We start from the raw sequence: 56,714 nt of genomic DNA, 5'->3' as shown, positions 1-56,714 counted from the left end.
TCGCCGCGCTTGCGCGCCGGCGCCTTGCTCGGCAGCGCGACCACGGTGCTGCGTTCGGCCGGCGGATAGCGGCCGGCGATGTAGCCGCGTAGCGCGGCGAGGTTGGCGTAGTCGGGTGCGATGTCGCTGCGCACGGTGTAGCTGAGGGTGGCGCTGGGAGCGGACGGCGGTGCGCCGGCGCTGACGTCGTAGGCCCAGATTTCCTGGATCGGGGTTTCCTGCGCGGTGTTGGTGAAGCGCAGGTGGCCGCCGCGGCGGCGTTCGAACTGGTCGACGCTGCGCACGGTGCCTTGGCTGCGCTGGAACAGCGGCGCGGGTGTTTCGCCGGCGGCGGCGTAGCTGGCCTGGCCGTAGGCGGCGCCGCGCAGTTCGATGCGGTTGAACGGTTCGTCCGGTAGCGCCAGGTCCAGCGCCTTGCCGCCTTCGACGTAGACGTTCCAGTCCGGCAGCTGGAAGTAGTCGTCGCGGCCGGGCAGGCGCGAGCGGTTGTAGACGCCGGGCCAGGTGGTCTCGGCGATGCCGTCGGTGGCCTTCCACATCCACTGCTTGAGGTCCTTGGCGTCGGCGAACTCGACCTTGCGGATGCGGGTGGATGGTGCGTCCAGCACGGGCGGTGCGCGGCCGTGGTCCCAGCCGTAGCGGTGCAGCCAGGCGTTGCGCGCGGCGGGCTCGGGCGGCGCTTCGGCGCTGCGCGGTTCCTGCTGGCGCGCCAGGGCCGCGGCGCCGGCGGCGTCGAGCATGCGGTCGTAGACGCGGATCTCGTCGACGTCGCTGCCGCGCAGGAAGTTGTAGCGGCTCTGCACCTGGTGCGGGGCCATCACCCGCCCGGCCAGGCCGAGTTGGTCGAGCGCGGCGTCGAAGTCGAGCGAGCCGCCGTCGGCGCAGGCCTGCGCGCAGTCGACGCGCGCGGCTTCCTTGCCGTCCACGTACAGGCGCACGCCGCGGGTTTCGTCCCAGGCGAAGGCGAGGTGGGTCCAGGCGCTGGCGCTTGGGTTCTTGTCGAGGGTGAACGACACGCGGGTGCGCGCCAGGTTGGCGTCGGTGACGAAGGCGTCGAAGCCGTGGCCGTTCCAGTCGATGCGCAACCAGGCCATGTCCCAGCTGCTGTGGTCGGCGTAGCCGACGCGGAAGATCACGAACGGCGCTTCGCCCACCGGATAGCGTGAGCGCCAGAAGAAGGACAGCGTGCCGCGTTGGGTGTAGAGGTTGCCGGGGGCGTTCCAGGCGAGCACGCCGTCGTCGGCCCATTCGATCGCCTGGCCTTTGACGCCGGTGGGGACGAGGGCGACCTTGTCGCGGAAGTTGGGTTTTGCGTCGCCCTGGGCGATGTCGGCGTCGAAGCCGTGGTCAGCGGAGACGCGGAACAGGAGGTCGGGGGCGGTGGTGGTGGGTGCGGCGAAGGCGGGGGGTGCCAGGCAGGACAGGATGGCCAGGCAGTGGGCCATGGTGCGGTTGGCGGTGTTGCGGGGCGGTTGGCGTGGGCCGGCCGGCACGGTGCGGCGCGTGGGCGGTGCGATCTCGTGCGACGGTGGGTGTCTGTCGCGGCTGAAGCCGCTCCTACAGGGGGCGACGGCGGGCGTTGTCGGTAAGGCGCGTCGCGACTGAAGTCGCTCCCACAGGTTGGTCATGGCGCCGGCGGCGCGGGCCGCGGCGCGGGTGGCGCTGCGGCGGATTGCCTCTTTCATGTCGCTCCTTTGCGATCGCCGTGTGCGCGTGCCGCCGCGTGGCGATCCTCCCTACCCCCGATCCGGCGAGTATGCAGGCAGCGGCGCGCTGCCGGTGCCGCGCACAGGGCGCGGCACCGGCGGACGCACGGCTCAGAACTTGTAGCGCACGCCCAGCAGGTACTGGCGGCCGGTCTCGCTGTACTGCAAGGGCAGCTGCGAGGTCGAGCCGACCCATTCGTCGGACGGTTCGTTGGTCAGGTTGATGCCTTCCAGGCTCAGCTCCAGGTGGTCGTCGATCTTCCAGCTGATCGAGGCGTCCACCGTGTTGACCGCGGTCATGCCGTGCACGTCGAAGCCGGTTTCGGTGGCCGGCACCTGGGTCAGGTACTTGTCGCGGTGGGTGTAGGACACGCGCGCGCTGAGCTGCTCGCCTTCGTAGAACAGGGTGCCGTTGTACGAGTTCTTGGACAGGCCGGTCAGGTCGGTTTCCAGCGAAGCGGCACCGGTCGAGGTCAGGTACTGGATCTTCGAATCGACGTAGGTGTAGTTCAGCTGCAGGCCGAGGTTGCTCCACTTGCCCGGCAGGAACGCGAAGGGCTGGGTGTAGTTGAACTCGGCGCCCTTCAGGTCGCCGCCCGGGGTGTTGAGCGGCACGCTGAACACGAAGTCGTCGGTGACGCTTGCGCCGGTGCCCTCGAGCAGGCTGGCCGGCAGGCCGCTGGACGAGTACGGCTGCACCACGCGGGTGGTCTGCACGAAGCTGTCGATGTCCTTGTAGAACACCGCCAGGCCCAGCATCGCGCCTTCCTGGAAGTACCACTCGAAGCCCAGGTCGGCAGTCTTGGCGCGGATCGGCTCCAGGTCTGGGTTGCCGCCGCTGACGGTGCGCGCACCGCCGGAGACGTTGACCGTGACGCCCGGGGTCAGGCTGCCCAGGCCCGGGCGCGACATCACCTTGGCCGCGCCGAAGCGCACCAGGAAGTCCGGCGAGATCTCGGCGACCAGGTTCAGCGAGGGCAGCGTGTCGTTGTACTCGCGGTTGACCGTGGTCTGCACCAGCGCGCTGCCGACGGTGGCGTAGCCGGTGGATTCCTGTTTGGTCTTGACGTAGCGCACGCCGAGGTTGCCGTTGACCGGCACCGGGCCGATGTCGAAGCCGAACTGGCCCATCAACCAGGCGCCGCGGTCCTTCTCCTCGACGCTGCGCGTGTTCACTGCGCGCTCGGCCAGGGCGAAGGTACCGGTGCCGCTGTAGATGTCCAGCGCGTTGGCCACCGCGTCCAGGTCCGGCACCACCCAGCTGCCGGGATGGCCGCTGACGCCGCCGAGGCTGGCCAGTTCGGTCATGTTGATCGGCACGATGCGGGTGCCGCCGGCGAAGGTCGGCACCGACACTTCCGACGCGCGGCGCAGTTCCTTGGTCTTGAACGTGTAGTCCTTGGCCAGCACGCCGCCGCGCAGGCTGAAGCCCGGGCCCAGGGTCCACTCGAAGTTCAGGCTGCCGGTGTCGAAGGTGTTTTCCACGTACTGCGGACGCAGGCGGATCTCGGCCAGGGTCCAGCCGCTGCCGTCGGTGGGATCCACGCCGTAGTTGAACACCGGCGAGCGGCTGTTGCCGCGGTAGTCGTACGAGTAACCGTCGACGTTGAGCTTGTCCATGATGATGGTGGTCTGGATCGGGTTCTCGTGCTTGGAGCTGGAGGTACCGATCTGGCCGTCGATCTTGAACACGTCGCTGAACTTGTGCTCGCCGTTGAGGGTGAGCTGCTTGAACACGGTATTCCACTCGTCGTAGCGCTGCTCGGAGCGGATATCCACATCGTCGAACTCGCCGTACAGCAGCGCGCCGGTGTTCGGGTCGATGTAGCCGTTCTTGACGATGGTCTGCGGCTTGCCGCCCTGCGAGGCGCCGCGGCTGAAGGAGATCGCCTCGATGTACTTCTCGGTGCGCTTGGCGTCGATCTTGGAATACAGGCCGTCCAGCGAGAACTCGGTGTCCTTGCCCGGCTTCCACTGCAGCGAGCCGGTCACGCCGGTGCGCTTCTGCTCGTGCTCCATCAGCGTGTAGCGCGGGAAGCGCGGGTGGAACACGTCGGCGCTGCGCGCGGCGGCGAACGGCGAGGCGGCGCTGAAGTTGCCGTTGCTCGGGCCGTTGGCCCAGCGCCCGCTGTTGCTGCCCTCTTCCAGGATCTGCCGCTCCGAGTACGCCACCGACAGCAGCGCGCCGAAGGTGCCGTCGGCCCAGGTGTTGGCGATCAGCCCGGCCACGCGCGGGTCGGCCTTCTCGGCCATGTCGTTGTAGCTGGCCTGGCCGCTGGCGGCCAGGGTGAAGCCGTCGTAGTCGAACGGGCGCGCGGTCTTCAGGTCCACGGTGGCGCCGAGCGAGCCTTCCTCGACGTCGGCCGAGGCGGTCTTGCGCACCACCAGCTGGGTGAACAGGTCCGAGGCGAACACGTTGAAGTCGAAGCCGCGGCTGCGGTTGGAGCCGCCGGACTGGTCCGAGCCGCCGACCGTGGTCAGCGCTTCCATGCCGTTGACCCGCACCCGGGTGAAGTCCGGGCCGAGGCCGCGCACCGAGATGTTGCGGCCTTCGCCGGCGTCGCGGGTGATGACCACGCCGGGGATGCGCTGCAGCGATTCGGCCAGGTTGAGGTCGGGGAAGTTGGCGATGTCCTCGGCCACGATGGCGTCGACCATGCCGGTCTCGCCGCGCTTGAGGTCCAGCGCCTTCTCCACGCTGGCGCGGTAGCCGGTGACGGTGACCGTGTCGAGCTGGGTGGCCGGTTCCGTGGAGCCGGTGGTGGCGGGCGCGGGGTCCTGCGCGGGGACGTCCTGTGCCTGGACGATGCCGGCCTGCAGGGCCAGACCGATCGAGAGCGCGAGCAAGGTAACCGGTGTCTTCCGGCGTGCGGTACGAGATTGCATGTCCTCCCCTCCCAAGGGTTACATGAACTGCGTGATATTTCGGGGTGTTGCCGCGGATGACACCGCTGGTCAAAACCGACGTTAACAGTTGCGAAACATTGCGGCATCTTGCAGCGCAACAGAAAATGGCCAGGATTTGCGGGCTTTCGGCACAAAGCCGTGCCTGGCGCGGCATGGCCGGCCTAGTGCGGCGGGGTTTGCCGCCGCGTAAAATGACACCGATAGTCAAACCACTTGGCCGTGGCGGCCGTTCCCGGCATGCTTGGTCCCCTCTTCGCGCGACCAGGATGTTCCCTGCCATGACCCCCTCCCGCATCGTCTGCTTCGGCGAACTGTTGCTGCGCCTGGGCGCCCCCGGCCACGAACGCCTGCTGCAGTCGCCGCGCCTGGACGTGCACGTGGGCGGCGCCGAGGCCAATGTCGGCGTGTCGCTGGCGCATTTCGGCCACGACGTGGCGATGGTCAGCGTGCTGCCGGACAACCCGCTGGGCGAGGCGGCCGCCGGCGAGCTGCGCCGGCACGGCGTGGACACCCGCGGCGTGCGCTTCGTGCCCGGGCGCATGGGCCTGTACTTCCTGACCACCGGCGCCGGGCACCGCCCCAGCGAAGTGACCTACGACCGCGCCGGTTCTGCATTCGCGCTGGCCGAGGCGGAGGCCTACGACTGGCCGGCGCTGCTGCACGGGGCGCAGTGGCTGCACCTGTCCGGGGTGACCCCGGCGCTGGGCGAACGCGGCGCGGCCGCTGCGCTGGCGGCGGCGCGCAGCGCTCGCGCGCTGGGCGTGCGCGTGTCGTTCGACGGCAACTACCGGCCCAAGCTGTGGGAGGCCTGGAACGGCGACGCGCCGGGCATCCTGCGCCAGCTGCTGGCGCAGGCCGACGTGCTGTTCGCCGACTACCGCGACCTGGGCGTGGTGCTGGGCCACCAGTATCCGCAGGACAGCGCGCAGGCGCGGGTGGAAGCCGGCGCGCGCGACGCCTTCGCCGCGTTCCCGCAGCTGCAGGCGATGGCCTGCACCCAGCGCGTGGCGCACAGCGTGGACCATCACAGCCTGGGCGCGCTGCTGCTGCGCCGCGACGGCCGCGTGGCGCAGGCGCCGACCGAGGAGTTGACCGGCATCGTCGACCGCATCGGCGGCGGCGACGCCTTCGCCGCGGGCGTGCTGCATGGCCTGAGCCAGGACTGGGACGACACCGCCACGATCCGCTTCGGCCTGGCCGCCGGCTGCCTGAAGCACTCGGTGCCGGGCGATTTCCATCCGCTGGGCGCGGCCGACGTGCAGGCCTGCGTGGGGACGGCGCGGTTCGATGTGAAGCGGTGAAAAGCCGGGATTGGGGAGTTGGGATTGGGGATTCGTAAGAGCGCTGGTTGCGGCGTTTTTGCGTGTGACCTGGCGTTGCTGGCGATTCGTGATTCCTGTCGCGGCTGAAGCGGCTCCTACAGGGAACAGCGCGCGCGCTTTTTGTAGGAGCGGCTTCAGCCGCGACAGGAGTCGCAATGCCAAGACGCCCATGCAAAACGCGGCATCGACGCCACCACGAATCCCGAATCCCTAATTTCGAATCCCCGCCTTTACAGGAACGGCTCCAGCCGCGAGCTGCGACACGCTTCAGGTACCGGGCGGTTTCCATGTGCGGATTGGCGCGGACCTTCCTGCAATGCCCGGCGCAGTGGCTGTCTTGGTTTCCCGCGTCGCGCCGGGGACCGGCGGTTCTCGCTAGACTGCAGGCCCTTCCGGCCATTTCCCAGACCTTCATGGACGCTTCCCGTCAGGCCGTCGTGCGCCCATGAGCCGCATCTCGATCGCCGCCGCCTTCGTCGCCGCATTGCTGGGCGGCGCATGCCCCCGCCCCTCCTACGCACAGGCGGCGTTGGCTCAGCCGGGATGGATCGCCAGCTGGGCCACCAGTCCTCAGGTCGGGGAAGCCGATGCGGAAGAGCCACTGGCGAACATCGACGGGCAGACGGTGCGGCAGCGGGTGCGCATGTCCGTGGGCGGTGCCCGGTTGCGGGTCAGATTGTCCAACGAACTCGGTTCGTCGCCGCTGACGATCGGTTCGGCATCCGTCGCCGTGGCGACGGATGCTTCGACCGTGGAACCGGGTTCGCTGCGCCCGCTCACTTTCGGCGGGAATTCCTCCGTCAGCGTTCCCGCAGGCGCCCCCGTGCTCAGCGATCCGGTCGAACTGCAGGTCGCGCCGGGCGCGCAGGTCAGCATCAGCCTGTTCTTTCCGGAACGGGTCACGTCCAGCACGCTGCACTCCCTGGCGCTGAAGCACGCCGTGGTGAGCGTGCCCGGCGACCACACGCGAGAGACAAGTATCGCGCCGGCCGCGACATCCACCTCGTCCATCGCGCTCACCTCGGTGCTGGTGCCGCAGGTGCGCTCGCAGCGGTTGCTGGTGGCATTCGGAGATTCGATCACCGACGGTGCGGGATCCACCACCGACGCGGACCGCAGCTGGCCGGCGCAATTCGCGCAGCGCGTGGCGGCGGCCGATCCCGGTTTGTCCGTGGTGAATGCCGGGATCGCGGGCAATCAGTTGCAACATGAAGGGTACGGCGCAAGCGGCTTGGCCCGCTTCGACCGGGATGTCCTGTCGCTGCCGGGCGTGACGCATATCGTGCTCCTGGAAGGGATCAACGACATCGCCGCGCCAGGGGTCAAGATCGGTTCGCGTTACTTTGCGCCGCCGACGGAGGTCAGGACCGCGGAGCAAGTCATCGGTGCCTACCGGCAACTCATCGCGCGCGCGCACGACCATGGGATCAAGGCGATCGGCGCAACCCTGACGCCCTTCGCCGGCGCTACGGTCCCCGGCTTTTACTCGCCGCAGAAAGAGGCGGCGCGGCAGGCGGTCAACGCCTGGATCCGCAACAGCGGCGCGTTCGATGCAGTGATCGATTTCGATGCGGTCCTGCGCGATGCCGAGCATCCGCTCCAGCTTCAAGCCCGCTTCGCCTCGCGCGACCGGCTCCACCCCAACGATGCCGGCTATGCGGCCATGGCGGACGCGATCGACATCGCTGTTTTCCGCTGAGCGCGGCGGCCGAAGATCGGTGCCGGCCGTGCGGCTGACGCCGCTCTACAGGGGAGATGCACGCTTGTGTAGGAGCGGCTTCAGCCGCGACAGGCACTCACAGAAAAACGGCCGGCATCGCTGCTGGCCGCATCCCCAATCCCGCCATCCCGAATCCCGGCTCTCTACAGCTCGATGCAATCGAACCGCACGTCCGGATCCACGTCGGCGTCGTAGTCCACGTCCTTGCGCTCGAAGCCGAACAGCTTGAGGAACTCGTGCTTGTAGCCGGCGTAGTCGGTGAGCTGGAACAGGTTCTCGGTGGTGACCTGCGGCCACAGCGCCTTGCAGGCGTCCTGCACGTCGTCGCGCAGTTCCCAGTCGTCCAGGCGCAGCCGGTTCTGCTCGTCGGTGGCCGCCGGCTGGCCGTCCTCGCGGTACAGGCGCTCGCGGTACAGGCGGTCGAGCTGGTCGATGGTGCCTTCGTGCAGGCCCTTTTCCTTCATGATCTTGTAGACCATGGAGATGTACAGCGGCATCACCGGGATCGCCGCGCTGGCCTGGGTCACCACCGACTTGAGCACCGCCACGTTGGCGGTGCCGCCGTTGCGCTGCAGGCGCGCGTCCAGGCGCTGCGCGGTCTGGTCCAGGTCCACCTTGGCCTTGCCCAGCGCGCCATGCCAGTAGATCGGCCAGGTGATCTCGGTGCCGATGTAGCTGAAGGCCACGGTGCGCGCGCCCGGGGCGAGCACGCCGGCGCCTTCCAGCGCGTCGATCCACAGTTCCCAGTCCTGGCCGCCCATCACGGTGACGGTGTCTGCGATCTCCTGCTCGGTGGCCGGCTCGATCGAGGCCTCGATGATCGTGTCCTTGTTGGTGTCGATCGCGGTGGCGGTGTAGGTCTGGCCGATCGGCTTGAGCGCCGAGCGCTTCACTTCGCCGGTATCGGGCAGCTTGCGCACCGGCGAGGCCAGCGAATACACCACCAGGTCGACCTGGCCGCCCATCTCGGTCTTGACCAGTTCGATCACCTGCGCGCGCGCGGCGTCGGAGAACGCGTCGCCGTTGATCGACTTGCTGTACAGGCCCTGCGCCTTGGCGAATTTGTCAAAGGCAGCGGAGTTGTACCAGCCGGCGGTGCCGGCCTTCTTGTCGCTGCCCGGCTTTTCGAAGAACACGCCCAGCGTGTCGGCGCCGAAGCCGAACGCGGCAGTGATGCGCGAGGCCAGGCCGTAGCCGCTGGAGGCGCCGATCACCAGCACCTTCTTCGGCCCGTCGCCGCGGACGCCGCGCGCGCGGGTGGCCTCGATCTGCTCGAGCACGTTGCGCTCGCAGCCGAGCGGATGCGTGGTGGTGCAGATGAAACCGCGAACTTTCGGGTGGATGATCAACGTGGTGTCCTCTCGGCAAGATGCCCCGCGGCATCTTAATGTCTGCGGCGCGCGTGCAGAAGGGCCGGGTGCAGCAGACGGCATCGTATGGAGGCGCCGCCGCATGCGGCGGCTGTCTTGGTGCGGACCTGTGAGACTGGGCGCTGGACTGGCACGGCTGATGGATGGAACGTGTTCCGAGCATGCCGCTTTGGCTGCAGCCGTCGCGGGTCTGCGCGTCGCGACTGAAGTCGCTCCCACACTGAAGACGAGGGCTGCGGTATTCCTGCAGCGGGCGTTGCCTTTGTGGGAGCGACTTCAGTCGCGACTGCATCCACCGCCGGTCTCGCGACACGCGTGCCGTGTCCGCCCGCTCAGATGATCCGCAGCGTGATCGCCTTGAGCACCGCGCGGGTGCGGTCGCGGGTGCCGAGCTTGTCCAGGATCGTGGAGACGTAATTCTTCACCGTGCCCTCCGCCAGGAACAGGCTGCGCGCGATCTCCTTGTTCGAATAGCCGCCGGCGAGCAGGCGCAGGATCGCCACTTCGCGTTCGTTGAAGGTGTCGCGCGGGGCGTCCTCGTCGCGGTAGCGGTAGCGCGCGCGCACCGGGTCGGTGCTGACCGGCTGCAGCAGGGTCTCGCCGGCGGCCACGCGCACGATCGCGTCGCGCAGGTCCTCGGGCGCGGCGTCCTTGAGCAGGAAGCCCTGCGCGCCGGCGTCGGTGGCGCGCAGCAGCAGGTCGGCGTCGTCGAAGGTGGTGAGCAGCAGCACCGGGGTGGCGTCGCCGCGCGCGCGCAGCTGTTGCAGGGCCTGGATGCCGTCCATGCCGGGCATGCGGATGTCGCTGAGCACCACGTCCACCGGCGTGGCCGCCAGCGCGGCCAGCAGCGCCTCGCCGTCGCCGGCCTCGCAGGCCACGGCGATGCCCTGGGTCTGCAGCAGCGCGCGCAGGCCGGCGCGCACCAGGACCTGGTCGTCGGCCAGGGCGACGCGCAAGCCGCTCACAGCGGCAGCCTTGCGGTCAGCTGCATGCCGCCCAGCGGCGTGCGGCCCAGCTCGAGGCGGCCGCGCAGCGCGGCCAGGCGCTCGCGCATGCCGGCGATGCCGTTGCCTTCCTGGATGCGCTCGGCGCGGCGGCCGTCGTCCTCGATGTCCAGGCGCAGCTGCGCATCCTCGTGGCGCAGGCGCACGCGCACCTCGCCGGCATCGGCATGCCGCGCGGCGTTGGTCAGCGCTTCCTGCACCAGCCGCAGCAGGGTCTCGGCCAGTTGCGGGTCGGTGATGCGCACGCCGGGTTCGATCTGCAAGTGCAGCTGCGGCCGCGGGAACGGCGCGGCCAGTGCGCGCAGCGCGGTTTCCAGGTCCAGGCCGCGGTCGTCGCGCAGCGACTGCACCACGTTGCGGATGTCGGCCAGCAGTTCGCCGGACAGGCGCTCGACCGCGCCGAGTTCCTCGCGCCGCGCCAGCTCCGGGTCGGCGAGCAGCAGGCGCAGGTTGATCCGCATCGCGGTCAGCTTGTGCCCGGCCACATCGTGCAGCTCGCGCGCCAAGCGCAGGCGTTCGGCATCGCGCGCGCTGTCGGCCAACAGCGCGCGCGTGGCCAGCAGGTCGGCGTTGACCCGGGCCAGCGCCTCGCGGGCGATCTCGGTGGTGCGCGCGTAGTGCGCAGTCAGGGCGGCGAAGGCGTGGAAGCCGGCGTAGATCAGGGTGGTCAGCAACGCACGCTTGAAACCAGCCGTGGACAGCAGCAGGAACGTGCCCAGGTTGGCCAGGATCGCCAGCGCCAAGACCCGGCGCGGCTCCCACAGCAATGCCACCTGCGCGACCACCACCACCAGCAGCACCGGTGCGGTGCCGACGCTCGGTTCCAGCCACACCAGGGCCAGCGCCGCGACGGCTTGCAGCCACAGCGCGGCATCGCGCAGACGCGGCGCGGGCAGGAATCGGTAGCCAAGCAACAACAGCACGAACAGGCCGGCCACCGGCCAACGCCAGGCCGCCGGCGCCTGCGGCTGCAGCTGGAACGACCACAGCACGGTCGCCACGGTGACCAGCCCGGCCAGGCGCTTGGGTTCGATCTGATCGTGCAGGAAGCGATACATGCGGCGCATGCTGACCGCGCACCGCCGCGCCGGCAATGGGGCCGGCGCCGAAAGTGACTTCCGGCAGGTCGGATCGATGACCAGCGGCCACTGTCCGCGCGCGCCGCCGCGGCCACACTGGCGCCAGGCCATCGCGGCGGCGGCAGGGCGTTCACCCAGCCGCAGGCGCAATGGCGTACACCGACACTGGCGCACTCCACGAGGACACGACGATGCACCTGAGCCTGCGACATCCCGATCTGCTGTTCATGCTGCTGGGCGCGTGCTGGGGCGGCTACGAGATGCTGCTCAGCCACCGCCGCCGCGCGGCCGATGGCGGCGCGCGCGACCAGGGCACGCTGCAGCTGCTGTGGCGCGTGCTGTACGCGGCGGTGGCGGTGGCGGTGCTGCTGTCCTTCCTGGGCGTGTGGCGCTATGCGCCGGCGTGGCAGGAACCGGCGCGCTGGCTGGGCTGCGCGCTGCTGGCCGGCGGCCTGGCGCTGCGGCTGTGGTCGATCCGGGTACTGGCGCGCTGGTTCACCGTGGACGTGACCATCCAGGACGGCCACCGGTTGATCCGCCACGGGCCGTACCGGCACCTGCGCCATCCCTCCTACACCGGCGCGCTGCTGGCGTTCTATGGACTGGCGGTCGGCCTTGGCAACGTGCTGTCGCTGCTGGCGATCGTGCTGCCGGTGACCTGGGCGTTCCTGCGCCGCATCCGCGTGGAGGAAGCCGCGCTGACCCAGGCGTTCCCGCGCGAGTACCCCGACTACGCCGCGCACAGCTGGCGCCTGCTGCCGTTCGTCTGGTGAGTGGCCGCCGATGCTCGCGCGCGACCTGCTGCTGGCCGTCCTCCATCACCTCGCGGTCCTGCTGCTGACCGTCGCGTTGGTGGTCGAGTGGACCCTGCTGCGCGAACCGCCGCAGGCCGCGCGGCTGGCGCGGCTGCTGCGCGCGGATGCCGCCTACGGGGTGGCGGCGCTGCTGATCCTGGTGGTCGGCGGCCTGCGCGTGCGCTACGGGCTCAAGGGCCCGGACTACTACCTGCACAACCCGTGGTTCTGGGCCAAGCTGGGCGTGTTCGCGGCGATCGGGCTGCTGTCGCTGCTGCCGACGCTGCGCCTGCTGCACTGGCGCCGGCAGGCACGCGTGCAGCCGGGATTCGTGCCGGCGCCGCCGCAGGTGGCCGCGTTGTCGCGCATCGTCTCCGTCGAACTGGTGCTGCTGGCGCTGCTTTTCGCGCTGGCGGCGACGATGGCGCGGTACGCGATGTTGTAATTGGTATGACCAATATCCCGGGATAGTCCGCCACAGGCGGTTGACCTGGCAGAGTGCGCCGCGATGTAATGGCCACCACTCGTTCTGTCGGCAGCCATTGGTATGACCAATTTATCGGCGCCTGCGAAGGCAGCCCCAGCGCGACGGCCGACGGCGCGCCGCGCCCCGCCCGCTCCGGCCCCGGACGCTGCCGCGCCCACTGCCGGCGGCACCCGCCTCAGCGATCGCGTCGCCGCGCAGCTGCGGGCGCTGATCGCGCAGCGCGGGCTGCAGGCCGACGCGCGCCTGCCGGCCGAGCGCGCGCTGGCGCTGGAACTGGGCGTGTCGCGCACCGCGTTGCGCGAGGCGATCGCCCAGCTCGCCAGCCAGGGCCTGCTGCGCGCGCGCGCCGGCGGCGGCACCTACGTGCAGCGTGCGCACACGCCCGAGGAACGGGTGGTGGCGCCGCTGCAGCCGTTCCTGCCGCTGCTGCAGGGCGATCCGGAATACCGCTTCGACGTGCTGGAGACCCGCCACGCGCTGGAAGGCGCCACCGCCTGGCATGCCGCGCTGCGCGCCACCGACGCCGACCGCGCGCGCATCGCCGCCGCGTTCGAGGCGATGCTGCAGGCGCATGCGCAGGGCGATGCGGCGGCCGAGGCGCGCGCCGACGCCGATTTCCACCTGGCCATCGCCGAGGCCGCGCACAACCGCGTGCTGCTGCAGGTGATGCGCGGCCTGTTCGACCTGCTGCAGACCAACATCTCGCAGAGCCGGCACAAGCTGTTCCAGTCGCCGCGCACCTTCGCCCCGCTGCTGGCGCAACACCGCGCGCTGCGCGACGCGATCCTGGCCGGCGAGCCGGAACGCGCGCGCGATGCCGCGCACGCGCACCTGGCCTTCGTGCACACCTCGCTGCGCAGCCTCGACGAAGACGAGGCGCGCCGTGCGCGCGCCTCGCGCCTGCCCTCCCCTCCCTGACGACCGCGCCGATGATCATTTCCGCCGCTTCCGACTACCGCGCCGCCGCCCAGGCGCGGCTGCCGCCATTCCTGTTCCACTACATCGACGGCGGCGCCTACGCCGAGCACACGCTGCGGCGCAACGTCGCCGACCTGGCCGACATCGCGCTGCGCCAGCGGGTGCTGCGCGACATGGCCGAGCTGAGCCTGCAGACCGAGCTGTTCGGCGAGCGCCTGGCGCTGCCGCTGGCCCTGGCCCCGGTCGGGCTGACCGGCATGTACGCGCGCCGCGGCGAGGTGCAGGCCGCGCGCGCGGCGGCGGCCAAGGGCGTGCCGTTCACCCTGTCCACGGTGTCGGTGTGCCCGATCGAGGAAGTGGCGCCGGCGATCGACCGGCCGATGTGGTTCCAGCTGTACGTGCTCAAGGACCGCGGCTTCATGCGCAACGCGCTGGAACGGGCCAAGGCCGCCGGCGTGACCACGCTGGTGTTCACCGTGGACATGCCCACGCCCGGCGCGCGCTACCGCGACGCGCACTCGGGCATGAGCGGGCCCAATGCGCCGCTGCGGCGCATGCTGCAGGCCGCGACCCATCCGCGCTGGGCCTGGGACGTGGGCCTGCTGGGGCGCCCGCACGACCTGGGCAACATCTCCGCCTACCGCGGCAGCCCGACCGGGCTGGCCGACTACATCGGCTGGCTGGGCGCGAACTTCGACCCGTCGATCTCGTGGAAGGACCTGGAGTGGATCCGCGAGTTCTGGACCGGGCCGATGGTGATCAAGGGCATCCTGGATCCCGACGATGCGCGCGACGCGGTGCGCTTCGGCGCCGACGGCATCGTGGTCTCCAACCATGGCGGGCGCCAGCTCGACGGCGTGCTGTCCAGCGCGCGCGCGCTGCCGGCGATCGCCGACGCGGTGAAGGGCGAGCTGAAGATCCTGGCCGACTCCGGCATCCGCAGCGGCCTGGACGTGGTGCGCATGCTCGCGCTGGGCGCCGACGCGGTGCTGCTCGGCCGCGCCTTCGTCTACGCGCTGGCCGCGGCCGGCCAGGCCGGGGTGGAGAACCTGCTGACCCTGGTGGAGAAGGAGATGCGGGTGGCGATGACGCTGACCGGGGCGAAGTCGATCGCGGCGATCTCGCGCGATTCGCTGGCGCGGGTCACGCGCGAAAGCACGGTGTCGCCATAGGGCCGGCGCGCGCATGAACGCTCCGGTTGCCGAAGCACGCCTGCTGCACCAGCTGCGCGACGCGGTGGGCCGCCGCCACGTGCTGGTCGGCGACCGGGCGACACGGCGCTTCCGCAAGGGCTACCGCTTCGGCGAAGGCCGGGTGCTGGCGGTGGCGCGGCCGGGCACGCTGCTGGAACTGTGGCGGGTGCTGCAGGCGGTGGTCGCCGCCGGCCGCATCGTCATCGTGCAGGCGGCCAACACCGGGCTCACCGGCGGCTCGACCCCGGACGGCGACGGCTACGACCGGCAGATCGTGTTGATCAGCACGCTGCGCCTGCAGGGCGTGCAGCTGCTGCACGACGGCCGCCAGGTGGTGTGCCTGCCCGGCGCCACCCTGGATGCGCTGGAGCGGCAGCTGCGGCCGCTGCAGCGCGAGCCGCATTCGGTGATCGGCTCCTCGTGCATCGGCGCCTCGGTGCTGGGCGGGGTGTGCAACAACTCCGGCGGCGCGCTGGTGCGGCGCGGCCCGGCCTATACCGAGCTGGCGCTGTTCGCGCAGCTCGGCGCCGACGGCGCGCTGCGGCTGGTGAACCACCTCGGCATCGCGCTGGGCGACACGCCCGAGCAGATCCTGGCCCGGCTGCAGGCGGGCGACTACGCCGCCGCCGACATCCACGACGACCCTGCCCTCGCCGCCTCCGACCCGGACTACGCCGCGCACGTGCGCGACGTGGACGCGGACACGCCGGCCCGCTTCAACGCCGACCCGGCGCGGCACTACGAGGCCTCCGGCTCGGCCGGGCGGCTGTGCGTGTTCGCGGTGCGGCTGGACACGTTCCCGCGCGAGGACAGTACGGTCTTCTACATCGGCAGCAACGCCACCGACGACCTGACCGCGCTGCGCCGCGGCCTGCTCACCGCCTTCGCGCGACCGCCGATCAGCGGCGAATACCTGCACCGCGACGCGTTCGACATCGGCGCGCGCTACGGCAAGGACACCTTCCTGCTGATCGACCGCTTCGGCACCGATGCGGTGCCCCGGGCCTTCGCGCTGAAGAGCCGCGTGGACGGCTGGTGCGAGGCGCTGGGCCTGCCCGGCCTGGCCGACCGCGCGCTGCAGGCCTTCACCGAGCTGCTGCCCGACCACCTGCCGCCGCGCCTGCGCACCTACCGCGACCGCTTCGAGCACCACCTGCTGCTGCGCGTGTCCACGCAGGACGCCGCGGCGACCGATGCATTCCTGGCCGGCCACTTCGCCGGCCGCGACAGCGGCGCCTACTTCCGCTGCGACGCGGACGAGGGCCGCAAGGCCTTCCTGCACCGCTTCGCGGTGGCCGGCGCGGCGGTGCGCTACCGCCAGGTGCATCGCGACACGGTCGCCGACATCGTCGCGCTGGACGTGGCGCTGCGCCGCAACGACCGCGACTGGCAGGAGACGCTGCCGCCGGAGCTGGAGCGCGCGCTGCTCGGCAAGCTCTACTACGGCCACTTCTTCTGCCACGTGTTCCACCAGGACTACCTGGTGCGCAAGGGCCACGATCCGCTGGCGATCGAGCACGCGATGTGGGAACTGCTGGACCGGCGCGGCGCCGAGTATCCGGCCGAGCACAACGTCGGCCACCTGTACCGCGCCAAGCCGGCGCTGGCGGCGTTCTACCGCGCGCTGGACCCGACCAACAGCTTCAATCCGGGGATCGGGCAGACGCCGAAGGGCAAGCACTGGCGCGCCTGCGACGGCGACCACGGCTGAGCGCGCCGGTACGCATCGCGCGCGGCCTGACGCCGCCGACGCGCGTTGCGGTCATTCGATCTCGAGCATGCCGCCGTCCATCAGCGCCTTGGCGATGGCATACACGTTGCGGGCGTCGGGGCGGATGCCGTCGGCGCCGAGCACCACGTGCTTGTCCTCGGCACCGTCCATCGCCCGTTCCAACACCTTGCCGTAGCGCAGGCTCAGGATCAGCGGCCCGAGCAGCATCGCGCGCTGCGCTTCGCTCGGCGCTGGGTCGGCGGTGCCGCGTTGTTGCTGCTGCGCGGCGTCGACCACAGCATTCCAGCCGGCGATGTAGGCGTCGGCCTCGATCGCCATGTTGTGGTTCAGTGCCTCCTGCGCCACCGGCGTGGCGTCGAAGTCGGTGCCCTTGGCCTGCGCTTCGCGCATGCCGGCTGCGACCTTCTCGGCCAGCGCGCGATCGAACTGGGCCTGGCGCTCGCTGACCGCCAGATGCACCGCCAGGTGCGCGAGCACGAACACCAGGTTGTCGGCCGCCACGTCGCCGCTGCGCAGCGCATGTGGGCGTGGCGCGTCGCGCAGCTGCTGCAGCAACCCGCTGCTCAGCACCAGGTCGTTGTCGAGCGCTGCGGCGGCGAACGCATGGTCCTTCACCACCGGCTGCTCGGCGACGATGCGGATGCGCTGCAATTGACCGGCATCGGCCAGTTGCAGCAGCTGCTCGCGCAGCGTCGGCGAGGCCTGCACCGAGGCACGCACCTGCTCGGCCTCGATGGCGCTGCCCTGGATCGCCGTCAGCACGGCATCGAAGCGGTCGGCTGCGAACGCCGGCACGGCGCACAGCCAGGCCAGCACGAAAACGCACAGTCGCATCCGCAGCATGGTCGAATCCTTTCGTCCCTATCCAGAAGCGGCGCAGCCTAGCATGGCCCGCGCGCGGTGCCGACGCGGGCGCGGTGGCGGCACCGGGCGCGCGGCGCGGGCGGCGGACGCGGGGCTGGAGGAATCAGCTCCCGGGCAACCGCTGCCGCAGCGTCGCCATCTCCTTCCACGGATGCTCGCGCAGCCGCGCGGCGCGCTGCAGCGCCTTGGCCAGCGGGAACGCCTGCGGCGAGGCGATGCGGGCCAGTTCCTCCCAGCGCAGCGGCACCGCCACGGTGGCGTGCTCGCGTGCGCGCAGCGACCACGAACACACGCTGGTATTGCCGCGGCCGTTGCGCAGCCAGTCGACGAAGATCACCCCGTTGCGCTTGGCCTTGCTCATCGTGGCCACGTAGCGCTCGGGCGCCGAGGCTGCCAGCGCCTGGGCGAAGGCTTCGCAGAAATCGCGCGCCTGCTCCCAGTCCGCGCCGGGCACGATCGGCACCACCACGTGCAGGCCCTTGCCGCCGGACAGGCGCACGAAGCTCTCCAGGCCGGTCTCGCGCAGGCGGGTGCGGATCTCGCGCGCGGCGGACTTGATCTGCGCCCAGCTCACGCCCTCGCCCGGATCCAGGTCGAACACCAGCCGGTCCGGGTGCTCGGGATCGTCCACGCTCGACCCCCAGGGATGCAGCTCCAGGGTGTTCATCTGCACCAGCTCCAGCAGGCCGGCGAGATCGTCGATGTACAGGTAGTCCTCGGTGCCGCTCTTCTGCTCCAGCGCGATCGCGTGCACGTGCTCGCCGAGCGCGCGGTTGTTGTGTTTCTGGAAGAAGCACTCGCCGCCGGCACCATCGGGACAGCGCAGCAGCGACAGCGGACGGTTGGAAACTTCCTGCAGCAGCCATGGCGCGATGGCGCGGTAGTACGCGGCGACCTCGCCCTTGCTGATGCCGGCGCCGGGGTACACCACGCGCTCCGGGTGGGTGATGACAACCGCCGCGGCCGCGGCATCGGCGCTGGCGGAGGAATCGGCTTTCTGCGCCGCGGTGCTTGCGCGCGGCGCGGGCTTGGCGGTCGCCGGTTTGCGCTTGGCGACGCCGTTTTTCGCGCCATCGCCGGCCGAAGCGCTGCGTTTCGCCGGCCTGGCCGATCCGCGCGCGGCCGGCGCGGTCTTCTTTGCCGATGCCGCAGCGCGCGCCGCCACGGCATGACTGCCCTGGCTTGCCGCCGGTGGTGGTGGTGGCGCGCGATCCCCGCCCAGATCCTGCAGCGGCTTGTCCTCGCGCAGGCGCTTGAACGCGGCCTGGCGCAGCAGCCCTTCCTTGGCCCAGCCGCGGAAGGCGACTTCGGCCACCAGCTGCGGCTGCACCCAGTGCACGCTGCGCCGCGGGAACGGCGCATGCGCGGGAATGTCCACCACCGCCTGCTCGCGCTGCAGCGCCTTCAGCTGCGCCGTCATCCGCCGCAATCCGGATTCGTCGAAGCCGGTGCCGACACGGCCGACATAGCGCAACCCGCCATCGCGGCGCTGCGCCAGCAGCAGCGAACCGAAGCCGCTGCGCGCGCCCTTGGGGTCGGTGTAGCCGACGATGACGAAGTCGTCGCTGTTCTCGTGCTTGGTCTTGACCCAGTCGCCGCCGCGGCCGCCGTGGTGGCGCGCGTCCACGCGCTTGCTGACCACGCCCTCGTAGCCCTTCGCCGCCGCCGCGGCGAACACCTCCGGGCCATGGCCGAGCACGTGGTCGCTGTAGGCCAGCACACCCGGCGTCTCGCCGAGCAGCGCGCGCAACAACTGCTTGCGCTGCAGCAGCGGGACCTCGCGCAGGTCCACGCCGGCCACGCCGAGCAGGTCGAACACCAGGTAGCGCAGCGGCTGCCTGGAGCTGCCGTCGATGACCCGCTGCAACGCGGAGAAATCGCTGCGGCCATCGGCATCGAGCACCACCAGTTCGCCGTCCAGCCACGCCTGGCTCACCGGCAGGGCCTGCACCGCGTGCGCGACCTCGGGGAAGCTCTCGGTCCAGGCCTGGTCGTTGCGCGAACGCAGCGTCGCCTGGCCGGCGTCCAGATCGGCGAGCAGGCGGTAGCCGTCCCACTTGATCTCGTGCAGCCACTGCGCGCCGTCGGGCGCGCGCTCGCGCAGCGTGGTCAGCTGCGCGCGCTCGCCGGGCGGGCACGGACGGTCGCGCGCGCCGTCCAGGGCCAGCGCGCGCTTGCGCCAGGCCGCATCGCCGCGCCGCGGCCGCGCGGCGGGTTTGGCCGTCGCACCTGCTGCGGCTGACGTGGCCGGCGCTGCGGCAGCCGCGGTTTTCTTGGAAGTCCTGCCGGCCTTGATGGGCTTGGTGGCCTTGGCCGCACGCTTCGGTGCGGACGAGGATGCCGGCGGTTCCTGCAGCAGGTCGTCGGCCTCGCGATCGGCGGCGAACGCATCGTCGCGCTTGATCAGCAGCCATTGCGGCTGCTTGCCGCGCAGCGCGGTGCGCACCAGTTTCCAATTGCCGTTGAGGCGCTCGCCGTGCAGCACGAAATCCAGCTTGCCGGCGGCGATCGCGGCCAGCGGCTCGCCGTCGCACGACCAGGTGCCGTGGTCGAACACATCGACATGGCCGGCGCCGTAATGGCCGTCGGGGATATCGCCGGCGAAACCCGCATAGGACAGCGGATGGTCCTCCACCTGCACCGCCAGGCGCTTTTCGCCCACCCGCAGCGACGGCCCCTTCGGCACCGCCCAGCTCTTCAGCACGCCGTCGGCTTCCAGGCGGAAATCGTAGTGGCGCGAACTGGCGTGGTGCAGCTGCACCACGAAGATCGGCCGCCGCGACGGTGCGGCGACACTGTCGTCGGCCGGTTCCGGAGTCGCGCCGAAGCGGCGCTTGCGGGCGTACTCGCGCAGCGTCATCGCGCCCTACCCCGCCTTGCGCCGCGCCGGCGCCTTGCTTGCGGCGGTCTTCTTCGCCGGCTTGGCCTTGCCCGCGGATTTCGCGCCAGGCTTGGCCGCCTTCTTCACCGCTTTCTTGGCCGGCGTTTTCGCGGTCTTGCGCACCGGCACGGACGCCTCCGCCTTCTTCGCCGGAGTGCGGCGCTTGGCGTCCAGGCTCTTCTGCAGCAGCGACATGAAATCCACCACATTGGTGGCGGCGTCCTCGCGCTGCGGCGCGTCGGCCTCGTCGTCCACCTGCGCGGTGCCTTCCTGCGCCTTGATCCGCTTCTGGATCACCGCGTGCAGGCGTTCGCGGAATTCGTCGTGATAGGCCGACGGATCCCACTTGCCCGACATCGAGCCGATCAGCTGCGCGGCCATCTCGGTTTCCTTGGCGCTGATCCGGTAGTCGGCGGCCTTGCCGCTGGGTAGCGTGTAGTCCTCCAGATCGACCAGTTCCTGCGGGTAGCGCAGCAGGATCAGCACCAGCGCGTCCTGCTGCGGCAGCACCGCCGACAGGTATTCGCGGGTGCGGATCACCACCCGCGCGATGCCGACCTTGCCGGTGGCGCGCAGCGTCTCGCGCAGCAGCACGTAGCCCTTCTCCGCCTTCTTGCCCGGCACCAGCACGTAGGGCTTCTCGAAATAGCGCAGGTCGATGTCGGCGGCATCGACGAAGGCCTCCACCTCCACCGTCTCGTGGCTCTCCGGCGCGGCCGAGGCGATGTCCTTCTGCTCGACCACCACGTAGTTGCCCTTGCTGTACTCGTAGGCCTTGACGATGTCCTTCCACGGCACCTCTTCGCCGGTGTCGGCGTTGACCCGCTCGAAGCGGATCGGGCGCTTGTCGCGCGAGTCGAGCATGCGGAAGTGCAGGTCGATGCGGCGTTCGCCGGACATCAGCGCCACCGGCACGTTGAGCAGGCCGAAGGACAGGGTGCCGGTCCAGATCGGGCGCGCCATCAGTGCGCCTCCACGCGCAGCGCCGGCGCCGGCAGGTGGTCCAGCGCCTGCCAGGCGTCCTCGATCACCGGCCGCGCCTGGCGCCAGTCCAGCTGCGATTCGCCGCGCACCTGCTCCCAGTGCGCGGCCAGTTCGCCGTCGGTGTCGGCCACCGGCCCGCGCGGCCAGCCGCCGGCGTGGGTGCGCAGCGCGAACGCGTAGGCCGGGCACAGGTCGCGCCACGCGGTGCCGTGGCGCGCGCGGCGCTGCCGGTAGTCGGCCAGGCTGTACTGGCGATAGTCCGGCGCGTCGTGCGGACGCGGGCCGGCGCCGCGGCGATGCGCCGCCGGCGGCAACGGGTCCAGGTGGGCATTGAACAGCAGCGGGGCGGGGCGGTCGCTGGGGCGCATGGCGGGAGTTCCGGGCGGCATCGGCGGCGGGGGGTAGGCAGCAGTAGCGCCGGTGCCGTTAGGCAGTCGTGACAAGCGCGTGGACGCGATGCGAGTGGTGGCGGTTTCACCGGAACCTCAACGCCGCGGGCGTAGCGTCGGCTGTCCACTCGCAACAAGGAATCGGCCATGTCCACACCCACCGACCCACTGCGTCGGACCGGCGCGGTCCCCGGCGAACAACGCGGCAAGCGCGACGGCCAGGACCGCGAGGACCGCGGCGCCGGCGATCGCCCCGAGACCATCGTCGAACACGAACCGCGCACCGGCGCGGACCGGCATGCGCCCGAGGCGGCGCCGGATGCCACGGGCGAAGACCGGGCGCGCCAGCACCGTGCCGACAGCAACCAGGACGAGGCGCTGGAGGAAACCTTCCCGGCCAGCGACCCGGTCTCGCCGTTCGTGCCGTCCAAGGCGCCGTAGGCCCGCCACAACCCCTTGTAGGAGCGGCTTCAGCCGCGACAGGACCTATCGATCCATGCAACCTGTCGCGGCTGAAGCCGCTCCTACAGGAGCCCTGCGCCCCGCTACACCTTCCCCGCCGCCTGCAGCGCCGCATACTCCTCGTCGCCGAACAGCCGCGAGCGCACCAGGAAGCGCACGCCCTCGCCGTTCTCCAGCGAGAACATGCCGCCGCGCCCGGGCACCACGTCGATGATCAGTTGCGTGTGCTTCCAGTATTCGAACTGCGAGGCGCTGATGTAGAACGGCGCGCCGCCGATCTCGCCCAGCTGCACGTCGCGGTCGCCGACGATGAAGTCATCCTGCGGATAGCACATCGGCGAGGAGCCGTCGCAACAGCCGCCGGACTGGTGGAACAGCAGCGGCCCGTGCCGCGCGCGCAACCTGTCGATCAGCTGCAGCGCCGGCAGTGTCGCCAGTACCTGCAGCGGCACGCCGGAGGCGGGCGCGGCGGCGTCCATCAGGCGGCCATGTCCAGCACGATGCGGCCTTCGATCTGGCCGGCGCGCATGCGCGCGAACACGTCGTTGATGTTCTCCAGCGTGTCGGTGGCCACGGTCGCGGCGACCTTGCCCTGTTCGGCGAAGTCCAGCGATTCCTGCAGGTCCAGGCGCGTGCCGACGATCGAGCCGCGCACGGTCACGCCGTTGAGCACCATGCCGAAGATGTCCAGCGGGAACTGGCCCGGCGGCAGCCCGTTCAGCGACACCGTGCCGCCGCGGCGGACCATGCCGATCGCCTGCTCGAACGCCTTCGGCGACACCGCGGTGACCAGCGCGCCGTGCGCGCCGCCGATCTCCTTCTTCAGGTAGGCCACCGGATCGGTGGTCAGCGCGTTGACCGTCACCGTGGCGCCCAGGCGCCTGGCCAGCGCCAGCTTGGCGTCGTCCACGTCCACCGCGGCCACGTTCAGGCCCATCGCCTTGGCGTACTGCACGGCCATGTGGCCGAGCCCGCCGATGCCGGAGATCACCACCCAGTTGCCGGGCTTGGTGTCGGTGACCTTCAGGCCCTTGTACACGGTGACGCCGGCGCACAGGATCGGCGCGATCTCGACGAAGCCGATGGTCTTCGGCAGGTGGCCGACGTAGTCGGCATTGGCCAGCGCGTATTCGGCGAAACCGCCATTGACCGAGTAGCCGGAGTTCTGCTGCGCCTCGCACAGCGTTTCCCAGCCGCCCAGGCAGTGTTCGCAATGCCCGCAGGCCGAATACAGCCACGGGATGCCGACCCGGTCGCCTTCCTTGACGTGGCCGACGCCGGCGCCGACCGCGACCACATGGCCCACGCCCTCGTGGCCGGGGATGAACGGCGGGTTCGGCTTCACCGGCCAGTCGCCCTCGGCCGCGTGCAGGTCGGTGTGGCACACGCCGCAGGCCTCGATCTTGACCAGGATGTCGCCGGCCTGCGGCCGCGGCACCTCCACTTCCTCGATCGTCAGCGGCTGGCCGAACGCGCGGACCACGGCGGCTTTCATCGTCTTGTTCATGCAGCACTCCTTGGGAGAACGGGTGACGGCACCATCGCTGATCCGGCGGTGGCGCGCTTTGATCCAAATCAGGAAGTGGCGTCCGCTGCGCCACCCTGGCGCGAGCGCGGCCTGCCCGGCCGGCCGCGCAGGCCGCGCTCGCGGCGACGGGCAGGCGCGCACGGCACCGCCATGCGCCACCATGCGCCGGCAGCGCGACGTTCGCCGTGAGCACGCGCGCGGCGCGCGGCCGCCGCCGAGCGCAGCCCCGCCGCCGCGGCTGGACTCAGAAGAAGCCCAGCGCCTTCGGCGAATAGCTGACCAGCAGGTTCTTGGTCTGCTGGTAGTGGTCGAGCATCATCTTGTGGTTCTCGCGGCCGATGCCCGATTGCTTGTAACCGCCGAACGCGGCGTGCGCCGGATAGGCGTGGTAGCAGTTGGTCCACACCCGCCCGGCCTGGATCGCGCGGCCCATGCGGTACAGCCGCGCCGCATCGCGGCTCCACACGCCGGCGCCCAGCCCGTACAGCGTGTCGTTGGCGATCGCCAGCGCCTCGGCCTCGTCCTTGAACGTGGTCACCGACACCACCGGGCCGAAGATCTCCTCCTGGAACACGCGCATCTTGTTGTGGCCCTTGAACACCGTCGGCTTGACGTAGAACCCGCCGGCCAGCTCGCCGTCGAGCGTGTTGCGCTCGCCGCCGATCAACACCTCGGCCCCTTCCTGCTTGCCGATGTCGATGTAGGACAGGATCTTCTCCAGCTGCTCGCTGGAGGCCTGCGCGCCGAGCATGGTGTTGGGATCCAGCGGATTGCCCTGCTTGATCGCGGCCACGCGCTTGAGCGCCTTCTCCATGAACCTGTCGTAGATCGATTCCTGGATCAGCGCGCGCGACGGACAGGTGCACACCTCGCCCTGGTTGAACGCGAACAGCACGAAGCCCTCGATCGCCTTGTCCAGGAAATCGTCGTCCTCGGCCATCACGTCGGCGAAGAAGATGTTCGGCGACTTGCCGCCCAGCTCCAGCGTCACCGGGATCAGGTTCTGGCTGGCGTACTGCATGATCAGCCGGCCGGTGGTGGTCTCGCCGGTGAAGGCGATCTTGGCGATGCGCGGGCTGCTGGCCAGCGGCTTGCCCGCTTCCAGGCCGAAGCCGTTGACCACGTTGAGCACGCCCGGCGGCAGCAGGTCGCCGATCACCTCCATCAGCACCAGGATCGAGGCCGGGGTCTGCTCGGCCGGCTTCATCACCACGCAGTTGCCGGCGGCGATCGCCGGCGCCAGCTTCCAGCACGCCATCAGCAGCGGGAAGTTCCACGGGATGATCTGCCCGACCACGCCCAGCGGCTCGTGGAAGTGGTAGGCGATGGTGTCGCTGTCGATCTCGGAGATGCCGCCTTCCTGCGCGCGGATGGCGCCGGCGAAGTAGCGGAAGTGGTCGGCGCACAGCGGCACGTCGGCGTTGAGCGTCTCGCGCAGCGGCTTGCCGTTGTCCCAGGTCTCGGCATAGGCCAGCAGTTCCAGGTTCTGCTCGATGCGGTCGGCGATCTTCAGCAGCGCGTTGCTGCGCTCGGTGGCCGAGGTCTTGCCCCAGGCGTCCTTGGCCGCGTGCGCCGCGTCCAGCGCGGCCTCGATGTCCTGCGCGTCGGAGCGCGCCACCGAGGTGAACACCTTGCCGGTGATCGGCGTGCTGTTGTCGAAATAGCGTCCGCTCTTGGGTTCCACCCATTGGCCGCCGATGAAATTGCCGTAACGCGACTTGAAGATGGATTGCGGATCGGTGGCATGCGGCTTGGCGGTGGTGACGGCGTTCATCGGGGTCTCCTGCGGCGGTGGGAAGGGGATGCGGCATGCCGCATCCGGGTAGGCGGTAACCGCAAGAGCGATGCCAAGTTCCAGGTGCTGCGCTGCGTCATGCCGCCGCACCGCGACGCATCGACGCACCCGCCCGATTCCTGCTGCGGCGCGTCACGTCTGCCGATTGCGCGCGGGCCGCGGATGTGGTGTTTATCGGAACACCCGTCGCAACACCTGTCGCAATATGCGACAGCGGAGCCGCCATGGCGCACCCGCAATCGCAACACCAGCTCGGCCACGCACGCCGCATGTTCTTCGAACGCGGCGGCGCGCCGGTCGGCCAGGTACCGGACACCATCCTGCAGTCGTGGCAGCGCTGCCAGCGCCTGGGCCTGGCCGCGCAGGGCACGCCGCCGATCGAGCCGGTCAGCGCGCCACGCCTGCGCGAACTGCGCGAGGCGCACGAACGCCTGTGGCGGCTGGCCCGCGCCGAACTGGAAGGCCTGGCCGGCGATGCCGCCGCCACCGGCAGCATCGTGCTGCTGACCGACGAGGCCGGCTGGATCCTCGACGCCGAAGGCAGCCCGCGCTTCCTCGACAAGGCCGGGCGCGTGGCGCTGATGCCGGGCGCGTGCTGGAGCGAGACCCAGGTCGGCACCAACGCGATCGGCACCGCCATCGTCGAGAGCCGCTCGGTGGAGGTGCGCGGCGGCGAGCATTACTTCGCGCCGCACCAGATCCTCAGCTGCGCCGCGGTGCCGATCTTCGACCCCTACGGCCAGCTCGCCGGCGTGCTCGACATTTCCGGCGACGCCAGCGTGCAGCACATGCACGCGCTGGGCCTGGCGCGGATGGCGGTGGCCAGCATCGAGCACCGCTATTTCGACGACGGCATCGCCGGCTGCGAACTGCTGCGCGTGCATCACGATCCGGCGCTGCTCGGCACCGCGCGCGAAGGCCTGCTCGCGTTCCGCAACGGCAGGCTGGTGGCGGCCAATCAGGCCGGCCTGCGCCTGTTCGGGCTGGAGCGGCACGAGCTCGGCCGCGCGCCTTACGACGCCCTGTTCGAAGAGCCGCTGTCGCGGCTGCGCCAGCAGGGCAGCGTGTTCGACCTGCAGGGCCGCGCCCTGCACGGCCGCGTCGACAGCGCCGGCGACGCACAGCCGCGGCGGCGTTCGCAGCAACCGCCGATCACCGTGTCCGCCGCGGTGCGCGCGCATCCGCCTGCCGATGCGCCGCTGTTCGATGCCGCGCAGGAGCTGGCGCTGGAGCGCGCACGGCGCGTGCTGGATGCGCAGCTGCCGGTGCTGGTGCAGGGCGAGACCGGAACCGGCAAGGAAGTGTTCGCGCGCGAGCTGCATCGGCGCAGCGCGCGCGCCGGCAAGCCGTTCGTCGCGGTGAATTGCGCGGCACTGCCGGAAGGCCTGATCGAGGCGGAACTGTTTGGCTACGAGGACGGCGCCTTCACCGGCGCGCGCAAGCACGGCAGTCCCGGCCTGCTGCGCCAGGCCGACGGCGGCGTGCTGTTCCTGGACGAGATCGGCGACATGCCGCTGGCCCTGCAGCCGCGCCTGCTGCGCGTGCTGCAGGAGCGCGAGCTGCTGCCGCTGGGCGGCGGCAAGCCGGTGAAGCTGGACTTCGCGCTGGTCTGCGCCACCCATCGCGACCTGGACGAGGCGATGGCCGAGCGCCGCTTCCGTCCCGACCTGTACTACCGCATCGCCCACCACAGCGTGCAGATCCCGGCGCTGCGCGCGCATCCGGATCGGCGCGCACTGGTGCAGGAGCTGTGGGCGCGGGTGGGGCAGGGCCGGCGCCTGACCGACGCGGCGCTGGCCACGCTGAGCGCCTATCCCTGGCCGGGCAACCTGCGCCAGTTGGTGGCCTGCCTGCGCACGCTGGTCGCGCTGAGCGATGCCGGCGCCGTGGTCGACGCCGATGCGTTGCCGGCCTATCTGCCGGGTGCGCGGCGCGGCCTGTCCGCGGCCGGCGGCGCGGCCGGGCCAGGGCAGGGCGCATCGCCGGGCGAACCGCCGGCGAGCGCCTCGCCGCCCGCGACCGACCTGGACAGTCTCGCCCTGGCGGCGATGCGCCAGGCGCTGGAGGCCTGCGGCGGCAACGTCGCCCGCGCCGCGCGCCAGCTCGGCATCAGCCGCAGCACGCTGTACCGCCGGCTCGGGCCGGGCACGCGCTGAGCGCCGCCACCGGCATTGCCCGGCGCGACGACGGCGCCGCTATCGCGGCGGCGGCGGAGCATGCGCTTTCGGCGCCAACGCGGCGTGCGCGCTGTCGCGCTGGATCTGCTGGCGGGTGGCTTCGGCCTGGGTCTTGATCGCCGGCGACGCGGCGGGATTGGCCGCGACGAACGCCGCCAGCTGCATCGCCAAACCCGGATCCATCAGCCGCAGCAGGCCCAGCGCATTGCCTTGCCGGCCGGGGTCGCCCGAGGTGATGTCGGCGTAGAACAACTCCACGTACCTGCTCTGCAGGGTACGCGCGAACTCGCTCTTCTTGTCCTCCACGCTGAGCCTGGCCAGCGCCAGCTGGCCTGCGGAAATCTTGTCGGCGGCGGCATTGCCGTAGAAGGCCAGCACCGCCATCGCCAGCGGTGCCAGCATCTTCTCCATGATCCAGAACACGCGCTCGGCCAGGGTCTTGTCCGCCTCCAGCTTCTGCTTGAGGCGGGCGATGTCGGCCAGCAACCGGTCGAGCTTGTCTTCCACGGCAACGCCTCCACGACCTCGGCGCCCGCATGGACCATCCATGCGGCGGCACCGGTCGTGGCGGCACTGCACGCGGCACGCGGGCTGTGGACGCATGCCGCGGTCCGCACCTCGGCCGCCGTTCGATCGGTGCTCCCGTCTAAGCGTCGCTAGCGGCGGTTTGTGAAAACAGGATGCGCCATGCGCCGCATGGGGCGCGGCTCGCGCTTACGCGCAGGCATGCCGCGATCGCACTCTCTGGATCGGCTGTGCGCCATTGCCGTCCGCAACGCGCAGCGTCGCCCGAATGCGACCTCAGGGAACGATGCGAACGCTCTTCACGAACAGCAGCCGCTCGTCCGGGCCAGGACCGGCGATGCGGTCGCCGTTGGCTTCGGTGGCGTACTCCAGCGCGACCCGCTTTCCCTTGACCGCCTTCTTCAGCACGAACACGTCGCTTTCCGGCTCGGCGGCGAACCAGTCGCCGCAGCGGGTCGCGCAATAGGCGTCCACGTCCTGGCCGTTGGCGGCGCGCACGACGATGCGCATGTCGTCGACGCCGCCGCCATCGACCAGCGTGCCGGTGACGGAGGCGGCCAGCGCGGTGGCCGGTGCGAAGGCGGCAAGCACCAGCAGCAATGCAGTCTTCATGCGCGTCTCCAAAAGCGAAGGGGTTACGAAGCCAGGCTCTTGCGACGTTCGGTTGCACGAGGCTTCGCCGGTACCCGCATCCGCTCCTGCGTGGCACCGTCCCCCGAAAAGGGGGCCGTGGTCCCGATGGGAGAAGGAGGCTGCATTGCTTCGACAGCCACGCTCAATGCGCGAAATCCCATTGCAGTCCGACCGTATAGCCGCGGTCCGGTCCCGGCTCGTAGTAACGGCCATTGGCGTCGTTGACGATGACCGAGCCGATGTAGGCGTGGTCGAGCGCATTGTCGATGCGCGCGAAGGTGCGCAGCGCACCGTGCGCGGTGCTCCAGCGGCGCGAGGCCTCCAGGTTCAGCAGCGCGTAGCCCGGCGCGGTCTCGGTGGCCAGGTCGTTCGCCACGGTGTCGCCGGCGGCCACGGCTTCGACCGCGAACTGCCAGGCGCGCGGCTGCCACTGCCAGCGCGCGAAGAACTGCTGGCGCGGCACGCCGGGCAGACGCGACCCGGCCGCCACCCGCGCGGTGGGCGTGGCGCAGCCGCTGCTGGCGCAGGTCAGGTAGGCCTGGCGCACGGTCGCCTGCAGCCAGGTATAGGACAGCTGCAGCTGCGCGGTCTCCCCGAGCGGCAGCAGGTAGCTGGCCTCGGCGCCCTGGCGGCGGGTGCGGCCGATGTTGCGGTAGGTGCTGCGGCCGTTGGTGTTGCTGGCCACCGCCAGCTCGTCGTCGGTATTGGCGCGGAACAGCGCCGCTTCCCAGGCCGCGCCGGCCTGGTCGCGCCATTTCGCGCCCAGTTCCAGGTTCTCGCTCCTGGCCGCGGACAGGTCCAGCGCCAGGCCGGCGCCGCCGTCGTTGCGGTAGCCCAGTTCGTTGAAGGTCGGGGTCTCGAAACCGCGCCCGGCCGACGCGTAGAAGCGCAGGTCGTCGCTGGCGCGGAACACTACCCCGGCCACCGGCGTGGTCGCCGAATAATCGGTGCTGCCGCTGTCGTCCGGATTGCGGCCGACGATGTAGGCGTCGTCGGAACGGAACCGCACCTGGCTGTGGCGCAGCCCGGCCAGCAGCGACCAGCGTTCGCTGAACTGCCACCAGGCCTGGGCGAACTGGTCCACGTTCTGCACCTGGTCCTCCTGGTCGCGGCGCAGCCGCCCCTTCACCCCCAGCGTGCTGCCGACGAAGTTCTCGTAGCCGGTGCGGTGCTGCTTCTGGCGGTCGGCATTGGCGCCGACGGTGAACTGGAACGGGCGCCCGCCGAGCTCGCCCTGCCAGGCCCAGCGCGCATCGACGCCGCCGTAGTCGCCGTCCAGGTCGATCAGCCCGCCGGCGTGCAGCGGATTGGCCTGCACCGCCACCGGCACCGCCAGGTACTGCTGCACGTCGCGGCGCCCGGCATAGCCCATCAGCCGCCAGGTCTGCTGGTCCAGCTGCTGGGTGAAGATCGCCCCGGCCTGCGCCTGGCGCGTGGACTTGCGCGTGTCGAACTGGGTCGCCACGGCGGTGGCCTGCTGCGGATCGGCATGGAACTGGGCGCGGGTCAGGCCCAGCGGATCCTGCGCCCACGGCGCGTCCAGGTAGTTCAGCACCAGATCCAGGCGCCGGCCCGGGGCCAGGTCGAAGCCGAGCTTGGCGTTGACCGACTCGCGCCGCGCCTGGCTGTGGTCGCGGTAGCCGTCGGTGCGGAAGTGGGTGGCGGCCACGTTGTAGTGCACGGCGCCTTGCTGGCCCTGCAGTTGCGCCCCGGCGCTGTAGGTGCCGTTGCTGCCGGCGGTGGTGCGCAGCCGCCACGGGTCGTCGGGCGCGCCGTCGGCGCTCCACAGCTGCACCACGCCGCCGGAGGAGTTGCCGTACAGCGCCGAGAACGGGCCGCGCAGCACCTCGATGCGCTCGGCACCGAGCAGGTTGAAGTGCGACAGCTGGCCCTGGCCGTCCGGCATCGTCGCCGGGATGCCGTCCAGCAGCAGGCGCACGCCGCGCACGCCGAACGCCGAGCGCGCGCCGAAGCCGCGGATCGACAATTGGGTGTCCTGCGCGTAGTTCTGGCGGTCGCGTGCCAGCAGCCCGGGCACGCCGGACAAGGCCTCGGAGACCTGCACCCCGGTGCGGTTGCTGTCGCCCAGCCTGATCGTGGTCAGCGAGGCCGGCAGGTCGAAATCGTCCACGCCGCCGACCCGCGCGGCCTGGACCTGCACGACCGGCAGGGTGGCGGGATCGGCATCGGCGGCGCAGACGACGGGCGACAGCCCCGCGGCGCAGAGGCCGCAGAGCACAACGAGGGGATGGGGACGGGGCATCCGCGCATCATCGCGCATGCGCCGCCCGGCCGCACCCCGCACGGCGCAAAGCCCCGCCACGCAAGGCCTGCGTTTGCTAGGATGGGGCGTTTGACCGCGCCGGCTCCGGTCCCTCCCGGCCCCCACCCTTCGCCACCGAACGAGTACCGCCGTGTCCTTCTTTGCAAACGTGGAACAGGTCCCAGGCGACCCGATCCTGGGCCTGACCGAGGCCTACAACGCCGATTCCCGCCCGACCAAGGTCAACCTGGGCGTGGGCATCTATTACGACGAGAGCGGCCGCATCCCGCTGCTGCGCGCCGTCCAGCAGATCGAACAGCAGCTGGCGCAGGACGCCAAACCGCGCGGCTACCTGCCGATCGACGGCCTGCCGGCCTACGACCTGGCCACGCAGAAGCTGCTGTTCGGCGCCGAGTCGCCGCTGCTGGCGGCCGGCCGCGTCGCCACCTCGCAGACTATCGGCGGCAGCGGCGCGCTGCGCGTGGGCGCGGACCTGTTGAAGAAGCTGCTGTCCACCTCGACCATCGCCATCAGCAACCCGAGCTGGGAAAACCACCGCGCGGTGTTCTCCGCCGCCGGCTTCGACGTGGTCGACTACACCTACTTCGACGCGGCCACGCACGGCCTGAACTTCGACGGCATGCTCGCCGACCTGAACAAGCTCGCGCCGGGCACCGTGGTGCTGCTGCACGCCTGCTGCCACAACCCGACCGGCGCCGACCTGACCCAGGAACAGTGGCGCACCGTCGCCGCGCTGCTGAAGGAACGCCAGCTGTTCCCGTTCGTCGACATCGCCTACCAGGGCTTCGACAAGGGCATCGACGAAGACGCCTACGCGGTGCGCCTGCTGGCCGAGGCCGGCGTGGACAGCTACGTGGTCGCCAGCTCGTACTCCAAGTCGTTCTCGCTGTACGGCGAGCGCGTGGGCGCGCTGTCGGTGGTCTCGGCCACCGCGGCCGAGAGCAAGGCGGTGCAGTCGCAGGTCAAGCGCATCATCCGCACCATCTACTCCAGCCCGTCCACGCACGGCGCCGCGCTGGTGGCCGGCGTGCTCAACAGCCCCGAGCTGCGCGCGATGTGGGAGCAGGAACTGACCGAGATGCGCGAACGCATCCACGCGCTGCGCGCCGGCATGGTGCAGAAGCTGGCCGCCCTCGGCGCGCCGGAGTTCGGCTTCATCCAGCAGCAGGCCGGCATGTTCTCCTACTCGGGCCTGAGCAAGGCGCAGGTGGACCGGCTGCGCGAGGAGTTCGGCATCTACGCCGTCGGCACCGGCCGCATCTGCGTGGCCGCGCTGAGCCAGAACAACCTGGACTACGTGACCCAGGCCGTGGCGGCCGTGCACAAGGGCTGATCGCTCGCGTCGGCGTCGCAACACGAAGCCGGAAGCGCACGCGCTTCCGGCTTTTTTGTGCGCACGTCTCAGCTCGCCATCGTCCGGCCGTTGTCGCACGGGCTTCAGCCCCGCTCATGGCCCACTGCAGGGCACCAACCTTCCATCGTTCCCCTTGGATGCGACGCCATTCGCGCCCGCTAATCGAAATCTCATGCAACAGCCGCGACAATAGGCGCCTTCCCCCACGAAAGGCTGCCTGCGCCCATGTCGCGAACCTCGCTGACCCGCTTCCTGATCGAAGAACAGCACGCCGGCCGCATCGGCCCGGAGCTGCGCCAGCTCATCACCATCGTCTCGCGCGCCTGCAAGCGCATCTCCATCGCGGTCAGCAAGGGCGCCCTGGGCGGCGTGCTCGGCGATGCCGGCACCGGCAACGTGCAGGGCGAGGCGCAGAAGAAGCTGGACGTGCTCAGCAACGACATCCTGCTCGAAGCCAATGCCTGGGGCGGCCACTTGGCCGCATGCGCGTCGGAGGAGATGGACCACAGCCAGCCGGTGCCCGACAAGTATCCCAGCGGCGATTTCCTGCTGCTGTTCGATCCGCTGGACGGCAGCTCCAACATCGACGTCAACGTCTCCGTCGGCACCATCTTCTCGGTGCTGCGCGCCCCGCCCGGCACCGACAAGCCCGGCGACGAACACTTCCTGCAGCCGGGCACCGCCCAGGTCGCCGCCGGCTACTGCATCTACGGCCCCAGCACCATGCTGGTGCTGACCCTGGGCCACGGCACCCACGCATTCACCCTGGAACGCGAGGAAGGCAGCTTCCTGCTGACCCAGGCCGACATGCGCATCCCCGAGGACACCGCCGAGTTCGCGATCAACATGTCCAACCAGCGCCACTGGGAAGCGCCGATGCAGCACTACGTGGCCGACCTGCTGGCCGGCAGCGAAGGCGCGCGCGGCAAGAACTTCAACATGCGCTGGATCGCCAGCATGGTCGCCGACGTGCACCGTATCCTCACCCGCGGCGGCATCTTCATCTACCCGTGGGACAAGAAGGACCCCGGCAAGCCCGGCAAGCTGCGCCTGATGTACGAAGCCAACCCGATGGGCCTGCTGGTCGAACAGGCCGGCGGCGCCGCCAGCACCGGCCGCGAGCGCATCCTCGGCCTGCAACCGGAGCAGCTGCACCAGCGCGTGCCGGTGTTCCTGGGTTCGAAGAACGAAGTGGCCGAGGCGGTGCGGTACCATACGGAACACGACGACGCGCGGGGCTGAGTCGTCATTTGCTGGTCATGTGCGCCACAGTCTGCTTCCGGCTGTGGCGCATGTGGATCGTTGCCTTCGGGGCAAGGCCCCACATGGGGGATGCATGTGCACGCATCGGGACCTCGGGCTTTCTTCTGGCCCTGGATGCCAAGAATTCAGCCGGCTCATTCTTTTTTAGTCGAACAGGGGGATTGAATGAAATCTGCAGTTGGCCTGCTATTGCTTCTTGTCTCCGGTTTTGCCTTCGCTGACACCACTCAGCAAGGAAAGATCGCGCGCGTGGTCATCGAAGGCAGTTACGCATCGGTGTGGATCGAAAACCAACCTTCGAACAACGAGTGCGCATCCGATGGCAGATGGGTCTTGGATTTTTCAAACGACCAGCTGGCCAAGGAGAAATATTCGGCGATCCTCTCGGCGGCGAGTTCCAGGACAACCGTGGCGCTTCAGTACACCTCGACCCAGGGGTGCGGCGCCTTTGGCGCGAAGAAAATCTATTACGTCGATCTCTTGTATTAGCCACATCCTGATTTTTCGTCCCTGATACCAATGCTGGCACGGTCGTCGCAGTCGCTGGCTGCCTGGTCGCGCTGGTCGTTCGAAGATCACCCGGAAGCCGAGTTGCGGTGCTGGGCCCGGCGTCTGCGCCTGTTCCGGTTCGTGCGCGCCTGGGGCGGCCATGCAATCGATGGCGATGCATCGGTCGCCGCCTATCGCTAAGGCTCGATGGCGAAGCTGCGACACCGTTCACCCAAGACATCGTGCCGCCACACCCCTACAACGCGTCAATGGGCAAGCGGTTTTCGTTTGGTGCAGCACGGACCAGGTGCGTTTCTCCGTCGCGAATGGCTGCATTGACGCGCCAGCTGCCGCGAGGCGACGATGGCAGCAGCCGCACCGACGCGGTCCAACGCGTATTTGGCAGGCAAGTATGTCCACGACTCGCATCTATGCCGATTTCAACGGACTCGTTCGCGGCGTCAAGAATCGGGAAAGAACCGCCGTCGTGCTGGACACGTTCGGCTCGCTGCGCGACCTGGCGAATGCCGGTCTGGTGCTTGAAGAAGGCATGCCGCTCATTGCCGTCGATGCGTCGGACGATGACGAAGATCTCGAGGGCCACGGAACCGCCCAGTACGATCACGATCGGAATTGGTGGTTGGTGGAGTTCGATGAGCGCGGCGTGCGATATGTCCGCGCCGGCGACAGGAACCCGGCCAGCGAATTCCTGTGCGTGCGCTGCAGATCGCCGCTGCCGATTGCGTCCCCGGCAGCCGTTTTCGCGCCGGGTGCAGCCTGCCGTTCTTGTGGAACCGGCTTGTTGGCGCCGTTCGCTCCACCACGGACCGCGACCACGCCGAACCCGACGTGCGGAGCGATGCAACCCAGGACCAAAGGACACCATATGCTCGAAAGATTGCGTGCACGCCTGTTCGGAAAACCCGTGGCGGCTTCGCCTGCCGACGCTGGCCAGTGGCAGGAGGGCGGCCTGTATGTCACCGAGCAGGAGAACGGCAGGTTCGTGCCGCTCAAGATCCTCAAGGTGGACGCGCATGGCGTGCATGTCCGTGTCTACAGCAACGTATACCCGCAACCTCCCGCGAGCATCGACGAATCCACCCTGTACATGGCCGGCGTGGACCGACCGGACGACGTCCCGATGGGCATGGGCCACCTGCCGATCTCCACGGCGTCCTTTTCCGGCTGGGAAGCGCGATTCGTCCAGCCGTCCTCGGTGACCGCGGAGGAACTGGAGGGATACGACATGTGGCGCGAGGCGGAGGGTGGTTACTTCTAGCTTCGCGACCTGGACTTCGGTAGGGAAATTGACAGCTCTGCCGTTGTTGGAGACGATGGCATTGGGCCACAATTGCGCGATCTGATCGCCGTCGGGCTACTCAAGGAGAGCGTCGCAATGGATGAAAGAGAGTTCTGGCAGATCATTGGCCTGCTCAACTGGAAGCGCACGGGCGACGACGACGCAGTGCTCAGACCTGCCGTGAAAGAGCTAGCCAAGCACTCGCTGGAAGACATCGGCGCTTTCGAGGAGATCCTGAGTCGGAAGCTGTATGCCCTGGACACGATGGCCCATGCCAAGCAGATAGGCACGGACGCCTACACCGGCGGCAAGCAGCACTTCTCTGTCGATCTCTTCCTGTACGCCCGTTGCTGTGTCGTGGCGAATGGCCAAGAGTTCTATGCATCTGTGCTGTCCGATCCGACTCAGTTCCCGAAGGACATGGATTTCGAGGCTCTCTTGGAACTCGCGAGCGCCGCATACGAACTCAAGTCCGGCGAGGCGCCCGACGTTTTCGACACCTCGGTGAGCTATGAAACTTTCAGCAATCGAGCAGGATGGGCTACGGCCTAGTTCATCCACTCCGATACCGCCGCGTGGCGGAATTCAGTTCATGCACGAAGGGGCACATGCAAATTCAGCCGGGCCGTTCAGGAGGCGCTGGGCTTTTTGCTGCATGGCTGATGTTCTTCGCGCTCGCAGATGAACCCGCTTCGTGGGTCGGTTCTTTTCGGGCCTCGACCCATCATTGATCTGCGAGACTGGAATGCGTCTTAAAATACATGCCAATATGGTTGACCGAAGGACATCGAAAGTTGCTGATTCACTACGTCCGGTCATTACCGCACTGAGCGATCGCTTAAGTGGGGACTACGGCGGGTTCATGGAGCATCTTTGGATCGACCTTGAGTTGATTGAGGATCATGCCAAACCGGACGGCACCCCTCGGCATCCGTTTCGATTTCAGAAGCGCGTCTCTGGACGCTCACCGCCTTTTGGCCTTCCTCCGATTCCTGATAAGTTGAACGTTGGTCACTTCAGCGTTCGGCCAGACTTTGATGTCATTAGAACTCTGCCAACCGGACAAGCTGTCGCTTATGCAGTCTTTTTGATCTACCAGGGCACCGAGGTGCTTCATGCCAAATCCAAGAGGCTCGGCGGCTTCGACGCAAGCCTCTTCAGATTACGGTTCCGCGATGTATCCCAAGATCTCGGCTATCGGTGCGAGGCCTGGCAATGCATTGGAATCGAACCACCGCTCGAATCGACATGAACCAGACGGTCTTCCTCATGTTCTTCTTCGCCACGGCGCCGGTCGCGCTGATGCCGAGCGTCATTTCCTGGTTCACCCGGCACAAGGCGCGCCGGCCGATCGTCGCCGCCAACCTGGCGCTGTGGGTTCTCATCTTCTTTGCCGCCAGAAGCTTCACGCTGGGCACGTCCAGCAAGTTCCAGCTGCCGACGCTGCTGGCCCTGGTCGCCTGGCTGGTGTTGCTGGGTTACGCGATCCGCGGCAGTGCGTCGCCACCGAAAGCGCGGTAACCATGCGCAGCTGTCCTGCAAGCCGACTCCTGTAAAGGCCGCTCTGTAGCGACAGAAGCAGGCACCGATGGAGCGATCGCTCCGGCCAGTGCGGTAGACAAGTCCTGACTTCGAGATCCGGATACGCTCTCGCCGCAAGGCCCGCTGGCATCATCGCCGGACGATCGAATGCGCAGGGAGCGCTGCATGGATGTCCAGCTCAACCTGTCGCAGAGCGCACAGGATTTCCAGACCAGGGTCTGGCCGCATATCGCTTCGCATCCGCGCATCGGCGGTGGCGAATTGCACCTGGTCGAAGCGAACGTGGAGACGCAGCTGGCGCTCGACTTCGATCTGCTGGCCGGGATCGATGCATGGCAGGTCGTGGGCAACCGCATCGGCATGCGCAGCATCGCCAGCCGGGTCCAGTGGGGGCCGGATCGCAAGACATTCTCGATCCGCTACCGAAAGCCCAGCGGCGCCGAAACCGAGTACGAGAAGCGCCTGGCGGCGATCAAGCATCCGGAGCTGGGCCTCACCTATCCGCACCTGACGGTGCAGGCATTCCTCGACAGCCGCGGCGGCAAGGTGTTGAGCGCGGCCGCCATCACCACGCAGCACCTGATCCTGCAGGCGGAAAAATTGCTCGGCTGGGGCCGCATGGCGGACGGTGGCGATACGCGCTTCGGACTGCGGCAGCTGCAGGACGGCACGGCGTTCCTGTACATGAGCTGGGACTACCTGCTGCATACGGACATTGCCCAGCACCTGACCGTTTTCGCTCCGCCAGCGGAAGCGGCCGGCTAGGCCGGGCCCAGATCCTCCCGCAACCGCGCCAGCGCGCGCCGCGCATCGCCCACCACCAGCGGCGCCGGGACCGCCAGCATCAGGTTGAGCGGCAGGCCGAATTCCTCGAAGTGCCAGCCGTGGGTGTCGACGCGGCCGTCGGCGCCGATCGCGCCGGGATGGCGGGCGCGGATGCGCTCGGCGAAGCTACCGTCGTCGGGGATGTAGCCGTACACCGGCTTGCCCAGCGCCACGGCGTAGCCGACCTCGAAGCAGGTGCCGCTGTCCGGCTCCGGGCCGCGGAAGAAATCCAGGTTGGCCAGTACCGCGTCGGCCTGCGCGATCAGGCCGATGTTGGCCTCATAGATCCAGCGCGCCTGCGCGGCCGGGTCGGCGATCTGCGCCGGCACCGCCTGGTCCAGCGGGAACAGGCCCTCGAAGCCGAACCCGGCGCACCATCGCTTCAAGGTTTCGCCGCGGGCGGCGGCGTCGGGACGGAACACGTCGGGGCCGGCGAGGTACAGCGTGCGGATCATCGGCGAGGGCAAGGCGGGCGGCGGGACGCGCATTGTCGGCGCGCACAGGGACGGATGCCAACGGCGCAGCTGCGATGCCGCGGGATCGCTGGTAAGGTCGCGCGATGTCCGAACCCACTCCCGATTTCATCGAGGTCTTCGACGGCGCCATGTCCCGCGAGGATTGCGCCGCGATCATGCGCCGCCTGCGCGCCAGTTCGCAGTTGCAGCCGGGCGAGGTCGGCAGCGGCGTGTTCCCCGAGCTCAAGCGCAGCCGCGACCTGCGCATCAGCGGGCTGGAGCCGTGGCGCGACGTGGAACAGCGGCTGCAGCAGGCGGTGTTCGCCGGCCTGCTCGGCTATCTGCGCAAGTACCCACAGGCGCTGATCTCGCCGCTGATGCTGCAGGTACCCGGCGCCGACGGCCAGCCGCACCGGCTCGGCGCCGACGATTTCGCGCTGCTGGACGATGCGGCGCTCTCCAACCTGGCCCGCACCTGCCTGCGTCCGGGCGCGATCAACCTGCAGTGGTACCAGGCGGGCGAGGGCGGCTATCCGTACTGGCACTGCGAGCTGTACCCGCGCGATCCCGGCGCCGAGACCCTGCACCGGCACCTGCTGTGGACGCTGTACCTCAACGACGATTTCCAGGACGGCGAGACCGAGTTCCTGTTCCAGCGGCGCAAGATCGCACCGCGCGCCGGCAGCCTGCTGATCGCGCCGACCGCGTTCACCCACACCCACCGCGGCAACCGCCCGCAGGGCGGCGACAAGTTCATCGCCACCAGCTGGATCCTTTTTCAGTCCGCGCAGGCGTTGTACGGCCGGGAGTAGGGAGTAGGGAGTCGGGATTGGGGATTCGCAAGAGCGGGATGCGGCGGCTGTTCGCCAGCCGGCTTTCGTTTGGCTACTGACTGGCGCAGGTTCCCTTCGCCAGCCGATCCGTTCCGGTCACGCGGCCGCGTGACGTCCGGGATTCGGATGTCAGCGGCTACCGCGGCAAGCCCGCCGTTGCTTTTACGAATCCCCAATCCCGACTCCCCAATCCCCGCCTCAAAACAGCACGCCCTGCGGCGATGGCGCGCGCGGCGGCAGCGACCTGACGAAGCGGCTGCAGTCCAGCGGCCGGCGCATGCGTTCGGCATAACCCAGGCGCTTGTGCGCCAGCGCGAAGCGCCGCGCCAGCAGGTCGGCATAGACGCCTTCGCCGCGCATGCGCTTGCCGAAGGTGGCGTCGTAGTCCTTGCCGCCGCGCAGCTGCTGCACCGTGCTCATCACGTGCGCGGCGCGGTCGGGGTGGTGCGCCTGCAGCCAGTCGCGGAACAGCGGCGCCACCTCGTGCGGCAGGCGCAGCAGCACGTAGCCGGCGGAGTCGGCGCCGGCGGCGTGCGCCGCCTCCAGCACCGCTTCCAGCTCGTGGTCGTTGATCCACGGGATCACCGGCGCCACCATCACCCCCACCGGCACCCCGGCCTCGTGCAGCGTGCGCATCGCGCGCAGCCGCGCATGCGGCGCCGAGGCGCGCGGCTCCAGCCGCGCCGACAGGCGCGGGTCCAGCGAGGTCACCGAGAAGTGCACGCTGACCAGGTTCTCGCGCGCCAGCGGCACCAGCAGGTCCAGGTCGCGCTCGACCAGCGCGTTCTTGGTGATCAGCGAGAACGGATGGCGGGTCTCCCACAGCACCTCGATCAGCCGGCGGGTCAGCTGCAGCTTGCGCTCGATCGGCTGGTAGGCGTCGGTGTTGATGCCCAGCGCGATCGGGCTGGGCACGTAGCCTGGCTTGGCCAGTTCGCGGCGCAGCAGCTCCGGCGCGTTGGTCTTGGCGAACAGGCGGGTCTCGAAGTCCAGCCCCGGCGACAAGTTGAGGTAGGCGTGGCTGGGGCGGGCGAAGCAGTAGCTGCAGCCGTGCTCGCAGCCGCGGTACGGATTGACCGACTGCGAAAAGCCCACGTCCGGCGACTGGTTGCGGCTGATGATGCTGCGCGCGGTCTCCTCGCGCACTTCGGTGCGCAACCGCGGCGCGGCGAATTCCTCGCTGTCGTCGGGGTGCCAGCCGTCGTCCTCGGCCTGGCTGATGGTGCGTTCGAAGCGGCCGGGCAGGTGGCTGCCGGCGCCGCGTCCCTTGATGGCCGTGCTCATCGGCACAGGCTACGCCGTCGCCGTCTCGGCCGCTGCGACGACGGGCAGGCGCCGCTGAATCTTTCAGCGCCACGCGCAGGAGCCGCGCCGGCCCCGTAGAATCCGCCGATGTTCGTATTCGCGACCCTGCAGAGCACCTGGGACTGGCTGACCGGCATTCCCCATTTCGGCGCCTACCTCACCGCCGCCTACCTGCTGTACATCCTGTGGCTGAGCGGCTGGATCGTGCTGCAGAAGCGCGAGCCGGCGGCGACGCTGAGCTGGGTGCTGTCGCTGGCGGCGCTGCCGTACCTGGGCTTCGTCATCTACTACCTGCTCGGGCCGCAGAAGGTGAAGCGGCAGCGCCTGCGCCGCGGCCGTTCGCGCTCGGGCATGGAGCACTACAGCAGCGTCTGTCCGCCCGACGCGGACTGCACCGAGCTGGCCAAGATCGCCCAGGCCACCACCGGGCTGGCGCCGAGTTCGGCGACCACCGCGCAATGGCTGGTGGACGGCGCGGCCACCTACGAGGCGATCGTGCGCGACATCGCCGCCGCGCAGCACCACGTGCACCTGGAGTACTACATCTTCAATCCCGACCGCAGCGGCACGCGCATCCGCGACGCGCTGGTCGAGCGCGCCCGCGCCGGGGTCAAGGTGCGCCTGCTGCTGGACGCGGTGGGCTCCTCGCAGGTGCGCAAACGCTTCCTGCAGCCGCTGCTGGACGCCGGCGGCGAGGCGGCCTGGTTCCATCCCACCCAATTGCTGCGCCCGTTCAAGTTCAAGCGGCCGTGGGTCAACCTGCGCACTCACCGCAAGATCGTGGTGATCGACGGCCGCATCGGCTTCACCGGCGGCATCAACGTCACCGACGAGGAGAACGAGGCGCTGCGCGCCGACGCCTACCGCGACCTGCACGTGCGCTGCGAGGGCCACGTGGTGCGCAGCCTGCAGCTGGTATTCGTCGAGGACTGGCTGTACGCCACCCGCCAGGGCCGCGACGCCTTCGACATGGCGCAGATCTGGCCGCACGACATGCCTGGCCGCGACGACGGCGCGATCCAGGCGCAGGTGCTGGTGTCCGGCCCGGATTCGTCGTGGGAGAGCATCCACCGCATGCAGGTGGCGGCGATCTACGAGGCGCAGCGCCGGGTGTGGCTGGTGACGCCGTACTTCGTGCCGGGCGAGGCCGCGCGCATGGCGCTGACCTCGGCCGCGCTGGGCGGGCTGGACGTGCGCCTGCTGGTGCCCAAGCGCAGCGATTCGCGACTGGTGACGCTGGCGGCGCGTTCGTATTTCGACGAGCTGCTGCAGGCCGGGGTCAAGATCTACGAGTACGGCCCGCGCATGCTGCACAGCAAGGCGCTGATCGTGGACGAGGCGCTGTGCATCGTCGGCAGCGCCAACTTCGACAACCGCAGTTTCCGCCTCAATTTCGAGGTGGCGGCGATGTTCCGCGACCGCCAGCTGACCCAGGAGCTGGCCACGCTGGTCGCCGGCGAGATCGCCGACGCGGTGCAGGTGCGCGACGACCGCAAGCGCTCGCTGTGGCGCTACCGGCTGCCCGAGGCGTTGGCACGGCTGACCTCGCCGCTGCTGTAGCGCGGCGCCGCCAAGCGAGCGACCGGCTGGCCGGGTCCGGCGAGGCACGCCGCGCTGCAAGCGTCCTCGCGGTTCACCGTGGAACCGGCCGCCCGGGCGGCGCTACACTGCGCCCATCCTTGGGGAGATCGTCATGTACTGGCTTTTTCTGCTGCTCGCGCTGGGTGCCTTCGTCCTGGCGTTCTCCACGCCGCATGTGTCGCTGCTGATCCTGGCGCTGCTGGCCGCATTGGGCTTCCTGCTGGCCTGGGCGCGCGGCTGGTACGTGGCCAAGATCGGCGACGCCAGCCAGCGCGACGCCGCGCCGATGATCGATCCGGCCGAGCTGCGCCGGCTGCGCGAACAGGCCGAGGCGCGCCGCGCCGCGGCGGCCGCCTCCAGCGACGACGCGATCTCCTCGTAAGCGCCGCCCGCCGATGACCCAGCTCAGCGTCAACGTCAACAAGATCGCGGTGCTGCGCAACTCGCGCGGCGGCGAGCTGCCGAGCGTGCTCGATGCGGCGCGCGCCTGCCTGGACGCCGGCGCGCACGGCATCACCGTGCATCCGCGCCCGGACCGGCGCCACATCCATGCCGAGGACGTGCTGGCGCTGGCCGAACTGACTCGCGCGCGCGGCGTCGAGTTCAACATCGAGGGCAATCCGTTCGCGCCGCCGCGGCCCGGCTATCCCGGGCTGATCCCGCTGTGCGCCCAGGTGCGTCCGGCGCAGGCGACCCTGGTCCCGGATGGCGACGGGCAACTGACCTCCGACCATGGCTTCGACTTCGGCCGCGACAGCGAACGCCTGCGTCCGCTGATCGCCGAACTGAAGGCGCTGGGCTGCCGGGTCAGCCTGTTCGTCGATGCCGACAATCCCGGGCTGGCACGCGCCGCCGAACTCGGCGCCGATCGCGTCGAGCTGTACACCGGCCCGTACGCGGAAGCGTTCGAACGCGGCGATGCCACCGCACCGGCCGCCTTCGCCGCGGCCGCGCGCCGCGCCCAGGCCGCCGGGCTCGGCGTCAATGCCGGCCACGACCTGGCCCAGGCCAATCTCGGCGCGTTCCTGGCCGCGGTGCCGCAGGTGCTGGAGGTGTCCATCGGCCACGCCCTGATCGGCGAGGCGCTGTACGCCGGGTTGGATGCCACGGTGAAGGCGTATCTGGAGATCCTGGCTGCTGCGCGCTAGCCCGTCTGCGTTTCGGGCAGAGACCGGGACTTGTGCGGGAGTCTTGTGGAGAAAGTCGGCCATCGGCAACGGCCGAGCTTGCCGATGTCGTCGGGAGCAATGACCTGTGGCCGCCCCGCATTTTTGCTACAACATCGGCATGCCAGTTACGGCGCAAGCCTGGTTGTGGGAGCGACTTCAGTCGCGACGCGCTTCAGCGAGAAGGCCTGTCGCGACTGAAGTCGCTCCCACAAGTGGCGTCGGCAGCTGCTGGAGGACGTTTCGCCTGGCAGTACAAGCCGAAGCTGGCTGATTCGGAAATCAATGCGCTAGATATGAATGTACATGCGCTGCTGCCATCGCGATCGGAGGCTGGCTCTTCTCGAGAAAGCCGCATCAGCATGGACAATGCCACGGCGAAGCCGACATCGGCCTTGACTCTGTTGTTTTCGCACCGGCGCCGATGCAAAAACGCCACCGTCGCCGATGGCGTTTGCGGTCCGTCATGACGGAGCTGTTGCGCTAAAAGCGCATCACTGCACGAAGCCGATGCGGTCCACCTGCGCGTTCTTGGCCGCGGCCAGCACCTTGGCCATCACCTCGTACTCGGCATCGGGGTTGGCGTCGATGCGCAGCTCCGGAGGATTGCCGGCGGCCTGCGCCATGGCCTCCTGCAGCCGCGGCTGCAGCTCGGCGAGGGGCAGGGGGCTGGCGTTCCAGAACAGCTGGCCGCTGGCGTCCAGGCGCAACTCGATCGGCGGTGGCGGCGCGAGCGGGCGCTGCGGCGTATCCACACGCTGCGGCAGGTTCATGGTGATCGGCCGCGTCACCAGCGGCACGGTCACGATGAAGATGATCAACAGCACCAACATCACATCGACCAGCGGCGTGACATTGATCTCCGCCAGCGGTCCCCGGTTCCCTGCGGTACTGAAAGCCATGGCCTGCCTCCTGTCCTGTGGTTGCGGCGTCGCGTCCTCAGCCTACACCCGGGACAGGGCGTCGCGCGAGGGGGGCCGGGCGCGGAAAGCCGGAGAGCGGTGGAGCGCGATCGGCGGCGTCGCGGCTCGCCGCGCGGGCGTCTGCCTGCGCGTTTTTTCTGCTTGCAGGCGGCGGAGGGAAGTTGCGGCTTCCGGCGCAAAGGCCGTCGGGCGCGACAGGCATTGCATCGAGGGTACGAAGCGTCGCGACTGAAGTCGCTCCCACAATGGGTCCGGCGGCACGCTGCCGAACCCGTGGGCGGTTGCATGCCGGCGTCGATCCTGCCGGTTCGCAAAACGCCGACCCAAAAAAAACGCCACCGTTGCCGGTGGCGTTTGCAGTCGCGTCATGACTGAGGTGTTGCGGTAAGGCTTATTGCTGCACGAAGCCGATCTTTTTCATGTCCGAGTTCTTGGCGGCGGCCAGCACCTTGGCCATCACTTCGTATTCGGAATCCGGATTGGCATCGATGCGCAGTTCCGGCTGGTTGGTCGGATCGCGCTGTACTTCGTTTTCCATCATCTGCGGGAGCGCCGTCACAGCCACCGGGCTGTTGTTCCAGAAGATCTGGTTCGACGCATCGATGCGCAGATCGATCGGCGGCGGCGGGTCACGCAACTGCGGCGGCGGGTTGATCACCCGCTGCGGCAGGTCCACGTCGATCGGGTAGGTCATGATCGGCGCGGTCACGATGAAGATGATCAACAGCACCAGCATCACGTCGACCAGCGGCGTGACGTTGATGTCGGCCATGGGACCACGGCCGCCTCCTGAGCTGAATGCCATGGCTCAGTTCCCCTTCTCTTTGGTCGCAACGAAGCCGACGTCCAGCATGCCCTGACCCTGCGCGATCTTGGTGATCTCGTTGATCGTACGCATCTTGGTCGTGCGGTCGCCACGCAGGTTGAGCGGCGGCTGCGGGGTCTGCTGGGCAGCGGTGGAGAAGCGCGACTCCAGGGCTTCCTTGGAGATCGGCTCGTCGTTCCAGTACAGCGACCCGTCTTCCTTGACCGCCAGCGTGATCGGATTGGCGCGTTTTTCGTCCTTATCCGGATCCTGCTTCAGGTTGGCCTGGGGCAGCTCCACCTTGACCTTGTGGGACATCAGCGGTGCCGTGATGATGAAGATGATCAGCAGCACCAGCATCACGTCCACGAGGGGCGTGACGTTGATGTCGGCCATGGGGCCGCCGCTGTTACCACTACTGAAAGCCATAACGGGCTCCGTTAATCGTTGCGTGGACTACTCGACCGCGGATCAGCGAACGCGCGAACCAGTGGCGAAGAAGTCATGCAGGTCGTGGGCGAACGTATCGAACTTGGCGATCGTCGAGCTGTTGACCTTGCTGAAGAAGTTGAACGCGAACACGGCCGGGATCGCGACGAACAGACCGATCGCGGTCATGATCAGCGCTTCACCCACCGGGCCGGCGACGGCGTCGATCGAGGCGGAGCCGGTGGCACCGATCTTGATCAGCGCGCCGTAGATGCCCCACACCGTACCCAGCAGACCGACGAACGGCGCGGTCGCACCGACGGTGGCCAGCAGGGTCATGCCCGACTGCAGCTTGGTGCTTTCGCGGGTCACGGCCTGACGCAGGGCGCGGTCGACGAACTCCGAGCGGCTCAGGGTCTCGCCCAGGCCGGTACCGGTGCCGGCTTCGGCGCGCTGGTGGTGCGCAGCGGCCTGTGCGGCGTCGAGGGCGATCTTCGAGAACGGCTCGCTGGCCGGCTGCTCTTCCATCGCACGGATGGCGTCCTGCGCGTTCGGGGTGTCCCAGAACAGGCTGGTGACGCGGTCGGCCTGGCCCTTCAGACGGGTGGCGCGGAAGATGTTGATGACGGTCCAGTACCAGGACGACGCCGACATGATGATGAGGGTGATGAGCACCACCCAGGAGACGGCGAAGTCACCCGGCTTGGAGGTCATCTCGGTGATCAGGTGCTCGAAGCCCATCTGCGACAGGGCGTTCGATGCGTTGTTGCCCCCCGCAGCAGCGGCGATGAAAATTTCCTGCAGCATGACGCTTACCTTTGTTGTGTGTGGTGATGAGGGTGGTGCAAAGAGTAGACAGGGCCTGCAGACCGGCGGGTGCGCCGGCCTGCTGCCTTTGTATCAGTTCAGCGCGAAGTTGACCGGTACGCGGACGCGGCCGGCGGTCTTCTGTCCATTGACGACAGCGGAATTGAACCGCCACTTGCGCGCTGCTTCCATGGCGGCGCGGTCCAGATCGCGATTGCGGCTGGATTTCTCGACGGAAACGTTGGTCACGTTACCGTTTGCATCGACATCGATGATCAGGATCACCTCGCCTTCCGCGCCCGACCGGAATGCGGACGGCGGGTACTTCGGCGGGTTCATGTTCTTCGACGAGATGTCGACGCTGGCGCCGATGTCGGTCGCTGCGGCAGGCGGCGACGGCGGCGACGGCGGCGTGGCGATGTCGCTCGGGCGCGGCTCCGGCACGTCGATCACCGGGGCTTCCGGCGGCGGCGGCAACGGGGTCGGCTTCGGCGGCGCCAGGTTCTTGACCGGCGGCGGCGGCGTTTCCGGCGGCTTCGGCGGCGGCGGCGGCGGCGGAGGGGGCGGCGGCGGGGCGTCGACCAGGGTGACGACGATGTTGCGTTCCTTCTCCGCTGCCGCCTTCGGCGCAACGGCTGGAATCAGCAGCAACATCAGCGCTGCCAGATGCAGCGCGATTACGAAGGCAATACCGATGATGCGCGGCCAGCTGAGGCCGGAAGCTTCATCTTTGTCGTAATGCCGATTGATGACCAGTTGTTCCGTCATGCGCCAATGACTCGTTTAGGGGGGCCGGGATTCGCGAAGAATCTGAATCCCAGTTCACGCGGTTTGACACCGCAGGAACCTCCAAGCTTATACCAATCCCTGTGACCTGCACTACTTTAAGCACTGGTTTTCGGGGGCTTTTTTTGCTCTTTACTTCAGATTGATGATCTTCTTGGCGTCTTCCGGCTTCTTGACGCCCTTGGCCAGCGCCTGCTGCGCGGCCTGCTTGGCTTCCGGGATGCGCCCTTCCTGGTGCAGCACCTTGGCCAGATTCAGATAGGTCTCGCCGTCCTTGGACAGCGGCGCGGCCTTCTGCCAGTTCTCGACCGCCTGCGGCACCTGGTCGGTGTAGTAGTAGGACTGCGCCAGCGCCAGATAGGTCTGGTAGTCGGGCTTGAGGATGCCCTTCTGCATGCCTTCGTTGATGACCGCGATGACGTCCTTTTCCTTCTTGTCGGTATTGGCGTAGATCGAGTACAGCTGCTTGTACTCCTTCTCGTCGGTCAGCTGCCCGGCCGCACGCAGCTTCTCCATCACCGCCGCGGCCTTGTCCATCTGGTCGGCCTGCATGTACATGCTGGCCAGGTTGAGCTGGGCCTTCTTGTCGTTCGGCGTCTTCGCCGCCAGCGCTTCGGCGGCCTTGACCGCTTCGCCGGTCTGGCCGGCGGCGGCGTAGGACGCCATCAGCAGCTGGTTCCAGCTGTCCTTGGGCTGCGGCGAGGCGGCGATGGCCTGCTGCAGCACCGGGATGGCCTCCTGGTAGCGCTCGGTCTGGTACAGCGCCTGGCCCTTGAGGATCAGGTCTTCCGGACGGGTCGACTTGGATTCGGCCAGGAACTTGTCCAGCGAGGCCAGGCCTTCGGCGGTCTGGTCGTCCTGCAGCTGCAGCTGCGCCAGCATCAGCATCGACTGGAAGTGGCCGTTGTTGTCCAGGCCGTTGAACTGGATCGCCTGCTGCAGGTACTGCTTGGCGGCGTTGCTGTCGTCGAGGTTGTAGGCGGCCTGCGCGGCCAGCTGCGCGGCGATCGACTTGTCGTACTCGTTGGCGGCGCTATTGGCCAGGATCTCGTCGGCCTGGGTGCGCACGCCGGCGTAGTCCTCGCCCTTGTTGTAGGTGTCGATCAGCTTCTGCAGCTTGCTGCCGAGCTTGGCCGAGGGCTTGCCGGTCGGCTCCTGGCGGGTGGCGTTGGGGAACATCACCGCGGCCTTTTCGTTCTTGGACTTGCGCGAGGAACGCTGCTCGGAGCGGTCGGACTGCGCGACGGCGTCGGTCACCACCGCGCCACCGAGGGCAGCAGTGATCACCAGGGACAACAGCGCTTGCTTGCGGATACTGAATTTCATGGATCACCTCGGTGGGACCGCCCGGAGCGGCACGGAAGACGGAGCGGCCATCCAGGGCCGAGCCAGCAAAACTAACAGAAACCTTTACGCCGTGAAAACGTTTTTAGGACGCATTGCCATCCGGCCGGCAGGCGCATGCGCGGCGGCGCCGAGGCGCTCAGCCGCACTTGGGCGTCCGCCCGGCGCTGCGCGCCTGCGCATACACCGGCTCGAGCGCGGCGACATCGCGCTGCAGCTCGCCGATGCGGGCGCTGGGATCGGGGTGGGTGGACAGCCATTGCGGCGGGCGCTGGCCGCCGGCGGCCATCATGTTCTTCCACAGGTCCACCGCCTGCGCCGGATCGAAGCCGGCCTGCGCCATCAGCCGCTGGCCGACCACGTCCGCCTCGCTTTCCTGGACGCGCGAACCCGGCAGCAGGAACGCGGCCTGCGCGGTCATGCCGCCGAGCTGGCCGACCGTGTCGGCGGCGCCGCTGCCATAGCGCGCGCCGGCCAGCGCGCCGAGCACGCTGAGCCCGGTCTGGGTGCCCATCTGGCGGGTGATGCGTTCCTCGTGGTGGCGCGAGATCACATGGCCGATCTCGTGGCCGAGCACCGCCGCCAGCTGGTCCTGGTTCTTGGCCACGCTGAAGATGCCGCTGTTGACGCCGACCTTGCCGCCGGGCAGCGCGAACGCGTTGGGTTCCTTGTCGTCGAACAGGGCGGTTTCCCACGCGGTGCCGCGCCATTGCGGCGGCAACTGCGCGACCAGCGCATCGACCACGCAGCGCACGTAGGCGTTGCGCTTGGGATCCTTGTCGATCGGCTCCTTGGCCTTGGTCTCGGCGAAGGCCTTCAGGCCCAGCTGATCGAGCTCCTGCTGGGACACGCCGCCCACGACCTGGGTACGCCCGGTCGGCGATGTCGTCGTCGCGCACGCTGCCAGCAGCACCGCGATCGATGCCCCCAGTACACCTCTCTTCATACGGGTCCCCCCATGACACGCAACGCAGTGTGGTGGCACGCGTCTTAACTTTTCGTCAAACAAATCTTCAGGTTGTGCCAAACCAGTACAGCGCGGCGACCGCGACGGCATTGTTCAGCCCATGCGCGGCGATCGGCGCCCACAGCGTGCCGGTGCGCTTGTACAGCCAGGCGAACGCCGCGCCCATGCTGCCGTAGACCAGCCACAGCTGCAGGGTCTCGGCCACGCCGTTGCCGGTGGTGCCGGGCAGTTCGTGCACCAGCGCGAACGCGGCGCCGCTGAGCGCCATGCCCAGCCGCGGCCGCCCGGCATCCCACAGGCGCCCGAACAGCACGCGGCGGAACAGCAGTTCCTCGTAGGCCGGCGCGATCAGCACCGCGAACGCGATCAGGAACAGCGGCATCTGCGCCATCGCCTCGCGCATCAGCGGCAGGTTGGTCGGCACCGGCTTGATCCCCAGCTGCGCGCCGAGGTTGGACAGCACGGTGCTGCCCACGAACACCGCCACCGCCACCAGCAGCACCCAGCCCCAGGTCGCCGGCACGCGCGCGGCCTGCCAGGAGGCGCGGCGTTCGGCCGCGCTGGCCGGGCGGCGCAGGAAGTACAGCAGCAGTGCCGCCGACAGGGTGCTGACCAAGGCGATCAGCAGCTGCGCCAGCGCCCCGGGCTGGCCGAGATGGGCGGCGACGGTGGAGGCGATCTGCTCGTTGGGGATGCCCTGCGCGCGCAGCTCCATGGTCACCTGGACGCCGCGCAGCACGCCCCAGACCAGGCCGCACAGCACGCTGACCGCCAACAGCACCACCGCGGCGAGCAGCAGGTCGAGGCAGAAACCGAGCACCGGCCGGCGTGGACGCGACGGCGGCGGCGCAGGCGGCAGGGACGGGGGCGGGACGGGCGTATGCGACGGCAGCGAGGTCATCGCGATCCTGGGCGAGAGCAGGCTAGGGGAGCGGAACGGCGCCGGCCCCCGGCGCGGGCCGGGGGCGGCGATGCCGCGGTCAGATGTCGAGGTTGGCGACCTTCAGCGCGTTTTCCTCGATGAAATCGCGGCGCGGTTCGACCACGTCGCCCATCAAGGTACTGAAGATCTCGTCGGCGGCCACCGCGTCCTCGATGCGTACCTGCAGCAGGCGGCGCGTATCCGGGTTCACCGTGGTCTCCCACAGCTGTTCGGCGTTCATTTCGCCCAGGCCCTTGAAACGCTGGATCTGGCGGCCCTTCTTGGCCTCGTCGAACAGCCAGGCATGCGCCTGGGCGAAGCTGGCGACCGCCTGGGTCTTGTTGCCGCGCACGATCTGCGCGCCTTCACGGACCAGCCCGTTCAGCGCCAGCGCGACCTCGCGCAGCGGGCGCAGTTCGCCGCTGTCGAAGGCGGCCATCGGCAGCCAGGTGGTCAATTCTTCGCCCATATGGCGCCGAACGACCTTCAACGTCGCCGATTTGTGCTCATTCCCCGGCTCGAAACGCAATTCGTAGCGGGCCGTGCCGAGGCTGCCGCGGTTGAGCACGGCCTGTAGCGCCTCCAGGCTCGCGTGACGGTCGCCCTCGGCTTCCAGCTGCGCCACGTCCAGTGGCGGCAGGTCGATCAGCGCGGTCAGCAGCGCCGGATCGTAACGGTGCGCGTTGCGCGCCACCGCGTCGTTGGCGCTGGCGAACAGCAGCAGCAGCTTCTCCAGCGCCGCGCCGGTGATCGGCGGCTCGTTGCTGGCCGGAATCAAGGCCGCGCCTTCGACCGCGCTGTTGGCCAGGTAGGCGTTGAGCGCGTTGTCGTCCTTCAGGTACAGCTCCTGCTTGCCCTGCTTGAGCCGGTACAGCGGCGGCAGGCCGATGTAGATGTAGCCGCGCTCGATCAGCTCCGGCATCTGCCGGTAGAAGAACGTCAGCAGCAGGGTACGGATGTGCGCGCCGTCGACGTCGGCGTCGGTCATGATGATGATGCGGTGGTAGCGCAGCTTGTCCGGGTTGTACTCGTCGCGGCCGATACCGGTGCCCAGTGCGGTGATCAGCGTGCCGACCTGGTCGGAGGCGAGCATGCGGTCGAAGCGCGCGCGTTCCACGTTGAGGATCTTGCCGCGCAGCGGCAGCACCGCCTGGTTCTTGCGGTTGCGGCCCTGCTTGGCCGAGCCGCCTGCCGAGTCGCCCTCGACGATGAACAGTTCCGACAGCGCCGGATCCTTCTCCTGGCAGTCGGCCAGCTTGCCGGGCAGGCCGGCGATGTCCAGCGCGCCCTTGCGGCGGGTCAGGTCGCGCGCCTTGCGCGCGGCCTCGCGGGCGCGCGCGGCATCGACGATCTTGCCGGCGATGGCCTTGGCCTCGTTGGGGTTCTCCTGCAGGAATTCCTCCAGGCGCGCGCCGAACGCGGTCTCCACCGCCGGACGCACGTCGGAACTGACCAGCTTTTCCTTGGTCTGGCTGGAGAAGCTCGGGTCCGGCACCTTCACCGACAGCACCGCGATCATGCCTTCGCGCATGTCGTCGCCGGTCAGGTTGATCTTGGCCTGCTTGGCGATGCCGTTCTGCTCGATGTAGGTGTTGAGCACGCGCGTCAGCGCGCCGCGGAAGCCGGCCAGGTGGGTGCCGCCGTCCTTCTGCGGGATGTTGTTGGTGAAGCAGTACATCGTCTCCTGGTAGGAGTCGGTCCACTGCAACGCCACGTCCACCACGATGCCGTTGTGCTCGCCGGTCACCGAGATCACGTTCGGGTGCAGCGGGGTCTTCAACTGCGCCAGGTGCTCCACGAAGCTGCGGATGCCGCCTTCGTAGTGGAAGTCGTCGCGGCGGCCCTCGCCACGCTCGTCGGCGAGCACGATCTTGACCCCGGAATTGAGGAAGGACAGCTCGCGCAGGCGCCGGGCCAGGATGTCGTAGTGGAACTCCACGTTATCGTGGAAGGCCACCGTCGACGGCCAAAAACGCACGGTGGTGCCGCGCTTGCTGGTCTCGCCCAACTTCTTGAGCGGGGCGACGGCCGCGCCGTTGCTGAATTCCTGCTGGTAATGGGCGCCGCCCTGGAACACGTCCAGCAGCAGCTTCTCCGACAGCGCGTTGACCACGCTGACGCCGACGCCGTGCAGGCCGCCGGAGACCTTGTAGCTGTTGTCGTCGAACTTGCCGCCGGCGTGCAGGATGGTCATCACGACCTCGGCCGCCGACACCTCGCGGCCAAGCTTCGTGCTCATCTGCTCGTGCTTGCCGACCGGGATGCCGCGCCCGTTGTCGGACACCGACACCGAACCGTCGACATGGATCGTCACCGAGACGTGGTCGGCGTGTCCGGCCAGGGCCTCGTCGATGGAGTTGTCGACGACCTCGAACACCATGTGGTGCAGACCGGTGCCGTCATGGACGTCGCCGATGTACATACCAGGCCGCTTGCGAACAGCTTCCAGGCCTTCCAGGGCGGTGATGCTGTTCGCGTCGTAGTTACCGTTGTTCGGCGGGGTGTTCTGTTCGTCGGTCATTGCGCGTGCCGTAGGCTCCACGAGGCGGCGAAGACAGGCCGAGGCCGGTTCGCGCCGCTGGATGAGGGAATAGTGGAAATTATAGCAGCCCCGGTCGCGCAGCCCGTGTGCGCCTAGAACTGGGCCAGCACTTGCCCATGTTCCACGTGGAACCGCGCGATCGGCAGCGCGATATCGGCCAGCGCCTGCGGGGTCTCGGTCGCGGTGACGAACACCTGCGCCGGCCCGGCCTGCAGCCGCTGCAGCACGCGCCGCTGGTGATGCTGGTCCAGCTCCGAGGCCAGGTCGTCCAGCGCGATCACCGGCCACTCGCCGCGCTGTTCGGCATAGTCCTCGGCCTGGGCCAGCAGGCAGGCCAGCGCGGTCAGCTTGGCCTGGCCGCGCGACAGCGCCTCGCGGCCGGGAATGGTGGCGAAGGCCAGGCTCCAGTCCGCACGGTGCGGTCCCACCGAGGTATAGCCGTACTGGCGGTCGCGCTCACGGTTGAGCAGCAGCGCATCGGCCAGCGGCACCTCGTGGCGGCGCCAGCCGGGCGCGAACTGCAGGTACTGGATGCCCAGCGCCGGCGCCAGTTCCGGCCCCAGCGCCAGCAGGCGCTGCAGCAGGCGCTCCAGGTAGTGCTCGCGGCGCGAGGTCAGCGGCTCGCCGGCCTCCGCCAGTTCGTGGTCCCAGGCATCCAGGGCTGCACCGCCGCCACCGCTCTTGAGCAGGGCGTTGCGCTGCTTGAGCGCCCGCGCGTAGCGGCGCCACAACGCCAGGAAGTCTGGTTCCACGTGGAACAAACCCCAGTCGACGAAGCGACGGCGCGGTTCGCCGCCACCGCTGACCAGCACATGGCTGCCCGGCTCAAAGGTCACCACCGCCAGCGCGGCGCAGAGCGTGCCCAGGTAGGCCACGTCCTCGCCATCGAGCCGGCCGCGCCATTCCTGGCCGCTGTGGCGCAGCCCGGCACGGCGGCGGCGCGGCTGCGACGGCTCCGCGCCACGCTCCTCCCATTCGACGAACACGTCGAGCGCCTCCTGGCCCTGGCTGACCAGGCCGTCGCGGACCCGCCCGCGGAAACTGCGGCCGTAGGCCATGAGGTGCATGGCCTCGAGGATCGTGGTCTTGCCGGCACCGTTGTCGCCGGTGATCAGGTTCAGGCCGGGCGCAGGCGCCAGTTCGAGCGCGGCGAAGCGGCGCAGGTGATGGAGGTCGAGGCGGGAGACGTGCATGCGGGGAATCGGGGGCGAGGGCGCTCGCACCGGGCGCACGCGGGTCGGCTCATGGGGGCAGGGCGGCAGCATACCCAAAGCGGCTGCGAACGTCCTGTGGGGGCACTCGCGCGCGATGGATGCGGAAAGCCCCCGCGGTAGCGAAGCCGGCAGGGGTCAAGCTTCATCAACCGAGATGTCGATGGCGCGGGCTCAAGAGAAGCCGGTAAGGCCCGTCGCGACTGAAGTCGCTCCCACAAGGGTCGCAACACGAAGCTGGACGCTTCCAGCGGAGCGGGGTCGCCGCCGTGGAAAAGAAAAACCCGGCGCAAGGCCGGGTTTCTCAGCTGTGTTCCACGTGGAACACGATTTTCCCGCGTCGGTCAGAGGCGCAGCGGCATCACCACGTGGCGCGAACGGGCGCTGCTGGCCTCGCGCACCAAGGCCGAGGAGTTGGCGTCGCGCAGCTGGATCACGATGAATTCCTCGCGCAACGCCGACAGCGCGTCGAGCAGGTAGTTCACGTTGAAGCCGATCGCCAGGTCGCTGACCTTGGTGTCGGCCTCGATCTCTTCCTGCGCCTCTTCCTGTTCCGGGTTGTGCGCGCTGATCTTCAGCTGACCCGGCGAGACTTCCACGCGTACGCCGCGGTACTTCTCGTTGGACAGGATCGCCGCACGCTGCAGCGCTGCGCGCAGGGCCTCGCGATCCAGCTTGACCTCGCGGTCGGCGCCGATCGGGATCACCGCTTCGTAATCGGGGAAACGGCCGTCGATCAGCTTCGAGGTGAAGGTGACATCGTCGCGCTTGACCCGCACGTGGCTGCGGCCCACTTCCAGCTCGACTTCGCGATCGCCGCCTTCCAGCAGGCGCTGCAGCTCGGTCACGCCCTTGCGCGGCACGATGATCTGGCGCTTGGCGCCGCCGGCGTTCTCCAGCTCGGTCTCGCACAGCGCCAGGCGGTGGCCGTCGGTGGCCACGCAGCGCAGGGTCTGGTCGCGCAGGTCGAACAGCAGGCCGTTGAGGTAATAGCGCACGTCCTGCTGCGCCATCGCGAACGCGGTGCGCTCGATCAGCTCCTTCAGCGCCGCTTCCGGCACCAGCACGCGCTCGGTGGCTTCGACCTCGTCGACCGACGGGAAGTCGTTGGCCGGCAAGGTGGCCAGGGTGAAGCGGCTGCGTCCGGCCTGCACGGTGATCTTGTCGCCGGTCTGGGTCACGGTGATCTTGCTGCCGTCGGGCAGCGCCCGAATGATCTCGAACAGCTTGCGCGCCGGGATCGTGGTTTCGCCGTCCTGCGCGTCGTCGACCGCGATCCGCGACACCATTTCCACTTCCAGGTCGGTACCGGTCAGCGACAGTTGCCCGTCGTGCACCTGCACCAGGAAGTTGGCCAGAACCGGCAAGGTCTGGCGGCGTTCGACCACATTGACGACTTGCGCCAATGGCTTGAGGAAGGCTTCGCGCTGCAGTGTGAAACGCATGTGGTTCCGTGCCCCTATGCTTTAAAAGATGTGGAATAAATCAAAAGCTTGGTGGTGATGGTAGAGCGATTTTCGGTGCAAAGGTAGCCTAACTATCTGGATTCAAAGGGTTTTTCGCCCCCTCAATCCCGGGTATTACTGCCCCTGTAAGGGTGGGGAAACCTGTGGATAGTTTTGCCGCCGCCGCCGCGCTGCACTTTATCCACAGTTTCTACCGGATTTGTCGCGAAGTCATGCACCGATTTATCCGTCGCTTCCGGCATGCCGCACCGGAGCACTGGCGAAGGGACGGATCCGTGCCCTTCGACGTTGCGCCGGACCGCTACTCGCTCAGCTTGCGGATCAGCTTGTCCCAGTCCTCGCGCAGCTTGCCGTCGGTCTCCATCAGGTGCTTGATCTGGCGGCAGGCGTGCAGCACGGTGGTGTGGTCGCGCCCGGCGAAGGCATCGCCGATCTCCGGCAGGCTGTGTTCGGTCAGCTCCTTGGTCAGCGCCATCGCCACCTGCCGCGGCCGCGCCAGCGAGCGGGTGCGGCGCTTGGACAGCAGGTCCTTGATCTGCAGGCCGTAGTAGTCGGCCACGGTCTTCTGGATGTTGGGGATGCCGATCGCCTGCTGCTGCGCGCGCAACAGGTCGCGCAGGGTTTCCTGGGCGAACTCGGTGGTGATCGCGCGGCCGGTGAAGTTGGCGCGGGCGGCCAGCGTGTTGAGCGCGCCTTCCAGGTCGCGCACGTTGGAGCGCATCTTCTTGGCGATCAGGAACGCCACGTCGTCGGGGATCTCGGCGCCGCGCTCGCGCGCCTTGGCCAGCACGATCGCCGCGCGGGTCTCGAAGTCGGGCGGGTCGATCGCCACCGACAGGCCCCAGGCCAGGCGCGACTTCAGCCGCGGCTCCAGGCCCTCGACCTCGCGCGGGTAGCGGTCGCAGGTCAGGATGATCTGCTGGCGGCCGTCGAACAGCGCGTTGAAGGTGTGGAAGAACTCTTCCTGGGTGCGGTCCTTGCCGGCGAAGAACTGGATGTCGTCGATCAGCAGCGCGTCCACCTGCTGGAACTGGCGCTTGAACTGGTCCATGGTCTTGTCCTGCAGCGCACGGATCATCGCGCTGAAGAACTGTTCCGAGCGCAGGTACATGACCCGCGCGTTGGGGTTCTGCTCGCGCATCGCGTTGCCGGCGGCGAACATCAGGTGGGTCTTGCCCAGGCCGGTGCTGCCGTACAGCAGCAGCGGGTTGTGCGCGCGGTCGCCGGGCTTCTGCGCCGCCTGCGTGGCCGCGGCCAGGCCGAGCTGGTTGCTGCGGCCTTCGACGAAGTTGGCGAAGGTGTAATGCGAGTCGAGGTTGCCGGCGAACGGCTCCAGCAGCGGCGCCGGCGGCGTGCGCGCGGCGGCGGCGGCATCGCTGGCGGCCACGGCCGCCGGTTCCGGCGCGCGCGGACGCGAGCCGACCTGCAGCGCCACCTCGCCGCTGCCGGCGAAATAGGTCAGCAGCTCGCGGATCCGCGCCAGGTAGCGCTCGCGCACCTGTTCGACGATGAAGGCGTTCGGGGCGTACAGGACCATGCTGTTGTCATGGCGCTGTTCGGCTTGCAGCGGTTTCAACCAGGTGTGAACGTCCTCGGCTGGAAATTCAGCTTCCAGACGTTCCAGGCAACGGGGCCAAGCATCCAT

Annotated in this window: 50 protein-coding genes (1 of these 50 running past the window's edge); 21 read left to right on the top strand and 29 right to left on the bottom strand. The window is 69.0% G+C overall.

Translation table 11 applies throughout. The annotated features are described in order from the left end of the window. Positions 1-1,445 carry the start of a LamG-like jellyroll fold domain-containing protein gene (locus AB3X10_RS00250; protein WP_369978039.1) on the bottom strand. It extends 2,383 nt beyond the left edge of the window, so 1,445 of the gene's 3,828 nt are visible here — the first part of the coding sequence; the start codon lies at positions 1,443-1,445; the stop codon falls past the left edge of the window. Between the two features lie 372 nt (positions 1,446-1,817). After that, positions 1,818-4,592, bottom strand: a complete 2,775-nt coding sequence (locus AB3X10_RS00245) for a TonB-dependent receptor (protein WP_369978037.1) — start codon at positions 4,590-4,592, stop codon at positions 1,818-1,820. A gap of 299 nt (positions 4,593-4,891) precedes the next feature. Between AB3X10_RS00245 and AB3X10_RS00240 the strand changes: the two genes are divergently transcribed. Together AB3X10_RS00240 and AB3X10_RS00235 are read left to right on the top strand one after the other, a co-directional pair. Continuing rightward, entirely contained in the window at positions 4,892-5,914 is a 1,023-nt protein-coding gene (locus AB3X10_RS00240) for a PfkB family carbohydrate kinase (protein WP_369978035.1), read from the top strand. Positions 5,915-6,380: 466 nt separating this feature from the next. Further along, positions 6,381-7,634 carry an SGNH/GDSL hydrolase family protein gene (locus AB3X10_RS00235; protein WP_369978033.1) on the top strand — a complete coding sequence of 418 codons (1,254 nt, stop codon included), beginning with the start codon at positions 6,381-6,383 and terminating at the stop codon, positions 7,632-7,634. A gap of 164 nt (positions 7,635-7,798) precedes the next feature. Here AB3X10_RS00235 and fabV read toward each other — a convergent pair whose 3' ends face one another. From fabV to AB3X10_RS00220, 3 genes are all read right to left on the bottom strand, one after another. Beyond that, positions 7,799-9,004: an enoyl-ACP reductase FabV gene (gene fabV / locus AB3X10_RS00230; protein WP_369978031.1), complete on the bottom strand. Its 1,206-nt coding sequence runs from the start codon at positions 9,002-9,004 to the stop codon at positions 7,799-7,801. A 353-nt stretch (positions 9,005-9,357) separates the two neighbouring features. Beyond that, complete coding sequence (locus AB3X10_RS00225; RefSeq protein WP_369978029.1) at positions 9,358-9,990, bottom strand: response regulator; 633 nt, start codon at positions 9,988-9,990, stop codon at positions 9,358-9,360. Then, positions 9,987-11,087, bottom strand: coding sequence for a sensor histidine kinase (locus AB3X10_RS00220; RefSeq protein ID WP_369978027.1), 1,101 nt, complete (start codon positions 11,085-11,087; stop codon positions 9,987-9,989). Before AB3X10_RS00220 ends, AB3X10_RS00225 begins: the two co-directional genes overlap by 4 nt. Positions 11,088-11,299: 212 nt before the next feature. Between AB3X10_RS00220 and AB3X10_RS00215 the strand changes: the two genes are divergently transcribed. The 5 genes from AB3X10_RS00215 (at position 11,300) to dld (ending at position 16,211) form a co-directional block, all read left to right on the top strand. Further along, complete coding sequence (locus tag AB3X10_RS00215; RefSeq protein WP_369981980.1) at positions 11,300-11,881, top strand: methyltransferase family protein; 582 nt, start codon at positions 11,300-11,302, stop codon at positions 11,879-11,881. 10 nt (positions 11,882-11,891) lie between these two features. Further along, positions 11,892-12,347 (top strand): DUF2214 family protein, encoded by a 456-nt coding sequence (locus AB3X10_RS00210; RefSeq protein ID WP_369978025.1) that lies wholly within the window; start codon positions 11,892-11,894, stop codon positions 12,345-12,347. A gap of 102 nt (positions 12,348-12,449) precedes the next feature. Continuing rightward, entirely contained in the window at positions 12,450-13,307 is an 858-nt protein-coding gene (lldR, locus tag AB3X10_RS00205) for a transcriptional regulator LldR (RefSeq protein WP_369978021.1), read from the top strand. 11 nt (positions 13,308-13,318) lie between these two features. Continuing rightward, complete coding sequence (gene lldD, locus AB3X10_RS00200; protein WP_369978019.1) at positions 13,319-14,479, top strand: FMN-dependent L-lactate dehydrogenase LldD; 1,161 nt, start codon at positions 13,319-13,321, stop codon at positions 14,477-14,479. A 13-nt stretch (positions 14,480-14,492) separates the two neighbouring features. After that, positions 14,493-16,211 (top strand): D-lactate dehydrogenase, encoded by a 1,719-nt coding sequence (dld, locus tag AB3X10_RS00195; RefSeq protein ID WP_369978017.1) that lies wholly within the window; start codon positions 14,493-14,495, stop codon positions 16,209-16,211. Between the two features lie 51 nt (positions 16,212-16,262). Here dld and AB3X10_RS00190 read toward each other — a convergent pair whose 3' ends face one another. From AB3X10_RS00190 to AB3X10_RS00175, 4 genes are all read right to left on the bottom strand, one after another. Continuing rightward, the gene (locus AB3X10_RS00190; protein WP_369978015.1) at positions 16,263-17,075 is read right to left on the bottom strand and encodes a hypothetical protein; all 813 of its coding nucleotides are present in this window, start codon (positions 17,073-17,075) and stop codon (positions 16,263-16,265) included. 124 nt (positions 17,076-17,199) lie between these two features. Beyond that, the gene (ligD, locus tag AB3X10_RS00185; RefSeq protein WP_369978014.1) at positions 17,200-19,956 is read right to left on the bottom strand and encodes a DNA ligase D; all 2,757 of its coding nucleotides are present in this window, start codon (positions 19,954-19,956) and stop codon (positions 17,200-17,202) included. 6 nt (positions 19,957-19,962) lie between these two features. Further along, positions 19,963-20,940, bottom strand: coding sequence for a Ku protein (locus tag AB3X10_RS00180; protein ID WP_369978013.1), 978 nt, complete (start codon positions 20,938-20,940; stop codon positions 19,963-19,965). After that, positions 20,940-21,329 carry a hypothetical protein gene (locus AB3X10_RS00175; protein WP_369978011.1) on the bottom strand — a complete coding sequence of 130 codons (390 nt, stop codon included), beginning with the start codon at positions 21,327-21,329 and terminating at the stop codon, positions 20,940-20,942. The genes AB3X10_RS00180 and AB3X10_RS00175 overlap by 1 nt, the downstream gene beginning before the upstream one ends. A 168-nt stretch (positions 21,330-21,497) precedes the next feature. Here AB3X10_RS00175 and AB3X10_RS00170 point away from each other — a divergent pair, with 168 nt between their 5' ends. Then, complete coding sequence (locus AB3X10_RS00170) at positions 21,498-21,791, top strand: hypothetical protein (protein ID WP_369978009.1); 294 nt, start codon at positions 21,498-21,500, stop codon at positions 21,789-21,791. A 104-nt stretch (positions 21,792-21,895) separates the two neighbouring features. On the opposite strand, the gene AB3X10_RS00165 is transcribed toward AB3X10_RS00170, so the two are convergent. The 3 genes from AB3X10_RS00165 to adh all read right to left on the bottom strand — a co-directional run bounded on the left by AB3X10_RS00165 (position 21,896) and on the right by adh (position 25,114). After that, positions 21,896-22,291: a DUF779 domain-containing protein gene (locus AB3X10_RS00165; protein ID WP_369978007.1), complete on the bottom strand. Its 396-nt coding sequence runs from the start codon at positions 22,289-22,291 to the stop codon at positions 21,896-21,898. After that, positions 22,291-23,319 (bottom strand): alcohol dehydrogenase AdhP, encoded by a 1,029-nt coding sequence (adhP, locus tag AB3X10_RS00160; RefSeq protein WP_369978005.1) that lies wholly within the window; start codon positions 23,317-23,319, stop codon positions 22,291-22,293. Before adhP ends, AB3X10_RS00165 begins: the two co-directional genes overlap by 1 nt. A 265-nt stretch (positions 23,320-23,584) precedes the next feature. Continuing rightward, positions 23,585-25,114, bottom strand: coding sequence for an aldehyde dehydrogenase (gene adh, locus AB3X10_RS00155; protein ID WP_369978003.1), 1,530 nt, complete (start codon positions 25,112-25,114; stop codon positions 23,585-23,587). A 245-nt stretch (positions 25,115-25,359) separates the two neighbouring features. Between adh and AB3X10_RS00150 the strand changes: the two genes are divergently transcribed. Next, positions 25,360-27,291: a sigma-54-dependent Fis family transcriptional regulator gene (locus AB3X10_RS00150; protein ID WP_369978001.1), complete on the top strand. Its 1,932-nt coding sequence runs from the start codon at positions 25,360-25,362 to the stop codon at positions 27,289-27,291. Between the two features lie 39 nt (positions 27,292-27,330). Here AB3X10_RS00150 and AB3X10_RS00145 read toward each other — a convergent pair whose 3' ends face one another. From AB3X10_RS00145 to AB3X10_RS00135, 3 genes are all read right to left on the bottom strand, one after another. After that, positions 27,331-27,819, bottom strand: a complete 489-nt coding sequence (locus AB3X10_RS00145) for a hypothetical protein (RefSeq protein WP_369977999.1) — start codon at positions 27,817-27,819, stop codon at positions 27,331-27,333. 294 nt (positions 27,820-28,113) lie between these two features. Next, positions 28,114-28,449, bottom strand: coding sequence for a hypothetical protein (locus tag AB3X10_RS00140; RefSeq protein WP_369977997.1), 336 nt, complete (start codon positions 28,447-28,449; stop codon positions 28,114-28,116). A gap of 163 nt (positions 28,450-28,612) precedes the next feature. Continuing rightward, the gene (locus tag AB3X10_RS00135; RefSeq protein ID WP_369977996.1) at positions 28,613-30,733 is read right to left on the bottom strand and encodes a TonB-dependent receptor family protein; all 2,121 of its coding nucleotides are present in this window, start codon (positions 30,731-30,733) and stop codon (positions 28,613-28,615) included. Between the two features lie 151 nt (positions 30,734-30,884). Between AB3X10_RS00135 and AB3X10_RS00130 the strand changes: the two genes are divergently transcribed. The 8 genes from AB3X10_RS00130 to AB3X10_RS00095 all read left to right on the top strand — a co-directional run bounded on the left by AB3X10_RS00130 (position 30,885) and on the right by AB3X10_RS00095 (position 37,467). Then, positions 30,885-32,087 (top strand): aromatic amino acid transaminase, encoded by a 1,203-nt coding sequence (locus AB3X10_RS00130; protein WP_369977994.1) that lies wholly within the window; start codon positions 30,885-30,887, stop codon positions 32,085-32,087. A 246-nt stretch (positions 32,088-32,333) separates the two neighbouring features. After that, positions 32,334-33,350, top strand: a complete 1,017-nt coding sequence (locus AB3X10_RS00125) for a class 1 fructose-bisphosphatase (protein ID WP_369977992.1) — start codon at positions 32,334-32,336, stop codon at positions 33,348-33,350. Positions 33,351-33,536: 186 nt separating this feature from the next. After that, entirely contained in the window at positions 33,537-33,860 is a 324-nt protein-coding gene (locus AB3X10_RS00120; protein ID WP_369977990.1) for a hypothetical protein, read from the top strand. Positions 33,861-34,272: 412 nt separating this feature from the next. Continuing rightward, positions 34,273-35,139, top strand: a complete 867-nt coding sequence (locus AB3X10_RS00115; RefSeq protein ID WP_369977988.1) for a hypothetical protein — start codon at positions 34,273-34,275, stop codon at positions 35,137-35,139. A gap of 72 nt (positions 35,140-35,211) precedes the next feature. Next, positions 35,212-35,712, top strand: coding sequence for a DUF4240 domain-containing protein (locus AB3X10_RS00110; RefSeq protein ID WP_369977986.1), 501 nt, complete (start codon positions 35,212-35,214; stop codon positions 35,710-35,712). Between the two features lie 142 nt (positions 35,713-35,854). After that, entirely contained in the window at positions 35,855-36,412 is a 558-nt protein-coding gene (locus AB3X10_RS00105; RefSeq protein WP_369977984.1) for a hypothetical protein, read from the top strand. Positions 36,413-36,429: 17 nt separating this feature from the next. Then, a complete protein-coding gene (locus tag AB3X10_RS00100) occupies positions 36,430-36,681 on the top strand; it encodes a hypothetical protein (protein ID WP_369977982.1) in 252 nt (83 codons plus the stop codon). Between the two features lie 282 nt (positions 36,682-36,963). Then, positions 36,964-37,467: a hypothetical protein gene (locus AB3X10_RS00095; RefSeq protein ID WP_369977980.1), complete on the top strand. Its 504-nt coding sequence runs from the start codon at positions 36,964-36,966 to the stop codon at positions 37,465-37,467. On the opposite strand, the gene AB3X10_RS00090 is transcribed toward AB3X10_RS00095, so the two are convergent. Beyond that, on the bottom strand, positions 37,464-38,015 hold the full coding sequence (locus tag AB3X10_RS00090; RefSeq protein ID WP_369977978.1) for a nucleoside 2-deoxyribosyltransferase: 552 nt from the start codon (positions 38,013-38,015) through the stop codon (positions 37,464-37,466). The two genes, AB3X10_RS00095 and AB3X10_RS00090, sit on opposite strands and share 4 nt — an antisense overlap. A 71-nt stretch (positions 38,016-38,086) precedes the next feature. Here AB3X10_RS00090 and AB3X10_RS00085 point away from each other — a divergent pair, with 71 nt between their 5' ends. Beyond that, entirely contained in the window at positions 38,087-38,794 is a 708-nt protein-coding gene (locus AB3X10_RS00085) for a 2OG-Fe(II) oxygenase (RefSeq protein ID WP_369977976.1), read from the top strand. A gap of 219 nt (positions 38,795-39,013) precedes the next feature. On the opposite strand, the gene AB3X10_RS00080 is transcribed toward AB3X10_RS00085, so the two are convergent. Beyond that, entirely contained in the window at positions 39,014-40,099 is a 1,086-nt protein-coding gene (locus AB3X10_RS00080; RefSeq protein ID WP_369977975.1) for a PA0069 family radical SAM protein, read from the bottom strand. Between the two features lie 108 nt (positions 40,100-40,207). On the opposite strand from AB3X10_RS00080, the gene cls reads away from it, so the two are divergent. The 3 genes from cls to AB3X10_RS00065 all read left to right on the top strand — a co-directional run bounded on the left by cls (position 40,208) and on the right by AB3X10_RS00065 (position 42,849). Further along, positions 40,208-41,680 carry a cardiolipin synthase gene (cls, locus tag AB3X10_RS00075; RefSeq protein WP_369977973.1) on the top strand — a complete coding sequence of 491 codons (1,473 nt, stop codon included), beginning with the start codon at positions 40,208-40,210 and terminating at the stop codon, positions 41,678-41,680. A gap of 133 nt (positions 41,681-41,813) precedes the next feature. Then, positions 41,814-42,083, top strand: coding sequence for a hypothetical protein (locus AB3X10_RS00070; RefSeq protein ID WP_369977972.1), 270 nt, complete (start codon positions 41,814-41,816; stop codon positions 42,081-42,083). Positions 42,084-42,096: 13 nt separating this feature from the next. Beyond that, the gene (locus tag AB3X10_RS00065) at positions 42,097-42,849 is read left to right on the top strand and encodes a pyridoxine 5'-phosphate synthase (RefSeq protein WP_369977970.1); all 753 of its coding nucleotides are present in this window, start codon (positions 42,097-42,099) and stop codon (positions 42,847-42,849) included. A 512-nt stretch (positions 42,850-43,361) separates the two neighbouring features. Here AB3X10_RS00065 and AB3X10_RS00060 read toward each other — a convergent pair. The 12 genes from AB3X10_RS00060 to dnaA form a co-directional block, all read right to left on the bottom strand. Continuing rightward, positions 43,362-43,769, bottom strand: coding sequence for an ExbD/TolR family protein (locus AB3X10_RS00060; protein WP_369977968.1), 408 nt, complete (start codon positions 43,767-43,769; stop codon positions 43,362-43,364). A gap of 412 nt (positions 43,770-44,181) precedes the next feature. Continuing rightward, complete coding sequence (locus AB3X10_RS00055; RefSeq protein ID WP_369977966.1) at positions 44,182-44,595, bottom strand: ExbD/TolR family protein; 414 nt, start codon at positions 44,593-44,595, stop codon at positions 44,182-44,184. 3 nt (positions 44,596-44,598) lie between these two features. Then, complete coding sequence (locus AB3X10_RS00050; protein WP_046977349.1) at positions 44,599-45,024, bottom strand: ExbD/TolR family protein; 426 nt, start codon at positions 45,022-45,024, stop codon at positions 44,599-44,601. A 42-nt stretch (positions 45,025-45,066) separates the two neighbouring features. Next, complete coding sequence (exbB, locus tag AB3X10_RS00045) at positions 45,067-45,831, bottom strand: TonB-system energizer ExbB (protein ID WP_145704328.1); 765 nt, start codon at positions 45,829-45,831, stop codon at positions 45,067-45,069. Positions 45,832-45,924: 93 nt separating this feature from the next. After that, on the bottom strand, positions 45,925-46,599 hold the full coding sequence (locus tag AB3X10_RS00040) for an energy transducer TonB (protein WP_145704326.1): 675 nt from the start codon (positions 46,597-46,599) through the stop codon (positions 45,925-45,927). Between the two features lie 150 nt (positions 46,600-46,749). Beyond that, positions 46,750-47,943 (bottom strand): tetratricopeptide repeat protein, encoded by a 1,194-nt coding sequence (locus tag AB3X10_RS00035; protein WP_369977963.1) that lies wholly within the window; start codon positions 47,941-47,943, stop codon positions 46,750-46,752. A 157-nt stretch (positions 47,944-48,100) separates the two neighbouring features. Beyond that, the gene (locus tag AB3X10_RS00030) at positions 48,101-48,907 is read right to left on the bottom strand and encodes a M48 family metallopeptidase (RefSeq protein ID WP_369977961.1); all 807 of its coding nucleotides are present in this window, start codon (positions 48,905-48,907) and stop codon (positions 48,101-48,103) included. 67 nt (positions 48,908-48,974) lie between these two features. Next, on the bottom strand, positions 48,975-49,829 hold the full coding sequence (locus tag AB3X10_RS00025) for a CPBP family intramembrane glutamic endopeptidase (protein WP_369977959.1): 855 nt from the start codon (positions 49,827-49,829) through the stop codon (positions 48,975-48,977). Positions 49,830-49,908: 79 nt separating this feature from the next. Continuing rightward, entirely contained in the window at positions 49,909-52,371 is a 2,463-nt protein-coding gene (gene gyrB, locus AB3X10_RS00020) for a DNA topoisomerase (ATP-hydrolyzing) subunit B (protein WP_369977957.1), read from the bottom strand. A gap of 113 nt (positions 52,372-52,484) precedes the next feature. Then, positions 52,485-53,585 carry a DNA replication/repair protein RecF gene (gene recF, locus AB3X10_RS00015; protein ID WP_369977955.1) on the bottom strand — a complete coding sequence of 367 codons (1,101 nt, stop codon included), beginning with the start codon at positions 53,583-53,585 and terminating at the stop codon, positions 52,485-52,487. Between the two features lie 362 nt (positions 53,586-53,947). Beyond that, entirely contained in the window at positions 53,948-55,048 is a 1,101-nt protein-coding gene (dnaN, locus tag AB3X10_RS00010; RefSeq protein WP_369977953.1) for a DNA polymerase III subunit beta, read from the bottom strand. Between the two features lie 322 nt (positions 55,049-55,370). Continuing rightward, the gene (gene dnaA, locus AB3X10_RS00005) at positions 55,371-56,714 is read right to left on the bottom strand and encodes a chromosomal replication initiator protein DnaA (RefSeq protein ID WP_369977951.1); all 1,344 of its coding nucleotides are present in this window, start codon (positions 56,712-56,714) and stop codon (positions 55,371-55,373) included.

The organism is Xanthomonas sp. DAR 80977, assembly GCF_041240605.1.
Classification (GTDB): domain Bacteria; phylum Pseudomonadota; class Gammaproteobacteria; order Xanthomonadales; family Xanthomonadaceae; genus Xanthomonas_A; species Xanthomonas_A bundabergensis.
This window is presented reverse-complemented; position numbering and strand designations above follow the sequence as displayed.

Excerpts from the sequence above, each read along its gene's own strand:
- AB3X10_RS00245 (WP_369978037.1), bottom strand. The coding sequence starts at position 4,592 with ATGCAATCTCGTACCGCACGCCGGAAGACACCGGTTACCTTGCTCGCG.
- AB3X10_RS00240 (WP_369978035.1), top strand. The coding sequence starts at position 4,892 with ATGACCCCCTCCCGCATCGTCTGCTTCGGCGAACTGTTGCTGCGCCTG.
- AB3X10_RS00235 (WP_369978033.1), top strand. The coding sequence starts at position 6,381 with ATGAGCCGCATCTCGATCGCCGCCGCCTTCGTCGCCGCATTGCTGGGC.
- AB3X10_RS00220 (WP_369978027.1), bottom strand. The coding sequence starts at position 11,087 with ATGTATCGCTTCCTGCACGATCAGATCGAACCCAAGCGCCTGGCCGGG.
- AB3X10_RS00215 (WP_369981980.1), top strand. The coding sequence starts at position 11,300 with ATGCACCTGAGCCTGCGACATCCCGATCTGCTGTTCATGCTGCTGGGC.
- AB3X10_RS00210 (WP_369978025.1), top strand. The coding sequence starts at position 11,892 with ATGCTCGCGCGCGACCTGCTGCTGGCCGTCCTCCATCACCTCGCGGTC.
- lldR (WP_369978021.1), top strand. The coding sequence starts at position 12,450 with ATGACCAATTTATCGGCGCCTGCGAAGGCAGCCCCAGCGCGACGGCCG.
- lldD (WP_369978019.1), top strand. The coding sequence starts at position 13,319 with ATGATCATTTCCGCCGCTTCCGACTACCGCGCCGCCGCCCAGGCGCGG.
- dld (WP_369978017.1), top strand. The coding sequence starts at position 14,493 with ATGAACGCTCCGGTTGCCGAAGCACGCCTGCTGCACCAGCTGCGCGAC.
- AB3X10_RS00190 (WP_369978015.1), bottom strand. The coding sequence starts at position 17,075 with ATGCTGCGGATGCGACTGTGCGTTTTCGTGCTGGCCTGGCTGTGCGCC.
- ligD (WP_369978014.1), bottom strand. The coding sequence starts at position 19,956 with ATGACGCTGCGCGAGTACGCCCGCAAGCGCCGCTTCGGCGCGACTCCG.
- AB3X10_RS00180 (WP_369978013.1), bottom strand. The coding sequence starts at position 20,940 with ATGGCGCGCCCGATCTGGACCGGCACCCTGTCCTTCGGCCTGCTCAAC.
- AB3X10_RS00175 (WP_369978011.1), bottom strand. The coding sequence starts at position 21,329 with ATGCGCCCCAGCGACCGCCCCGCCCCGCTGCTGTTCAATGCCCACCTG.
- AB3X10_RS00170 (WP_369978009.1), top strand. The coding sequence starts at position 21,498 with ATGTCCACACCCACCGACCCACTGCGTCGGACCGGCGCGGTCCCCGGC.
- AB3X10_RS00165 (WP_369978007.1), bottom strand. The coding sequence starts at position 22,291 with ATGGACGCCGCCGCGCCCGCCTCCGGCGTGCCGCTGCAGGTACTGGCG.
- adhP (WP_369978005.1), bottom strand. The coding sequence starts at position 23,319 with ATGAACAAGACGATGAAAGCCGCCGTGGTCCGCGCGTTCGGCCAGCCG.
- adh (WP_369978003.1), bottom strand. The coding sequence starts at position 25,114 with ATGAACGCCGTCACCACCGCCAAGCCGCATGCCACCGATCCGCAATCC.
- AB3X10_RS00150 (WP_369978001.1), top strand. The coding sequence starts at position 25,360 with ATGGCGCACCCGCAATCGCAACACCAGCTCGGCCACGCACGCCGCATG.
- AB3X10_RS00140 (WP_369977997.1), bottom strand. The coding sequence starts at position 28,449 with ATGAAGACTGCATTGCTGCTGGTGCTTGCCGCCTTCGCACCGGCCACC.
- AB3X10_RS00135 (WP_369977996.1), bottom strand. The coding sequence starts at position 30,733 with ATGCCCCGTCCCCATCCCCTCGTTGTGCTCTGCGGCCTCTGCGCCGCG.
- AB3X10_RS00125 (WP_369977992.1), top strand. The coding sequence starts at position 32,334 with ATGTCGCGAACCTCGCTGACCCGCTTCCTGATCGAAGAACAGCACGCC.
- AB3X10_RS00120 (WP_369977990.1), top strand. The coding sequence starts at position 33,537 with ATGAAATCTGCAGTTGGCCTGCTATTGCTTCTTGTCTCCGGTTTTGCC.
- AB3X10_RS00115 (WP_369977988.1), top strand. The coding sequence starts at position 34,273 with ATGTCCACGACTCGCATCTATGCCGATTTCAACGGACTCGTTCGCGGC.
- AB3X10_RS00100 (WP_369977982.1), top strand. The coding sequence starts at position 36,430 with ATGTTCTTCTTCGCCACGGCGCCGGTCGCGCTGATGCCGAGCGTCATT.
- AB3X10_RS00090 (WP_369977978.1), bottom strand. The coding sequence starts at position 38,015 with ATGCGCGTCCCGCCGCCCGCCTTGCCCTCGCCGATGATCCGCACGCTG.
- AB3X10_RS00085 (WP_369977976.1), top strand. The coding sequence starts at position 38,087 with ATGTCCGAACCCACTCCCGATTTCATCGAGGTCTTCGACGGCGCCATG.
- AB3X10_RS00080 (WP_369977975.1), bottom strand. The coding sequence starts at position 40,099 with ATGAGCACGGCCATCAAGGGACGCGGCGCCGGCAGCCACCTGCCCGGC.
- cls (WP_369977973.1), top strand. The coding sequence starts at position 40,208 with ATGTTCGTATTCGCGACCCTGCAGAGCACCTGGGACTGGCTGACCGGC.
- AB3X10_RS00070 (WP_369977972.1), top strand. The coding sequence starts at position 41,814 with ATGTACTGGCTTTTTCTGCTGCTCGCGCTGGGTGCCTTCGTCCTGGCG.
- AB3X10_RS00065 (WP_369977970.1), top strand. The coding sequence starts at position 42,097 with ATGACCCAGCTCAGCGTCAACGTCAACAAGATCGCGGTGCTGCGCAAC.
- AB3X10_RS00060 (WP_369977968.1), bottom strand. The coding sequence starts at position 43,769 with ATGGCTTTCAGTACCGCAGGGAACCGGGGACCGCTGGCGGAGATCAAT.
- AB3X10_RS00055 (WP_369977966.1), bottom strand. The coding sequence starts at position 44,595 with ATGGCATTCAGCTCAGGAGGCGGCCGTGGTCCCATGGCCGACATCAAC.
- AB3X10_RS00050 (WP_046977349.1), bottom strand. The coding sequence starts at position 45,024 with ATGGCTTTCAGTAGTGGTAACAGCGGCGGCCCCATGGCCGACATCAAC.
- exbB (WP_145704328.1), bottom strand. The coding sequence starts at position 45,831 with ATGCTGCAGGAAATTTTCATCGCCGCTGCTGCGGGGGGCAACAACGCA.
- AB3X10_RS00040 (WP_145704326.1), bottom strand. The coding sequence starts at position 46,599 with ATGACGGAACAACTGGTCATCAATCGGCATTACGACAAAGATGAAGCT.
- AB3X10_RS00035 (WP_369977963.1), bottom strand. The coding sequence starts at position 47,943 with ATGAAATTCAGTATCCGCAAGCAAGCGCTGTTGTCCCTGGTGATCACT.
- AB3X10_RS00030 (WP_369977961.1), bottom strand. The coding sequence starts at position 48,907 with ATGAAGAGAGGTGTACTGGGGGCATCGATCGCGGTGCTGCTGGCAGCG.
- AB3X10_RS00025 (WP_369977959.1), bottom strand. The coding sequence starts at position 49,829 with ATGACCTCGCTGCCGTCGCATACGCCCGTCCCGCCCCCGTCCCTGCCG.
- gyrB (WP_369977957.1), bottom strand. The coding sequence starts at position 52,371 with ATGACCGACGAACAGAACACCCCGCCGAACAACGGTAACTACGACGCG.
- recF (WP_369977955.1), bottom strand. The coding sequence starts at position 53,585 with ATGCACGTCTCCCGCCTCGACCTCCATCACCTGCGCCGCTTCGCCGCG.
- dnaN (WP_369977953.1), bottom strand. The coding sequence starts at position 55,048 with ATGCGTTTCACACTGCAGCGCGAAGCCTTCCTCAAGCCATTGGCGCAA.
- dnaA (WP_369977951.1), bottom strand. The coding sequence starts at position 56,714 with ATGGATGCTTGGCCCCGTTGCCTGGAACGTCTGGAAGCTGAATTTCCA.